Raw genomic sequence first — 57671 nt, 5'->3', positions numbered from 1 at the left:
CCCTCCAAAAACAACGGAATGTCCCCTCCATGAATGCCGCCAACTGCCTGCGCCTCATCGCCCTCGCCGCCATCTGGGGCGGTTCCTTTCTGTTCATGCGCATCGGCGCACCGGTGCTCGGGCCGGTGCTGCTGATCAGCGCGCGGGTCGGTTTGGGGGCGCTGTTCCTGTGGCTGGCCTCACGGCTCATGCGCAAGCCCCTGCACTTGCGCGAGCACTGGCGGCACTATCTGATCATCGGTTTTTTCAACTCGGCCCTGCCCTTCCTGCTGTTCGGCATCGCCGCACAAAGCCTGTCGGTCTCGCAGCTCTCGGTGCTCAACGCCACGGCGCCGATCTGGGGCGCGCTGATCGGCGCCGTCATGGAGCGTCGCGGCCTGTCCCTCAGGACCAGCGCCGGCCTGACCCTCGGCCTGATCGGCGTGGCCATGCTCATGGGCATCGATCCGCTGCAGGTCACGGCCCGGCAAACCAGCGCCAGCCTGCTGGCCATGGCCTGCGGCCTGGGCGCGGCCTTATGCTATGGCATCGCCACGCAGTACGCCAAGTCCGCGCGCAAGGTCGAACCCTTCGCCAACGCCCATGGCAGCATGTGGGCGGCGACCTTGCTGGTACTGCCGGCGGTGTCGGCCTTCCCCGCCTACAGCACGCCGAGCCTCACGGTATTGCTCGCCGTGCTGGCCTTGGGCGTGGTGTGCAGCGGCATCGCCTACCTGTTGTATTTCCGCCTGGTGGCCGAGGTCGGCGCCGCCTCCGCGCTGACCGTGACCTTTCTGATCCCAGTGTTCGGCATTCTGTGGGGGCATCTGTTCCTCGCCGAACCGCTGACCTGGCATACGGCCCTCGGGGCGCTGGTGGTGGTCATCGGCACCGCGCTGGTCACCGGCTTTTCACCGCGCACGCTGTGGGCCGCAAAGTCAGCGCCAGCCGCCCGCTGAGCACTGGACAAACGCCGGACAGAAACGCTAGCGTCCACCTCTTTGCCAAGAGGCCTGACCATGGACGCTATCGTCGATTACTCCGATTCCCGGCACCGCGCTGGCGTCATCGCGCTGTGGAACAACGTCTTCGATCACCCCACCGAGCACCGCCTGCCCAGCCGCTCGATCGACCTGAAACTGGCCCACCGGGATCGGCTATTCTTCGTCGCCATGGCGGGTGACCAGGTCATCGGCACGGTGATCGCCGGCTACGACGGCCATCGCGGTTGGCTGTACTCGGTCAGCGTCGATCCGGGGCACCGCCGCCAGGGCATCGGCGAAGCGCTGGTCCGCCATGCCGAAGCCGCACTGGCCGAACTCGGCTGCCTGAAGATCAACCTGCAAGTGGTCAACACCAACGCCGAGATCGTGCCGTTCTACGAGTCCCTGGGGTACAGCGTGGAGCACCATATCAGCATGGGCAAACGCCTGTACGAGCAGCTGGATTGACAGCGCGCGGTGCGCTGGACCACCGGCGCCAATAGGGCCCTCGACAGGTTATTACCACTGAAACATGTTTTAAGTTCGGTTCATCCAGCGGTCTATATAGTGGGCTTCCCCACCCCTGGATGGATCTGGAAAGCACATGACAGCACCTTCTTTTCGCTTCGCGCTGAAACCGGTTTCGACTTGCCTTCTGGCACTGTTCGCAGCGCATTCGGCCTTCGCCGCCGACTGGGTGGTTTCGTCGAACGACGGCAAGTACCAACGCGTTCAGGGCCAGGACACCTACCTTGCCAAGCCCACCCCGGACACCCTGACGGTGCTGGATGCCAGCGTGTTCCCGCCCAAGGTCAACCAGACGGTCGAGGTCGAAAACGGCATACAGGGTCCACCCCAGGCCGCCGCCATCAGCCCGAACGGTCAGTTGGCGCTGATCGCCGCGCCGACCCGTTATGACCAGGCGAACAAAAAGCTGTTGATGGACACCTTCCTGCAGGTGGTGGACCTGTCCGCCAAACCCGCCACCGTCACCCACCTCGAACTCGGCAGCCATCCCCAGGCCGTCGCCTTTGATCGCAGCGGCAAGTGGGGCCTGGTGACCTGTGTGGACGGCAGCGTGCGACCGCTGCGCATCGAAGGGCAGCAGGTGGCCTTGCTCGACCCTATCGAGATCAGCAGCAAACGCCTGGCCGGCGTGGTGTTCACCCACGATGGCCAGCACGCACTGGCGGCCCTGCGCGACGAACAAGGCGTCGCGGTGCTGGACCTCAAGGACGGCAAGTGGATCGACAGCGGCGACCGCGTCAGCACGGGCGTGGCCCCTTACACCCTCGATGCCTCCAGCGATGGCCACTGGGCCGTGGTCAGCAACGTCGGCCTTGCCGGCCTGGCTTACAAAGGGCGCCTGGCGGCAGATGTGGACAGCGTGACGCTGATCGACGTGTCCAAGACCCCGTTCCGTGCGGTGCAGCATCTCACCGTGCCCGCGACCCCCGAAGGCGTAGCGATCTCCCCGGATGGCAAATGGATCGCCGCGCAATCGATCGACGGCTCCAACCTCACCCCCGACAACCCCGGCGCCCGCCCCCATGGCACCCTGACCCTGTTCGCGATCAACAACGGCAAGGCGACGCAGGTGTCGCAAGTGGCGGATGGCGTAGCCTCCCAAGGCATCGTGTTCAGCGCCGACAGCAAGCACGTGATCGTCCAGTTCAACGTCGAGCACCAGTTGGGGCTGTATAGCATCCAAGGTCAGAAGCTGGTGGACAGCGGCAAGCGCATCCCCATTGCCGGCGGCCCGTCCTCGCTGCGCAGCACCCCACGCTAACCCCTGTAGCGAGGGGGGTTGCCCCCGAAAATGGCTTGGCTGGCGATTGCTGTCGGTTGGTCGTTTTTTCGGGGGCGAGCCCCCCCGCTACACTTGGGCGCTTTGCAGATCCTTCAGCAGCCCCGGCCCGCTCGGCTCCCAGCCCAGGTCGGCGCGGGTCTGGGTGCTGGTGGCCTTCAAGTCCTTGTCCACGAAGGTCGCCAACCAGCCAAAATGGTCGATAACCTTTTCCGGGGATAACGCCACCAACGGCACACCCAAGCGCTGCGCCACGGCCTGGGCAATGCTCTTGAAACTCACCTCGACCTCAGCCGATGCGTGATAACGCGCCCCCGGCCTGCCCTGCTCCAACACCAGGCGATACAAGCGCGCGGTATCCGTCACATGGGCCGCGGACCAGCTGTTCAGCCCCTCGCCCACATACGCCGAGACACCCGTGCGCTGGGCATGGTCGATGAGGTAGCTCACCAGCCCCTGCTTCACGGTGTCGTGGATCTGCGTCAGACGCATCACCATGACGTTCACTCCCCGCTGCGACAGCTCGCGCCCTGCCACCTCCGAAGCGACACGCGGATTGGGATGCTCGGGATCAAAGCAGTCCTCGACCGCCGCCTGCCCTGGCCCGGGTGAACCCGCTGCGGCCCCGGCGGTAATGATCAATGGCCGCTGCGAACCTTCCAGCGCCGAGCCCAGGGCGATGATCGCCCGATAGTCCTTCTGGCAGTTTTCGACGAAGTGCGAGAAGTCATGGTCGAACGCCGTGTGGATCACCGCATCGCAAGCCGCCGCCCCTCGTTGCAGACCAGGCAGATCTTCGAGATCGCCATACAGCGCCTCGGCGCCGATGGCCTTCAGCGCCTGAGCACCAGTGTCCGAGCGGGTCAGACCCAACACCTGATGGCCGGCGCCGATCAACTCGGCAGCGACCCTGGAACCGATAAAGCCTGTGGCACCTGTGAGAAATACGCGCATGATCCTGCTCCTTGGCGGTTGATAAGGCAGCAGCCTGCGCCTAGTCTCTATCCCGTAAAAGTAGAGACGTTATCAGGGTATAAGCACTAACAGGATCGCCATGCCGGATCAGCTCGCCAACTCCCTCGGAGTCTATCTCAAGGACTGCCGCAGCCGCCTTGACCCCGCCGCCTTCGGCCTGCCCGCCACGCGCCGGCGCACGCCCGGCCTGCGCCGCGAGGAGGTCGCCCAGCGCGCCAATATCAGCGCCACCTGGTACACCTGGCTCGAACAGGGCCGTGGCGGTGCGCCCTCCGCGCAAGTGCTCAACCGCATCGCCCAGAGCTTGCTGATGACCGAACCGGAGCGCGAGCACCTGTTCATGCTCGCCTTCGGTCACCCGCCCGAGGTGGTCTACAAAGCGCCGGAGGGTGTGACGCCGCGCCTCCAGCGCCTGCTCGACACGTTCGAATACAGCCCCGCCATCATCAAAACCGCGACCTGGGATGTGCTGGCCTGGAACCGCGCCGCGACGGTGGTACTTACCGATTACGGCAAGCTGCCGGTGGCGCAGCGCAATATTCTGCGGCTGATGTTCTCCAGTACGCATATACGCGCCAAACAGGACGACTGGGACGATGTCGCGCGCTTTGTGGTGGCGGCGTTCAGGGCGGATGCGGCAAGGGCCGGGGCGACGTCGGAGGTGAGCAAGCTGGTCGATGAGCTGTGCGCCGCCAGCGATCACTTCGCCCGGTTGTGGCGCGATAACGATGTGCGGGTGCATGGCGAGGGCAGCAAGAAGTTGCATCATCCGGTGTTGGGCTTGCTGGAGCTGGAGTATTCGGGGTTTGCGGTGGATGGGCGGCCGGATTTGGGGATGATTGTTTATAACCCGGTGTCGGTGGAGGATGCCTTGCGGATAAAGGCGTTACTCTGAGCCGCCCGACCTGAATGCATTACCGAGTCCGCCCGGCGGTCCTCCCAGGATTCGGTCAAGCATGCACACGGGCGTTGATCGCGCTGCCTATTATTGTCATGAATAAAAACATTAACAGAATGTAACACTCAGCAGTTGATCCTCTCAGGATCAAGTCCTGTCTGGATATCGGTACCCGATATAATGATTAACCCCTAGCCGATCGCAGCTGCACCAACTGAAACACTTTTTTACATCAGACATAAGCATTAACAAATGTCTGGCATCGACGCACCTGGGAAAGTGCTATCGTCGCGCGCTCCGAGCAACGCTCAAAGCCCATTACACATTTCCCCTCCTGGGGAAATCGAGTGTTACACAGGTCGTGTTGATGCCCACTCCAAAAATTTCCGTTATCCTTCCTACATACAACGTCGAACCCTATATCAAAGAAACGTTGACCTCCTTGGTCAATCAAGAATATCCGTTACTCGAAATAATCATTATCAATGATGGCTCTACCGACGGAACGCTTGACCTGATAAAGACCCACTTCGGCCACTGCCGTGAGTTGATTATTCATAGCCAAGTCAACCAGGGCGTGGGCGTAGCCAGGGCGAAAGGCCTTGAGCTCGCAACCGGCGATTATGTATTTTTCTGCGACCCAGATGACGTTGTCACTGAAGATTTATTCCAAGCGCTATTGACTCAAGTGACCGCCAACCCCGAGTTGGAGCTGTTTTATTTCTCCAAGCGGGCCTTTACGGACACCCCGCAAGGCCGTCAGTTTCTGCAACGTAACACCGCCGCCAGCAGAAGCGGGTGGTTCGACTATGGCAGAGATTTGCTCGAGGATTTGATTCTATCGCATCAGTACAACGCCGCAACTTGGCAGTACATATTCAAGAAAACTGTGAGTGAACGCTTTGAAGCACGGTTCGAAGGTCGCGCCCACGAAGACCACCTGTTCAGCATGAATATCTACTTGCACAGTAGAAAGACATACGCGACGGCACAGGACTGCTACCTGCAACGGATAAGGATTGGCTCACTTACGCGGAGCGTAAAAGACGAGGAGTATGTACTGACCAGCTATCGAGCTTTTCAGCAGACGCTGGCAGCACTCCAAGGACATATCCACACATTCAGCAAGCGTAAAGCGGTTGCGCTGACTTTCATGGAAAGTAACATTGAAGCTTTCCTTACTGCCTGCGTCAAAAACAATGTAAGACTACCAAGGGACATAACTCGACATACCCGCAAGGGCGTAGCGGACTGCAATATTTCCGCACACACCCGGGTAACACTGATCATCCCAAACATTGTCTTCAGTTGGAAGTCCATCAGGTACCGTATTCGAAAATGGAAAAGATCACTTCGTAGCAGAATGGCCTGACAGCTGAAGTGTGGGTGATGCCGCAGGTCAAAGGCCCGGCGTTACCGAATGACGGGGCGCTCGTTCGCGCCCTGCAGAGAATTACGGATCAATCCGAACGGCGCTGCATATGCAGCCAATCAACGATCTCACCCTGAGGCGCATAGCCGCTCACGGTGCCACACAGCACTTGCCGGACATGATCGTAGTTGTCGGCGTCCAATGCCGTGAGCAATTCGCTCAATCGGCCCTTGAGCACATCCCACGGGATGAAGTCCTCGCTGGCGCACATGATCATCGGGTGCCCGGTACCCTCGACGTTGTCGCCGATCAATAACTCTTCAAAGAGCTTCTCGCCAGGGCGCAGGCCGGTGAATTCGATCTCTATGTCGCCCTGGGGATTTCGCTCTGAGCGCACGCTCAGGCCGGACAGATGAATCATCTTTTCCGCCAGTTCGGCAATACGCACCGGCTCGCCCATGTCCAATACAAACACATCTCCCCCCGCCCCCATGGAACCAGCCTGAATAACCAACTGAGCGGCTTCCGGGATCGTCATGAAATAACGGGTGATCTGCGGATGGGTCACGGTAAGTGGCCCGCCCTTGCGAATCTGCGCGTGAAACAGCGGAATCACTGAACCGGAAGAGCCCAGCACGTTACCGAAGCGCACCATGGTGAATCGGGTTTTATTGACTCGGGATACTTTCGCGTTGTCACCGAACAGCACAGGGGCCACTTCACGGCTCAAGGCCTGCAGCACCATTTCGGAAATACGCTTGGTACTGCCCATGACATTGGTCGGGCGCACGGCCTTGTCGGTGGAAATCAATACGAAGTTCGCCACCCCAGCCCGTAATGCCGCTTGCGCGGTGTTGACCGTGCCGATGATGTTGTTACGCACGCCTTCGGCGATATTGTGTTCGACCATCGGCACGTGTTTGTAAGCAGCCGCGTGGTAGACCGTATCCACTTTCCAACTGCTCATGACCTCGAAGAGCTTGGCCTGGTCGCGGACCGTCCCGAGCGTTGGCAGCATCTTGGTAGTCCAACCCTTGCGCGCCAGACGCGCTTCCAACTCGGAGCTGATGGTGTACAGGTTGAATTCGCTGTGGTCGAGCATGATCAGCACAGAGGGCTGCAGCGCCAGAATCTGACGACAAAGCTCCGATCCGATCGAGCCCCCTGCCCCTGTCACCAACACGCATTTGCTGGTCACGCATTGGGCCAGAAGATCTGCCTGAGCGGGCACCGCGTCGCGGCCCAGCAAGTCGGCGATATCGACTTCCTGAATATCACTGACCTTGACTTGCCCGCTGGCCAGCGCGGCGAAATTGGGCACGCTGCGCACATGCAGAGGAAAGCCTTCGAGGTAGCTGAGAATTTCGCGTCGCCGGGAGCGGCTGGTGGCCGGCAGTGCCAGCAGGATCTCCTGGGCGCCCGTCAGGTCGATCATGCGCTGGATGTGCCGCGGGCTGAACACCTGCAAGCCGGAGATCACCCGATCGGCAATATTGGCATCGTCATCGATGAATGCCACGGGCCGCATATGGCGGCCCATTCGCAAGGCTGCGAGCAACTGGTTGCCGGCAACACCTGCTCCGTAGATCGCGACCTTGACGCCACTGTCGCGATCGGACGCAGGGGCGCGGTGGAAGGCGTTGAACCAATCGCCCATGAAGTACTGACGCATCGCCAACCGCAGCCCGCCAAGGATCACCATGCTCAACCACCAATAGTTGAAGATGATCGACCGTGGGATCATTGCCGTATGGTTGCTGTACCAGAACACTACAAGCGCGAGAATCAGCGACGACAGGCTCACCGCTTTGACGATCGCCACGAGCGCGTCATTGCCGAAATAGCGCATGACCGCACGGTACATGCCGAAGCGTATGAACAGCGGAATAGCGATGGTGGGCGCCGCAACGAACAGCCACGGATGATTGATCAAAGGCTGCAACGGCTGCTCTATCCCCAAACGGACGAGGAAGGACATCCACAGCGCGGCACAGACCAGAATGATATCTGCACATACCTGCAGAACACGCTTTACGCGACGTGGTAGCGCGAGTAACGCAGTGCTGAGTCTATTCATTCCATACCGAACCGGATTGCGTCATGCGTACCGACGCCAGCCACAGGGTAGCGGCGCCACGGGATGCTGCTGCCAGTATGATGGCCTGCTGGTGAATGATCATCCGTTGAACCTGTCAGTTCCCAAACATCACGCATTGAAGCACACGCGCTTTTTGTAAGCAGCAAAAACAGTGTTCAACCCGTACATTGTTCATGCGCTCCAAGTAAGTGGTCAGTTTTTTTCCAACTCACCGGAGTGATACTTAATAGCCATTAACAGCAAAGGGCCATAAGCCAGGAACAGTCCGCCCATTCCAGGCAGCCACTGCATGACCACGCCGATGGCCAAGGGCGATAGCCATAACAGGTTGATCAACGCCACCGCGACCGTAACCGTGAAGTGGCTGCCAAACTTGCGTGACGCATATTGATAACCGTGGCTGCGGTGCGCTTCATAAATTCGATCACCGCGTAGTAGACGGCGAAGCAAGGTAAATGTTGCATCGACGATAAAAACGCCTAAAAGAATCAGCCATCCCCAAAACAACTGGGGCGCCTGCCAGGCCGCCTGCAATGACAGTATTGCGAGCACGATACCGAGAAAGCCGCTCCCCGCGTCGCCCATGAAGATCTTTGCCGGCGGGAAGTTCCAGATCAAAAAACCGCTCACCACCGCAGCCAGCAATAATGGCGCGATAACCAGCGATGGCGCGCCGCTGACGAGGTACATCAGGCAGGCGCCAAGACAGGCTGTCACCGCCTCGACGCTGGCAATACCGTCGATCCCGTCCATGAAGTTGTAAAGATTAAGCAGCCACACCAGATAGAAGACGGCGAACACGTGCCCAGCCCAGCCCAGCGACAGCGTCAACCCGAACAGCTCGACGGGTGGCATTCCGCCCAGCCAGAAAAGCCCCCAAATTGCCGCACCGAAGTGGCCCAGCAATCTGAAGCGCGCAGGGATATGGCCGTGGTCGTCGAGAAAACCGATGGCGGCAATCAAGGTGCCCGCCCCGCAGCATCCAATAAAGAAGGCAGCATCCAGCCTGCCGAGCGCAAACAACACCAGCGCCCCGACCAAAAACGTCACTACGATTGCCATCCCGCCCCCTCGCGGCGTGGGCACCGTGTGGGAGCTGCGCGCGTTAGGAATATCCATGACGCTGCGTTTCAACGCATATTGCCGAACCCCGCCGGTCAACCCCCAGGACAGCAATGCGCCGATAATTACCAGCCCGAATATCATCACTTGGTCTTTTCCAGAAAGGCTTCGGCCGTCTTTTTCAACGCAGTGTCCAAGGACACCACCGGTGACCATCCGAGCAGGGTGCGCGTTTTAGTGATGTCGACCTGCAGTGATCCACACACGCGCTCCACCACCGCGCGCTTGCCGACCGCGGTACCGGCCAGATAAAGCAGCCATTGCGGCACCGGGAGTAAAACGGGTTTTTTGCCCAGATAAATACCCAGTCGCGCCAACAACGCGGGCGTGGACACATCTTCCCCATCGCTGACCAGAAAGGTCTGATGTGCCGCTGCTGGATGATCGACACAGCGCACCATCAGACTGACCAGGTTATCGACCGATACCAGACTGCGCAGGTTATCAACGGCGCCAAGCGGAAGAGGCACGCCCTTTGCCAACCAATGCATCATCGAGCGGAAATTGGCCCTCACCCCAGGGCCGTACACAAGAACGGGCCTGATGATTACCACTTCCATCCCGGACGCTGCAGCAAGCGCATGCAACTGCTGTTCTGCCTCCCATTTGGAGAGGCCATAAGGATCGCTGGGTGGCACGAAATCATCGGGCGTAAAGGCGCGGCCCGGCGCGGTGCTTTCGCCATTGACCTTGATGGAGCTCAAAAAGATAAACCGCTTTACCCCGGCGTCAGCGGCCTGCCGCGCCAGGTTCAAGGTGCCCTGCACATTCACCCGCCGAAATTCGGCCAGCGGATCTTCTGCCGCCTCGTCCATCACATGGACGCGGGCCGCGCAATGGATGACCACCTCCACCGGCGATGCCAATGCAGCCTGCCAGGGTGTCTGGCCATCCAGGGTATCGATCGGGACTTGAACAAGCCGGGGAGTGTCGGCAAGAGGAGTTCGGGTCGGTGCGACAACCGAAAACCGCTCCGTGACCAGTAGATGCTCGAGCAATGGCGCGCCGACGAAGCCAGAAGCACCTGTAATCAGAATCGAGCGATGACCGAGGGGGAGTGGAGGAACAGCCAAGAGCAGAACTCCGTCACGAAGAGGTTGCAGTGTGGTCTAGCAGATCGCGATAGAGCGCCGAGTACGCACTGGCCATTTCGCGCGAGGTGAAAGTTTGCTCATACCGCCTGCGCGCGCCTGCGCCCAAGCTGCCGGCCAAGGCGGGATCGTTCCACAAGGTGGTCATCGCCTGCGCCAATGCCACGGGATCGCGTGGCGCAACCTCAAGCCCGGTTTGCCCGGCGATGTTGATAAAGCTCATGCCGCTGCCGATATCACAGGAAATCATCGGCTTGGCATACATCGCCCCTTCCAGCAGAGAAATGCCGAAGGACTCCGAACGCAAATGCGAGGGGAACACGAATGCATGACACAGCGTGAGCAGCGCGGCTTTATCGGCGTCAGGCAAACCGCCGAGGAAGCGTACATTCTGCAGCTGCAATTGCTCGGCCTGAGCGCGCAACTCGAACTCCAGATGGCCACCGCCCAGGATGACGACGGGGTAGCCCGTGGCCTTGGCCGCGTCGAGAAGATAGTTCAGGCCCTTGTAGTAGCGTAAGGCGCCGACGAACAGGAAAAACTTTTCGCCTACCGTTTTACTCCAGTGCGCCAAGCGTTCTGGAGACGGCGTGGGATACGTGGACTCGTCCAGACCATAAGGGATGACCGACACTTTCTCGGAAAACCGCGACAACACAGGGCTGGTAGCGGCGTAATTCGGAGATGAGGCAACGATACGATCCACTCGCCCCAGAAACGCGTTCATCAGCGGCTGATAAAGCTGCAGCAGAACCTTCTGCTTGACGATATCGGAGTGATAACTCACTACCGTAGGCTTGCGAACCCCAGCGGCGAAATGGACGAGGTCCATGAACGGCCACGGAAAATGGTAATGGATGATGTCGGCCCGGGCGGCCAGGCGCTTGAAGTCCCGTATCGCAGAAATCGAAAACCCGGTGGAGGCAAGGTGAAAGTCCAGTTTCGAACGATGGGTCATATGTTGCCCGATGGGCTCGTTCGTCCCTGCGCCGCGAGGACTCAAGTACAGCACCTGAGACTCGACGCCATCTGCGGCACAGCCCTGCGCCAGCTGAAAAATGACCTGTTCGATACCGCCCATGGTCTCCGGGTAATAGGTCTTGAAGAAATGCAGCACCTTGATCATCGCGTCTCCAGCGTCTTGCGGTAGACCGCCAGCGTTTCTGCGGCGCAGCGATCCCAGGAAAATTGCGCAGCATGCGCGAGCCCAAGACCAACCGCAGATTCGCGCCAAGGCTCATCCTCGAGGCCGCGCAACAACAAGCGAGTCAAAGCCTCGACGTCGGAGGCCTCGCACATCAGCGCGGCATCGCCGGCGACTTCAGGCAGCGACGAGTTATTCGAGCAAACCACCGGGACCCCGGAACTCATGGCCTCCAGCACCGGCAGCCCGAAGCCCTCATAGAGCGATGGAAAGGTGAACAGACGCGCACCGGCAAATAGCAGCGGCAGATCCTCGCTCGGGACAAAGCCCAGATAACGAGCCCAGCCTTCTCGCGCCGCAGACGCCAGGCGCGCGTGGATACTTTCGTTTCGCCAGCCGTGATACCCGGTCAGAATCAGCGGCCAGCGGCGACGGACAGCCACGGGTAACCGTTCATAGGCATCCAGCAGCGCTTCGATATTCTTGCGCGGCTCGATGGTACCGACAAACAGCGAGTATCCCTGCGGCTCCAGCCCGTGGCGCGCCAATGCGGGTCGCAAGGCCTCGGCCGTGCGCGGATAGAACTCCGGCGAACTGGCCAGCGCAACCGTGTCGATCCGATCCAGCGGCCATGAAAAAAACTCCGCAAGCTCACGTCGCGTGTATTCGGAGTCGGTGATCAACCTGTCCGCACGCCGCAGCGTCTGGCGTAACTCTTTTTGCAGATAGCGGGCCAGTTGCGGTGCATGACAGTGCGACCAGGTGAACGGTGACAAGTCATGAAAGGTCGCAACGCGCGCGCCCTTGAACGGCGGCAGGTAGTAATTGGGGCTGTGGTACAGAAACGACTCATGGCCACTCAACGCCCGGGCCTTGAGCAAAGGCATGAGCAACCGGTAAGCCTCTACCGCCAGAAAGTTCTTCTGCACCGCACGCTTGAGGCCATAGCCGGTGCCCGATTCGTCCGCCGCGTTCGGCAGTGACGGCAGGAAACGCCGTCCGGCGAAAAACCGCAGGTCGGTGATCTCAGGGTTGGCCTGGAGCCGCAGCGCCAGCTCGTAGGTATAGCGACCAATGCCCGTCAGCGGAAAGCGGACGGGCTCAACGGAAAGGATGACTTTCATCTAGTCAGTCGCCAGCATCCACTCGAGCGTCTCGCGCAGGGGCGGCGTTTGCCAATCCCCCACCAGCGAGCGCAGCAAACTGTTGTCCCCGCACAACGTTTTGACTTCGTTGGCACGCACGAAGGCCGGGTTCACCTCGACACGAATGGACTGCCCGGAGATCTCGCTGCACATCGCGATGACTTCGCGCAGCGAGTGGGTCACACCCGAGCTGACGTTGACGGTCTGCCCCACAGGCTTGGCCTCGATCAGCCCGCGGTACGCGCTGACCAACGCGCGCACATCGCTGAAGTCGCGCCATACATCCAGGTTGCCCAACTCGATCACTTCAGCCTTGCGGCGAAAGTGCGAAACGATCTTGGGTAACAGAAAATTGTCCGCCTGCCCTACCCCGGTGTAATTGAACGGCCGGGTGATGACGATGGGCAGCCGGGGTTGCCACAACCGAGCCATGTGCTCCATGGCCAGCTTGCTGACGGCATAGTCATTGGCTGGGGCGGTCGTGCTGTTCTCGCTCAGCATGCCTTCGCAGGCGTTACCGTAAACGTTTGCACTGCTCGCCAGCAAGACGCATTCAGGCGTCTTGCCGGAAGCGGCGATCGCCTCCAGCAAATTCCGCGTACCGATCAGGTTGACCTGATAGAACGCATCAGCTACCCCATGCCCGACGAACGCCAAGGCAGCGAGGTGGACCACAACATCCGGCTGAAGCTCTGCCAGCAACGCACGCAGGCCCTGGGCATCGCCCAGGTCGATCTGATGGTACCCAGGGCCATCCGCAGGCTGGCTGCCCAGCCCTATGACTTCGTAACCATTGGCGGCGAGCTCTGCCGCCATATAGTGACCGGTGAAACCATGAATACCCGTAATCAGTGCACGTTTGCTGACATTAGCCATCAGAACGAAAATCCTTTCTCATTGCGGCTCAGGTCGGCCACGACCATCATCCGACACAGTTCTTCCAGAGAAGTTTTTGGCTCCCAGCCCAAAACTTCCTTGGCCTTGGCCGGGTCGCCGATCAGCAGATCGACTTCGGTAGGGCGGTAGAACTTCGGATTGACGGCAACCAGCACTTTACCGGTAGCGGCGCACAGACCCTGCTCGCCTTCAGCTTCGCCTTGCCATTTGATATCGATGTCCACGGCCTTGAACGCCATGGTCACGAAGTCGCGTACGGTTTCGGTGCGGTTGGTGGCGAGCACGAAGGTATCCGGCTCTTTGGCCTGCAGCATGCGCCACATGCCTTCGACGTATTCCTTGGCGAAGCCCCAGTCGCGCTTGGCGTCCATGTTGCCCAGTTCCAGCTTGTCCTGCAGGCCCAGCTTGATCTTGGCGACGGTGTCGGTGATCTTGCGGGTCACGAACTCACGGCCGCGCAGTGGCGATTCGTGGTTGAACAGGATGCCACTGGTGGCGAACAGACCGTAGGATTCGCGGTAGTTGATGGTCATCCAGTGGGCGTACAGCTTGGCCACGCCGTAAGGGCTGCGTGGGTAGAAAGGCGTGCTCTCGACCTGGGGGATGGCCTGGACCTTGCCGAACATCTCCGAGGTCGATGCTTGGTAGAAGCGGACTTTCGGGTTGACGATACGGATGGCTTCCAACAGGTTGACCGCGCCCAGACCGGTGATCTCGGCGGTGGTGATCGGCTGCTCGAAGGAAACGCCCACGAAGCTCTGTGCGGCGAGGTTGTAGACCTCGGTAGCCTCGGTGTTTTGCAGCAGGCGAATACTGGCCGACAGGTCGGTCAGGTCGTACTCGACCAAGTGCAGGTTGGGGTTGTTCTGGATTCCCAGCTCTTCGATGCGCCAGAAATTGACTGAGCTGGTACGGCGGTAGGTGCCATAGACGGTGTAGCCCTTTTCCAGCAACAGCTCCGCCAGATATGCCCCGTCTTGACCCGTGATACCAGTAACGATTGCTTTCATGTGAATTGACCTACTCCATTATGTTCCACAAGGGGCTTTGAAAATGTGCGCCGCGCAAAGCTGCGCATAGGAGCTGATGCGCGCGCATGACTGCACGGGAGTATACATCCAAGGACGCGCTGGCTCGACTGGCTATGACGCTTTTGGCTACGAAGGTGTGGTTTTCCCCGATATGTCTGGCCGAGCCCGTGAAAGGGGCGGCTCAGTGTCCCTCCTTGGCTCTGGCGAATGACTTCGCCCCCGGAGTGCCAGGACTGTCGATGCACATAGGCGAGAGAGGCGATCGTGTATACGCCGGAGCTACTGGCGAACGTAGGAATGTGCAAAAATGCGGGCAAGATCGCGATCTGGAAGGGTGACGTCTCCCTACCGGTCAATCCACTTCCGGCATTGGCAATCAAGCATCCTCAATGAAACTGATCATACAAATTCCCTGTTTTAATGAAGCGCAGACCCTCCCCATCGCGCTGGCAGCACTACCGCGCAAGGTCCCAGGATTCACCTCGGTTGAATGGCTGATCATTGATGATGGCAGTCAGGATGACACCGTTGAGGTTGCCAAGCGCAACGGTGTAGACCATGTGATTCGGCACCCCAGCAACAAGGGACTCGCGAGAGCCTTCATGAGCGGACTGGATGCATGCCTGCGACTGGGCGCCGACGTGATCGTGAATACCGACGCCGACAATCAATACAATGCAGACGACATACCGGTGCTTGTTGAGCCCATCCTCCAACACCGGGCGGAGTTGGTAGTCGGCGCCCGCCCTATCCACACCATCGAACACTTCTCGCCAGTAAAGAAACTGCTGCAGAAACTAGGCAGCTGGGTGGTCCGGGTCGCCAGCAAAACTGATATTCCCGATGCCCCCAGCGGATTTCGTGCCATCAGCCGATCGGCAGCGCAACGTCTGATGGTATTCAATGACTACACCTATACGCTCGAGACGATCATCCAGGCTGGCCAGAAAAACATGGCGATCACTTCCGTGCCGATTCGGGTGAACGAGGATCTGCGACCGTCCCGTCTGGTCAAAAGCATTCCCTCCTATATCAAGCGCAGCATCGTCACCATCATACGAATCTTTATTATCTATCGCCCTTTCACCTTCTTTGGATCCATCGGCGCCGTGCTGTTTGGAGTCGGCATGCTGATCGGACTGCGCTTCATGTGGTTCTATTTCAGCGGCGTGGGAGAAGGCCATGTGCAGTCGCTGATTCTGGCATCGGTGTTCCTCGGTATCGGTTTTCAAACGTTACTCGTCGCCTTCGTCGCAGACCTGCTGGCCGCCAATAGAAAACTGCTCGAAGACATACGCTTCAAGGTAGCCAGCGCAGCGCGCGACCATCACGATGAATCAGTCGGCACTGTCGATACGACTGCATCAGAGCCCTCCACGACGAATGTGAACAGCCTGTCATGAAAATCAAAACCTCCGGCGGAGCGGAAGAAGACGGCATAGTGACCGGCAATGCCTATGACAAATACGGGTCGAAAAACCCCATCGTCAAATGGATGATGAAAGGGTTCGAGTCATCCCTGTCCAACTTCGTGGCAAAGGCGGCGCCCCGATCCATCCATGAGATCGGCTGTGGCGAAGGTTATTGGGTGTTGGCCTGGACGGAGCAAGGACTGCACGCTCGAGGCTGTGACTTTTCCAAAACCGTTATCGAACTGGCACGAGAAAACTCAACTGCGCGTGGCTTAGCGCCTTCGATCTTTGAATCACGCAGCATCTACGATCTTGAAGCGACCAGGGACAGTGCTGACCTGATGGTGTGCTGCGAAGTACTCGAGCATCTGGAAGATCCCGAGGCCGGGTTACAAGCCCTGCAACGCGTGACCACTGGGCATTTGATCCTCAGCGTGCCTCGCGAGCCGTTATGGCGTGCGCTCAACTTTGCACGCGGCAAATACATCATGCAGCTTGGGAATACCCCGGGCCACCTTCAGCACTGGTCGAAGCAAAGCTTCATCGCGCTGGTTTCGAAGTATTTTGACGTCATCGAAACCAGTAGTCCCCTGCCTTGGACGATGCTGTTATGCCGTCCGCGGAATTGAGCCTCAAATCCAGTATTCGTCAAAAATTACACTGGCTGGGTAGCGCGTTCGCCCTCGTCGGCATCATTTTTGTCGTCATCCGGATGCGCACCTACTGGCTCGAACTCGACTTTTCGAAAGTCACGCTGCATGTCTGGCTGGCTATCGGCACCCTTGCAATTGTTTATGGTTTGGCCAATACCCTGCTCGCGTCGGCATGGCGGCATCTACTGATACACCTGGGGGTGCCTGTATCAAGGCAAGGGTCCATCAGGATCTACGGAATATCGCAACTCGCCAAATACCTTCCAGGCAATATTTTCCATCTGGCCGGACGGCAAGCCCTGGGCATGGCAGCCGGGTTACCTACCGGAGCTCTTGCCAAGTCGACGCTGTGGGAACTGGGGTTGATCGTAGTGACTGCGGCGCTGTTCAGTTCGCTGGTACTTCCAATGCTCCTGCCGGGTTTTTCGGTAATATTTTGCGCTCCCATATTGCTGGGGTCTGCCTGGATCTTCACCCAGGTGCTGCGCCAATTCGGTAGCCCGCAAACGGTAAAGGCATTTATTAACCAAGCGATTTTTCTCGCGATCTCTGCTGCGATATTCACCCTTCTGGTGGGCGTCATCTCCACGAACCAAGTCATTCCCGGGCAACTTTGGCCGACGATTGGCGGCGCCTACATCGTCGCCTGGCTTGTCGGTCTGGTCACTCCCGGAGCGCCTGCAGGAGTGGGGGTGCGCGAAATGATTTTGCTGTTACTACTTAAGGGGGCCGTACAAGAGGCCGACCTGCTCATGGCCATTCTTCTGGGCAGACTTGTAACAGTAACGGGCGACTTATTATTTTTTGTCTGCGCGTCGCTTCTCCAACCAAGAGCAACCCTCACGGATACAGACGATGTTTGAACGTAAGAAATGGACCCGCTGGGAGGTGCTGTTCGCCTTTCTGGCCATTGCTTTTGTACTCTTTATTCAGGAGGCAATCCCCTTCCTGATGATGCCGACACTTGGGCAGGCCGTCTGGTCGATGGGGTTTTCCGAGTCGCTTGCAAATGGATCCCTATTCAGCGTCTTCGCCCACAACTTCGGCATCCCCAAACCTGCCGCAATCGCTTTCGGACTTGCCGGCGCCTGGCCCGCAAGCCTTTTTATCAGGTTGGGCATGTCTGCCGCCGACGCTTATTCAAGCACCGCTGCACTGTGGTTAGGACTGGGATTCTTGTCAGCGTACAAGATTGCCTTCAGATTCGGAGCCGCGCGATCGATAGCGCTATTGGGCGCGGTAGCCTGGTCGACGATGCCCGTGATCTGGGCGCATGCGGGTTACAGCATGCTGTCTTGGGGTGTCGGCCTCCTGCCGTTCTACTTCCTGACAGCCTTGAAGCTGGTTCCATCTCGGCCTGAATCTGCCACCATCGCTCTATCGTCTGTCGCTTTGTACTTTATCGCAGCCATCATCGCCATATTCATGGATGGCTATACCTTCATGATGTTTGCGAGTGGGACCAGCATTCTTCTTCTTTACACCCTGATGACTCAGCCCGAACTGCGCAAATCATTGCTGCGGGTAATTATCCCGGTTCATATCGTCAGTTTCGGGGCGGCCTACGTCCTCTACAGCCTTTACATAGGAAAATCCGGCTTCGACACTCCACCCATCGATTTTTTCAGGGGATGGGGTGTCGATTTGACCTATATCACCGCGCCGACGCGAGGCGTGCAGTGGTTACCCGACTTTCTGGGCCTGAGCGTCAAGCGCACCGATGAAGTGCACTTCGGCGATGCATCTGTATGGACCACCACATTTTTCTTGCCGACATTGCTATTGGGCATCGCGGGATGGTGGCGCACTCGGTCCAGCATGAAGCGCTCATCCTGCTTCCTGTTGATCGCGATCTTTGGCATTTATATGGCCCTGGGACCTTCTCTGAAGGTTAATTCGGTAAAACCTGAATCCTTGCAATTAAGCCATCCCCAGCAACAAAGTGCATTGATGCCAGCCAGCCTCGCGTTAATGCCGACAGGAACGGCATGGATTTCGGAGAAATTACCCGGCTTCAACGTCATGCGTGCCTCCTACCGCTGGTCGGCCTTGGGCATTTTTGCACTGTGGGCACTGATGATGATGTGGGCCTCCCAGGCTGAAGGAAAATTTCAAAGGGCTTGGATGCCGGCATTGGCCGCACTGATCGTCATCAACCTTCCGAACGTACAAGGCCGGTGGGAGAATGGCACTGACTATCGACTTATGTTCAAACAGATCGACAATGATTTCGTAGCGAAACTGTCTGAGCACACCCACCCAGGGGAGAAGGCTTTGTTTCTACCTTGGGGCAACGACTTCATGGCTACCTATGCAGCACCCAAAATTGGCCTGCGTACTTACAATATAGGGGGCGACAAGAACCTCGCTGCGGCGCAGGCAGGCTGGCCACAGGAGCTCACTGGTCTGAGCGCAAACCTCGACGCCGACAGCGCGCAAGCAGCGGCGATGACGCTTATCAGTGGAACGGCCGACACCTTGGTCATACCTTACTTCAACATGCTTTGGGCTCCTCATATATGGCCTTGTCTGGCTCAAACGGCAGCACGACTCACTGAGGAGCAACAGCAGCAGCTTCGCGGGATTCCAGATTTTCGCTGCCCAACTGATAGCAGAAATACGCTGACGCCATTTATTGATGCACTAAAAAAACTAACCCCCGTAGAGGTTTCAGAAACAGACTTGTTCGCCGTGGCCAGATTGCGGCCTGAATTCATAGGTCAACGGGAAAAATCCGAAGCCTCTCTGCTCGAAAACACCCAGTACCCCATTGCAATCAGCCCAAAATTTGATGGGAGCACACTGATACTTCGCGAGGGCTGGTATGGGTTGGAAGCCAAATCCGTGTGGTCGCGCGCAATGGCCAAGATAATGCTCCCGATACCAAAGGACTGCGCAAGTAGCACGTGCAATGCGGTCCTCAGGTTCGTTGCATTCAACGCCAGCGAGGAACGGCCCCTTTCTATAACGTTTACAAGCGCGCAGCCATCATGGCGCTGGAGCGAACAAATACAGGTAAGCTCGGGAAATCCCACACAGGTGACGATCCCCTTCTCCCAGGCCACGGGCGCCCGAATAATTGCCATCTCCATCCCGCAGGCTACGTCTCCTCAAGCCTTGACCGGATCGCCCGACAACAGGGTTCTGGGTATCGCTCTACTACAAATCGATTTAAACAAGGAGTAGAGCTGAAGCTTGATGCAGCGTGCATCAAGGCCTGCAACCTCAGCCTTGTACGCCCCATCTGGCGTCCAAGGCTGACAATCAGCGGATATCGCCCCCGAAGACCGGCCACTTCGCCGGGGACAACCCTATGTAAAATCCATCTCGCAAAATCGAACACAAAAATCAGTATCGGGATGGTAAACTCCCGCTCCCGAAGAATCTTCAGAAGCACTCCAGGCCGGGCCCGCTGCACTGTATCGAGCCCTTTTTTCACCTAGCCTGGAAGCCTCGCACGCCCACGGCTTTCGTTATGTTCATCGCTCAGAAATATTTGAAACATTCCGCCGAGAGTAGCTTCTGCAGCCCTTCAGCATTTCGAATCCGGTAGCCTCATGGTTTCAGTAAAACTTCACAACGGGAAGACGTTCAGTTCCGAGCCGGGCACATCGCTGCTGGACAGCGCCAAAGCCGCGGGTATCACCCTGGAATACAGTTGCCGCACGGGCCGCTGCGGCGTGTGCAAAGCCGCCGTCCTGAGCGGTGAGACTGAAGCGCTGAAGGGCGAGACCTCGCTGACCGCCGAGGAACTTGCCGCCGGCATGATCCTCACCTGCTGCCGCCAGGCCATCAGCGATGTGGAGATCGACGCCGAAGACATCGGTGCGCTCGGCGACATCGTGGTCAAGACCCTGCCCTGCCGGATCGACACGGTTACCCGCCTGGCCGACAACGTGGTCGAAGTGATTCTGCGGGTTCCGCCCACCAGCAAGCTCCATTACCTGCCAGGCCAGTACCTGGACGTGATCGGCGAGGGTGGCCTGCGCCGCAGTTACTCCATCGCCAACGCCCCGCGCGCCGATGGCAAACTGGAATTGCAGATTCGCGAGGTCGAGCAAGGCTCGATGTCGAAATACTGGTTCGGCAGCGCCAAATCGAACGACCTGCTGCGCCTGGAGGGCCCGCTCGGCACCTTCTGCCTGCGCGACAAAGACGCCAGCACCCTGGTGTTCCTCGCCACTGGCACTGGCATCGCGCCCGTGAAGGCGATACTCGAGCAACTGCTGGGCAACCCGGAGCTCGGCGCAGGCAAGCAAATTCTCATTTATTGGGGCGGGCGCACGCCGGCCGATATCTATTGGGCACCCCGACTCGAAGGGCTGAACGCGACGTTCATTCCGGTGCTGTCACGGGCCAGCACCGACTGGCAAGGGCGCACCGGCTACATACAAGCCGCGTTGCTCGAAGACGGTATCGACCTTACCAAGGCAGTCGTCTACGCCTGTGGGTCGGAGGATATGATCCATTCGGCCCGTGAGGCACTCATAGTTGCCGGGTTGCCTGTCAAACACTTTTACTCAGATGCATTCGTGAGTTCGAACTAACAAGGAGCGGTTATGAAAGCAGTCATTTTGGCAGGTGGACTGGGGACTCGCTTGAGCGAAGAGACAGGCACTCGGCCCAAACCCATGGTCGAGATCGGCGGCAAGCCGATCCTGTGGCACATCATGAAGATGTACTCCTCCCACGGCATCAATGACTTCGTGATCTGCTGTGGCTACAAGGGCTACATGATCAAGGAGTACTTCGCCAACTACTTCCTGCACACGTCGGACATCACCTTCAACATGCGTGACAACAGCATGAAGGTCCACGACAAGCGTGCCGAAGACTGGAACGTGACGCTGGTGGATACCGGTGAAACCTCCATGACCGGCGGTCGCCTGCGCCGCGTGGCGGACTACGTTCGCGACGATGAAGCGTTCTGCTTCACCTATGGCGACGGCGTCGGCAGCATGGACATCCGCGCCACCATCGACTTCCACAAGCGCCACGGCAAGGCCGCGACACTGACCGCCACCTATCCGCCAGGCCGCTTCGGCGCGCTGGACATCGCCGATGGCCGCGTCCTCAATTTCAAGGAAAAGCCCAAAGGTGACGGCGCCATGATCAATGGCGGTTTCTTCGTGCTTTCGCCTCAGGTGCTGGACTACCTCAAGGACGACAGCACGGTATGGGAGCAGGACCCGCTGATGAAGCTGGCCGAAGATGGCCAACTGATGGCTTTCGAGCATCCAGGTTTCTGGCAGCCAATGGACACCCTGCACGACAAGACCCTGCTCGAGAAGTTGTGGCAGACTGGCGCCGCGCCTTGGAAATCCTGGAGCTGACATCGCTTATGAAAGCTTCCGTATCCCCTGCCTTCTGGCAGGGCAAGAAGGTATTCCTCACCGGCCACACCGGCTTCAAGGGCAGCTGGCTGGCCCTATGGCTGCAAGGCATGGGCGCGCAGGTCAAAGGCTATGCTCTCGCCCCGCCGACTACGCCTTCGCTGTTCGAGCAAGCGCAGGTCGAGCGTGGCATGACGTCGGAAATCGGTGACATCCGCGACCTGCAGGCCGTTACCGAGAGTATGGTGGCGTTCAACCCGGATATCCTGATCCATATGGCGGCTCAGCCGCTGGTCAGGCTTTCGTATCGAGAGCCGGTGGAAACCTACGCTACCAACGTGATGGGTACCGTTCACGTGCTGGAGGCCGCGCGCAAGTGCCCCGCCCTGCGCGCGATCGTCAACGTGACCACCGACAAATGCTACGAAAACCAGGAATGGGAATGGGGCTATCGTGAAAACGAACCCATGGGCGGCCACGACCCGTACAGCAACAGCAAGGGGTGTGTGGAGCTGGTCACCAGTGCCTATCGCAACTCCTTCTTCAATACAGAGCACGGCGCTGCCCTGGCTTCAGCGCGCGCCGGCAATGTCATCGGCGGTGGCGACTGGGCCGATGACCGGTTGATTCCGGATATTCTCCGTGCCGTGGAGCAGGGCAAGCCCGTTGTGGTACGCAACCCGCTTGCCACCCGCCCGTGGCAACACGTACTGGAGCCACTGAGCGGTTACCTTGTCCTCGCCCAGCACCTGTGGGAGCATGGTCATAAATTCGCGCAAGGCTGGAACTTCGGGCCTAAAGACGAAGACGCGCGCCCTGTCGAGTGGATACTCGACCATATGGTGCAGGCGTGGGGAGCGGGCGCCAGCTGGCAGCTCGACGAGAATCCACAGCCGCACGAAGCACGTTATTTGAAACTGGATATTTCCAAAGCCCGCGCTCACCTGAAATGGGAGCCGACCTGGGGCCTGGAAACCACCCTGACCCATATCGTCAACTGGCATCGCAGCTGGTTGCGCCATGACGATATGCACGCTCGTTGCGTGGACGAAATCAACAGCTACATGGCAGCCATGGCCTCTGGCGCCTAACCGATAATTAGCTTGAGCAGGAACTATTATGACCCCCGATATGATCCGTCAGGAAATCAGCCAGCTTGTAGAGCGCTACGCCCAGACTGCCCTGGCGGCCAAACCCTTTGTTGGGGGCGAAACCGTTATCCCTCCCTCGGGCAAGGTGATTGGCGCCCGTGAACTGCAGCTGATGGTCGAGGCCTCGCTGGACGGCTGGCTCACCACGGGCCGCTTCAACGCGGAATTCGAAAAGAAGCTGGCGGCGTTCATCGGCGTCAACTATTTGCTGACCGTCAACTCTGGTTCTTCGGCCAACCTGGTGGCTTTCAGCACCCTCACCTCGCCGAAGCTGGGCGACCGTGCGATCAAGAAAGGCGACGAAGTGATCGGCGTTGCCGCCGGCTTCCCGACCACCGTCAACCCGATCGTGCAGTTCGGCGCGATCCCGGTGTTCGTCGACGTCGACATGGCCACCCACAACATCAACGCAGACCTGATCGAAGCGGCCATTACGCCAAAGACCAAGGCGATCATGCTTGCTCACACCCTGGGCAACCCGTTCAACCTCGGCAAGGTCAAAGCCATCTGCGAGAAGTACAACCTGTGGCTGGTCGAAGACTGCTGCGACGCACTGGGCGCAACCTATGACGGCAAGATGGTCGGCACCTTTGGCGACATCGCCACGCTCAGCTTCTACCCCGCGCACCACATCACCATGGGTGAAGGCGGCGCGGTGTTCACTAACAACGCGCAACTGCGCCTGATCGCCGAATCGTTCCGTGACTGGGGCCGCGACTGCTACTGCGCACCTGGTTGCGACGACACCTGCGGCAACCGTTTCGGCCAGCAGTTCGGCAGCCTGCCTCAAGGTTACGATCACAAGTACGTGTATGCCCACCTCGGCTACAACTTGAAGATCTCCGACATGCAAGCCGCCTGCGGCCTGGCCCAGCTAGACCGCGCGCCCGAGTTCATCGAGACCCGCAAACGCAACTTCAAACTGTTGAAAGAACGCTTGGCCAGCCTCAGCGACTTCCTGGAAATCACCGAGCCTACGCCTAACAGCGACCCTTCGTGGTTCGGCTTCCCGGTCACCTTGAAAGAGAGCGCGGGCGTCAAGCGTGTCGACCTGCTGAAGTTCCTTGACCAGCACAAGATCGGCACCCGCTTGCTGTTCGCTGGCAACCTGACCCGCCAGCCTTACTTCCACGGCGTGGAATACCGCGTGGTGGGCGAGCTGACCAACACTGATCGCACCATGAACCAGACCTTCTGGCTGGGCGTGCAGCCGTCGCTGGGGCAGGAACATTTCGACTATGTCGGTGAAAAACTGGAAGAGTTCTTCGGGATCGGTTTCTAATTTATGAAAGCATCGGATGCAGTCGCAAAGGTTCTGGCGGACACCCAAGTCCTCTACGGTTTCGAGCTCATCGGGGGCATGATCGCCCATCTGGTGGACAGTATTAACTTGCTCGGCAAGACCAAGTTGGTGTCCATGCACCATGAGCAAGGGGCCGCCTTCGCTGCATCCGCTGTCGCACGTGCGACGAATCACAAGGTGATGGGCGTGGCGCTGGGCACCAGCGGCCCCGGTGCCACGAACCTGATCACCGGAATTGCCGATTGCTGGTTGGACAGCCACCCGTGTCTGTTTCTGACTGGCCAGGTCAATACCCATGAACTCAAAGGCGAGCGGGCCATCCGCCAGCAGGGTTTTCAGGAACTTGACAGCGTTGCCTTGGTAAGCAGCATCACCAAGTATGCTCACCAGGTCACTCACATCGAAGAGCTGATCCCGAGCCTCCTCAAAGCGATCACCATCGCCCGTGAGGGACGCCCAGGGCCTGTACTGCTGGACATCCCCATGGATATCCAACGCGCTGAAATCGATGATGCGGTACTGGATGAATTGTTGACCACCTGGGCCCGCGCTTCGACGCAAGCTCCGGTGCAAGATGCCTCGTACGACGACGTCTGGGCATTGCTGCAGAAAGCAGAAAAACCCTTGTTCCTTATTGGTGGCGGCGCAGTGAACATGCCTGGCTTCAGCCAATTTCTGAGCGAGGTCAAAAAACTCGGCATCCCCCACGTTGCCAGCCTCAAAGGTGCAGAAAAGCTAAGCGCCAGCGAGCACTACCTGGGCATGCTGGGCGCCTACGGCACTCGCGCAGCCAACCATGCCGTGCAGAACTGCGACCTGCTGGTGGTCTTTGGCAGCCGCATGGACGTGCGCCAGACCGGCGCCAAGACAGAAACCTTCGCAGCAAACGCGCACATCGTGCAGTTTGATCTGGACCCAGCTCAGTTGGATAACCGAGTCAAGGCACAGCAATCGATCAACGCCAACCTCGAAGCGGTATTCGCCTCCTTCATCGCAAACGCCTCCAAGTTGCCACCTTCCTCTGCGGCCTGGCGCGCGCAGCTGGCACAGGCGTTCGAACAATCGTTCCTGGACGAATACTCGGAGTGGAGCATCAGCCCATTCGAGTTGTTCAATACCCTAAACGCTCTGACTGCGGAGCGCGCGCTGGACTACGTTGTCGACGTGGGCAACAACCAGATGTGGGCTGCACACACATTGCGTCTGGGCCCGCGCCAGGCCATGCATCACTCCGGTGGCCTCGGCACGATGGGCTTCGCCATTCCCGCTGCCGTGGGTGCCTGCATCGCCGGCGACAAACCGGTTGTGGTCATTACCGGCGACGGTGGCGCTCAGCTCAACATTCAGGAACTGGACATCATTTCCCGCGAGCGCTTGCCTATCCTGACGATCGTGCTGAACAACCACTCGTTGGGCATGGTGCGCGGCTTCCAGGAAATGTATTTCGAGGGCCGCAACTCCTCGACTTATTGGGATGGCTATACCTCGCAGTTCCAGGCGCTAGGGGCCGCCTATGGCATTCACTCGTTGAGCGTAATCGGGCTGGAGGCCTTCAAGGCCGCAGTGGTCGAGTTCCTCGCCGACCGCAAGCCGATGCTTATCGAAGTATTGATGCCTGATGCGCGGGAATGCCGGCCGCGCCTGGAATTCGGCCGTCCCATCGACGAGCAGTCGCCGCTGCTGGAACTAGGCCAATGAGGCTGGCCATCCTTGGCGCGAGCAGCCATATCGCCAAGGACCTGATAGCCAACCTCGCCGAGCACACGGCTTACCAGTGCACACTGTTCGTGCGTACGCCCAAGGCCCTGGATACCAAGCTACGGGGAATAGCCGAGAGCAAGGGTTACGCCGTTCTCGACTACGCCGGTTTCGATGACAGCTGCCAGTTCGATGCGATCATCAACTTCGTAGGGGTCGGTGACCCGGCCAGGGCCGTGCAAATGGGCTCGTCTATCTTTACCGTCACCGAACAGTACGACAATCTGGCCTTGGCCTATCTGGCCAGCCACCCTGGGTGCCGATATATCTACCTGAGCAGCGGCGCTGCCTACGGCAGCAATTTTGCAACACCGATCACCGAGGCATCGGCCGCGGTCTTCCCCATCAATGCCCTGCAGCCCCAGCATTGGTACGGCGCCGCCAAATTCCAGGCCGAGTGCCGCCACCGTGCGCTACCGGATGCTGCGATCGTCGATGTGCGGGTGTTCAGCTACTTCAGCCATCGCCAGGCGCCCGAAGCGCGGTTTTTCCTCAGCGACATCCTGCGGACACTGCACGCCGGCACGGTGCTGGAAGTCGCGCCCGACGATATGCTCCGGGACTACCTCACCCCTGCCGACTTCATGCAGTTGATCGACCGCATACTGCAGGCCCCTGCGTGCAACGCCGCGGTGGACTGTTACAGCCTCGCGCCGGTCGGCAAGTTCGAGTTGCTGGCAGCGCTGGACGAGCAGTTTGGCCTGAAATTCACCGTGGCGGGCGACCGGGCCCGTGTCAACGCCACCGGTCCCAAGGCACATTACTATTCGCACAATCGCAAGGCCGAGCAGTTGTTCGGCTACGTGCCCGGCGACTCTTCGCTCAGTGGCCTGTTGCGTGAGACCAGGCAGGCCCTGCATGCAAGAAACTGAAAAAGGATTGCCGCGGCTGCGTGCACTGCTGAAAGTGAAACTGGTCCGGTTTCTGTTGGTGGGCATAATGAACGCGGTGTTCGGCTACGGTTGCTTTGCCGGATTTCTCTACCTTGGCCTGCATTACAGTGCGGCCCTGCTATTGGCCACAATCCTGGGCGTCATGTTCAACTTCAAGAGCACTGGGGCGTTGGTGTTCGGCTCGAAGAACAACAAGCTCATCTTTCGCTTCGTGGTCGGCTACGCCGTTGTCTATGGTGCCAACGTGGCAGGGATTGCGGCACTCGAATTAGTAGGCGTGAACCCCTATCTGGCCGGTATCGCTTTGATCGTGCCCATGGCCCTACTCTCATTTGTCATTAATAACAGGTATGTTTTCAATTATGCGTAAGCTCATCAGCATAGTGACACCTTGCTACAACGAAGAAGCCAACATTGATGAGCTTTATCAGCGCATCGTCGAGGTGATGTCCCGCCTTGACTACGATTACGAACATATCTTCATCGACAACTGCTCGACCGATAGCAGCATCGTCAAGTTGCGCGGCCTGGCAGCACAAGACAACCGCGTGAAACTCATTCTCAACGCCCGTAACTTCGGTCATATCCGCTCGCCCTACCATGCCCTGCTGCAGGCGCGAGGCGACGCCGCCGTACTGATCGCCTCCGACCTGCAAGATCCGCCCGAGATGATCGAAGAGTTCGTCAAGAAGTGGGAGGAAGGCTTCAAGACTGTCATGGCGGTAAAACCGGAAAGCGAAGAGTCCCGTTTGATGTTCATCGCACGCCGCGCTTACTACCGCTTCGTCACCCGGATCTCCGAAGTGCCCCTGGTGCAGAATGCTACCGGTGCCGGCCTGTTCGACCGCGCCGTGCTGGATATTCTGAAGAAGATCGACGACCCGTATCCGTACTTCCGTGGCCTGCTGTGTGAAATCGGCTTCCCGATCGCCACGGTGCCGTTCAAGCAGCCTCGACGCATGCGCGGCATCACCAAGAACAATTTCTACACCCTGTATGACATTGCCATGCTCGGCATTACCAACCACTCCAAGGTGCCGCTGCGGCTGATGGTGATGGGGGGCGCATTGCTCGCCGGGCTGAGTCTGTTGGCGGCACTTGGCTTTCTGGTGGCGAAGCTGGCGTTCTGGAACTCATTCCAGATGGGTATCGCGCCATTGCTTATTTCGCTGTTCTTCTTCAGCTCGGTGCAGATCCTGTTCCTGGGTATGCTCGGGGAATACTTGGGCTCGGTTCATACGAAGATTCGCAATATGCCGCTCGTGGTCGAACTCGAACGCGTAAATTTCGATTAAACAATCCGAGCACAAGACTTTGAATTCACAAAATCATATATCTGCGCCTGTTCCTTACAGAACAAGCGCATTCCTGACATGGCGGACCATCCTCGCCAATGACTGGAAGCTGATCCTCATTGGTGCACTTGCCTCATTGGTGCTCGCCAGCCTCATCATGAGCGGCTTTCCGGACGGTTTGACGCCTGACCTGTCGAGGCCCTACGCCTACGCGGGTGACGGTCTGTTCCACGCCTGGATGGCGCAGCGCGTCGCGGAAGGCTGGGTATTCGACAACGTGCGCAGCGGTTATCCGTTTGGCTCGAATTTCCTGGACTTCCCAGGCGCGGACGGCGGCGATCATTTATTGATCAAAATCTTTTCCCTTCTGGGCGGAGGCTGGCCCGCCGGCGTCAAACTGTTCTACCTCTTCGGCTTTCCAACCTGCTTCGTCGCCACCTACGTGGCCGCACGGGCGTTTGGCCTGAACCGCAGTTTTGCATTTGCGACGAGCGTTCTTTATACATTCGCGCCCTTCCACTTTCTGCGGTTACAGCACCTCTTTTACACGTGGTATTTTATCGCCCCGCTGTTTTTCTATCTGGGGCTGGATATATACCTTACACAAGGGCCGGCAAAGCCTGCAGGCATAAAAACCAAGCTTCGCGACCTGCTTGTCATGGTCGTAGGTATGCTGATTCTTGCCTCCTTCGGGGTGTATTACGCCTTGTTCGGGGTCATCATTCTGGCCTCGGCCGGGGTCTTGAGCGCCGTTAAAACGCGAAACGCCTATGGCGTGAGAAAAGCCGCGCTGCTGATTGGCGCAACCGTCTTCGCAGTGTTCATCAATATCGCGCCTAACATGATCGGCACCTATAAAAACGGTCCCAACCTTGAAGTTGCTCAACGCTCAGCTATTGAGTCCGAAACCTACGGGATGAAGATGATGCAGCTGTTGATGCCTCGCCCAGACCATCGGTCAGGGCGCTTGGCCGCGATCGCACAGCGTTATAACCAAGGAACTCCCTTGGTCAACGAAAACTCCACCTCGTCGCTCGGCGTGATCGGTGCTGCAGGTTTCATGCTGGCATTGCTCTATTTTCTCTTCGTTCCTGCTCGTACAGAGTCCGATGACAGGCTTCGCCTGCTGACCGTCACCACCTTCGTGCTGTTCCTGTTCGCGACCATAGGCGGGTTGGGATCACTGTTCGCAATGACCGTCTCAACCTCCATCAGGGCCTGGAACCGAGACAGCATTTTCATCGCCTGCGGTGCACTGCTTTTCCTCTTTACCGCCCTGCAGATCGTCTTGCAGAAGATAGGGCCGCGCTTTGCCAACTACTCAGCGGGCATCGCGGTTGTGCTTATGGTGGTGGGGCTGTTGGACCAAACCGCGTCGCCGTGCAAAAGCTGCACGGCCGCCCAAAATGCCTTGTTCGATAGCGACAAAGATTTTATCCAGTCCATCGAAAAAGCCGTTCCTGCGGGTGGCGCCATCTATCAGTTACCTTACATAGGCTTTCCTGAAGTGCCCATGTTGGAGCGCTTGATCAACTATCAGATGATGGTGGGTGTGTTGCACTCGAAGACGCTGCACTGGAGCTTCGGCGGCATGAAAGGTCGGCCAGGCGACTTGTTCTACCGGGCATTGGCGCAAGAACCGATGGCACGTCAGCTGGAGGTTATCCGCAAGCTTGGTTTCAACGGTATCTATATCGACCGCCGCGGCTACGCAGATAACGGCGCAGCAGTGATCCTGGAATTGTCGCAACTGTTGCAGCAGCAACCGTTGCTTCAGAGCAGCGACAAGGAAATGGTCTTTTTCAAGTTAGAGAATAGCGCGCATCCCGATCTTGCCGGCCTCTCTTTCAAGCAAATTCAGCGCGAATCGGGGTATTTCGGGGACGCTCTGGGCCCACGCTACAGCGCCACGCTGGCGAGCGGGATAGACTTTACCCGCAACGGCATGCCCGAGTTCATAAGCGACGCACAGGGCCTGTACGGCATCGAGCCGTGGGGACGCTGGTCATCCGGGAAAGCAGTGTTTGAATTCGCCACTGCACTGCCGCAGAAATTTACCCTCGTGCTGAAAGCCCAAGCCTACGCGGGCAATGCGCAGCAACCGACTCGGGTTCTGATAGGCAATCGCGAGTACAGCGTTCAGATCACTGCCGGGCTCACCGAAGTGCATCTGGATGTAGATCTCGAGGGTGCAGCTGCCGACCGCATCACCTTCATACCTCCCAAGCCCGTTTCACCAAGCCAGGTCTCCGGAAACACGGACAATCGGATTCTAGGGATTGGTTTCGTATCGATGCGGATCACTCAGTAACCAGCGAAAGGCCTGATCTTCTGACGTAGTACCCAAAGGGCGGCCACTGGCCGCCCTTTTTTACGCCCTCTCATCAGCGTGCTGCGCTATTCGCAGGCATTGGTTCAAGCAGCAGTAAAGTCCCCAGCGAGTTCTGAGCGCTGACCGGATATTTCGAGATGAGCTTAGCATCGTCCAAGAGCGCCAAGGTCTGCGAAGAAGGGGTTCCCACCCCCAGGTAGATGCATTTCACGGGGCCGTTCAACGCACCTGCCATTAGTGCATCCAAGTCGCTCTGGAGCAGTGTTTCGATCATTCCCGGCCCCGGGAGCGGTGAGGCGTTTTGCAACTCTGCGTGGTAGATAGCCTGCCGCCTGGCCAGTATCAAACAGTCTCGCCCTTTATAAGTCGAACGAAGAAACGCGAGTTCGTTAGCCACCACGGGATCTCTTGGCTCCTGAAAGTGTTCGAGTGTGTTGAAACCGGTTGACATCAGATTGGGGCTGGAAAAGGCCAACGTCACAGTACCCAAGCTGACGAAAACAAGAAATGGCAGTGCCAGCAAGCCTGAGAGCACCGAGGTCGAACGATTGCGTAATGAACGCAGGACCAGGTCCGTCAATATCGCACCGGCGATCAGCGCTGGCCACAGGACCATCATCAAGCAGTAGATATGCGAGCGCCCTTGATAGTATGTGAACAGGCCTAGCCCCATCAGTGCAGTACAGAAGAGCACATCGTAAATATGATGATTGACGTGCCGACGCCATGCTGACATTGCAGCAACCGCCGCTGCGGCATACACGATCAAGATGATTTGCCAAGGATGGAACGGCAGTGGCATCGGCAGCATCATGAAGCCCGCCCCGTAGAACAGCTTCTGGGATGCGAGCGCTTCCTGGATCTCGAGCGGCCCCCCTGCCTTGACTCTCAGCGCAATCATCAGGGCCGCGAAAGTCAGCGCCGCTACAGACGAGAATGCCAGCGACGGCAGCACGCTTTTCCATCTGACCTGAGTGAACCAGGGTTTGACCAGCAGGGTTGCGCCAATGGAAACCAGCACCGGTATCCCGGAATCGAAATTCCAGAATATCGCCACACCGGAAACGACACCCAGCACAGCCAGGCGTGCGCGCGTAGGGCTCAAGGAATAGCGAGCGAAAAGCAATAGCGCCAAGGCTGGGCAAATAAAGCGAATGGGGTAGTACTGTACGTAACGTTCCTGAGTAAATCCGTTGAGGTAAAGAAACAAACCAGTGGTCATCAGCAAGGACACAAAGGTCAAAGCCCTCAACAGGCTACTGCGCACATACATGTGAAGAATTGCAGCAATACAAAGGAGCCCGGTGAGCTGCAGCAGGATGAAAAAAGTGTTGATAGCGAGAATACTGATACCGAACAACTTGAAAATCGGTGCAATCAACTCCGGGAACAAACCATATTGAGATGGCAGATCAATGAGTAGAGTCTTTCCAGCGACGACCTGGGTCAAGGCATAAATAGCGGCGTCATAGCTCACCGACCACGCATTGGCGAGCGTAACCGAATCTCCGGAAACCAGCCGGTACGGTGCTATCTGGAAAATCAGCGCCGCCACGCTAGCCGCCACGACCGTCAAAGCCATGGACGAACGGCGTCTATGGCCGCCTTTCCAGGCTTGTAAAAGAACCAATGCGCAGAGCAGAAAAGACAATGCCATCATGGCCGTGCGGCCTATCCCTGCCACGCTAGGCGGGAAGAACAATACATTGATGAAGTCTGAAGCGATGAACGGGCCGACCAGCACGGCAAACAGCAACACGACCATGCCCCCTCGAAGCAATGGGCCGGGAGTCAAACCCCGCAGGAACTTCGCCGCCAGGACCAAGCCTATCGGGGAGAGCGCCGCCAGCAAAACGAACACTGCTCGCTCAACCGGCTCGGGGTTAAGCTGTGATGCTGTCTTGATACGCTCAGCCGCAAATACGGGAATGGGAGGATGACCTCCGATATGGAGGTATATCGCCAGAAAGGTGAGTGCAATGGCGGCAAATACCACGCAGATAACGAAGAAGACTAGGCCAGTCACCTGCCCCTGGACAACATCATGTTTTGCTTGCGTAACGGCGTTCCCGGTCATTGTCAGAGTGCCATGCTAGAGTTAAATCAATAAAAGGTTGAGTGACAGAATTATCGGCTTAACTTCAGTTTCGTACACGACCTGGAGACACAAAGCCCCCGAAGACTCTCGGCTTCGGGGGCTTTGTTCAGGCTGGGTATTTACAAGAAACCGGTCATGCCTTTAAGGCTTTGCCGTTTCAACTAAGTGCTCGATAACGTCAGTTTTCTCCAATGGCATGCGCTCTACACCAAACAAAGCCGCCTTAAGCTGCTCGGCACTCTGCTTCCAGGTCAACCAAGGCATCTGATCGGAAACGACAGTCACTCCCTCGCGGCTGTCCTTGATCCACTGCTGCACTGCATCGGCAAGATTCTCAGGGTTATCACCCTCGAAGAACGCCGCATGTTCACCCGCCACTTCGCGGAAAACCGGCAACGCCCGCGCCAGAATCGGCAACTTGTGCTGTGCGGCCTCGATCAGCGGCAAGCCGAAGCCCTCCCCTTCCGAGGCGGCCAGCAAGCACGACGAGGTGGCATACAGCGCCTCGAGGTATTCATCGCTGATGCCTTCCAGCCAGAACAGGTGTTTGTTCAGTTGCGGGTGTTTGCGCAGGCGTGCGGCCAGGTCATCGACCATCCAGCCCTGTTTGCCGACGAACACCAGATTCAGTTGCTCGCCCTCAGCCCACAGCAGTTCGAAGGCCGAGAGTGTCTGGGCATACCCCTTGCGCGGCTCGATGGTACCCACGGACAGGAACGTCGGGGCACTGCGCAGGCATTCGAGCACCTCGCTGGCGCCTTCCGGCATCCCGGTGGACGGCACCGACGAATTCAGGTCAGCCCCCAGGTGAAACCAGTCTGTTGCCAGATGCACGTGCGGCGCACGCGGAGCGCCATGCACGGCAACCCAATACTGCAGGTCATGGGCCACTGCCGCAGAGATGCACAGCGCCGCATCGGCCTGAGTAATCTCGTACAGCCACTCGGCGTGCGCATCCTTGGTGCCTGGCGGGAAGTGCCCCTCGAAGAGGATCGGGATCAGGTCATACACCACGAACGTCGTCTTCACGCCGCGCTCGCGCATACGGGAAAAGACCTTGGCCTTGCCGCCCTCGACGACATACGAACCCGAGAAGTCCAGCCCCAGGAATTGATCACCCGGCTGCATGTCCACGGGGTCGTCACGCAACCAGCCGGTGGGGCAACCCAATAGCGTAAGCGTGAAGTTGCGTGCATGGCGCCAGTGCCAGACACCCGTGGTATTGCAGAGGAAAACCGGCTCGAACAGATAGCCTTCGGGCGGGGATTCGATCAGTGCCAGCAGCAGCGCCCGTACGACGCGCTGAATACCGGTGCGCAAATCGACCCGTGCCACGGCGGAAACGTCTACATAGATACGTTTCAGGCCAATCGCCGGCGGTTGGTTGAGGGCGATGCTCTTGGAGGTCGCAAGAATATCGACTTGCGTTTCGTAATCGGCACTGACACTTGCCAGCGACGAGATGAATGCCTGGTACTGCCCGCGGTCGCGATAATGGCCTTCGATACGTTCCATATAGAGCCGCGCGCAATGCGCCGGAGCATGGTCGCTGTGCACATACGCGGCTGCCCGGTTGCCAAGCTCCTTGCAAACCTCGGGCTGGCCGCGCATTTTTTCCAGCGCCTCGCTCAGTTGCGCGTCACTGAACTGATCCGGCAGCTTGATCAAGACATCGTCAGGCAAGTCCGCCATGGCACCGTTGGCATTGACCACGGTACCGAGCCCGTAATTGAAGCAATCGAGTACCGCGGCGGAGGTTTCGCCGCGGGACAGCTCGCGCAACTGCACACCCACGTCGGCGGCCGCCAGGTACATCTCATAGGTGGCGGCGTCGGTCCAGCCGACGATGCTCACGCCTGAAGCTTCCCGGCGAGCCTTCAACTGCCGTTCGATTTCGAGGCCATATTCCGAGGCTTCGTTCTGGCCCACGAAGAACAGTTTGCACTTGCGGTCCCCGCGCAGCAGTGCAGAGCCTTCCCAGGCAGCAAGTAGCCGGTGGTTGAGCTTGGTCTTGCCCATGAAGCCGAAGCTGCAGACGACAAAATCATCATCACTCAAGCCCAGCGCTTTGCGGGCGCGAGCGCGGTCGGGCGCCGCCGCGGGTACACGCAGCAGCGGCACCATCGAGCAATTGGCCGCAGTACCATACCACTGGCGCGCCAACGCCAACGAATGGTCGGAATGAACGATCACACCCAGCGCTTTACTGAGCACCCCGAGGCTGCCCGGGTACCGGGATAGCGTGCTGTGCACGCCTTCGCGGTAGAACTCCGCCACCGCCTTGTAACCGTGCCCGTGGTAGAGCTCTTTTACCCATGCATCGGGTTTGACGCCATGGAACTGGCAATACCACTGCACATCGCTGAGATAGAAATCATGCAGCACAACGATGCCCGGGATCTCCTCGAGCAACTCGAACATGAAGGCATGCATCGGGTTGTTGCCCAGGTGGTAGATAACCCGCTCGTAGCGTGAGGCGTTTTGGCGGAACCATTCCACCGCGCGTACCTGGCAGTTGGCTAGCACCCATGGATCGGTTACTTCGGCATGGCCGGTCACCACATCGATATCGTAATAACGGCTGAGCTCGGGCAGCAGCTCGGCGCTGTAGCCCGCGATACCGCTTTTCTGAGGGGGAAGCGGCGATACATAGGCCAGTTTCTGCCGCAGCATTGGGCTGCTACGTGCCGGTGAAGCGACGTCCCGCTCCAGCAAGGCCAGCACCGTCAAGGCATCTTGCTGCAAAGCCTCTTCGGTAAAGCCGGCAACTTGGCTCGAAGCCAGTACGCCCACACGCTCAGCAGGGATGCCGAGCCGCTGGCTGACGTAGCCGACGTCCAACGTGGGCAGCAGCAAGACCTTGTCTGCATGGCTGATTTGCTGGAGCTGTTGCGCCTGATGAGTGCTCCGCGCCGCAGTCGCTGCACTTTCCGCGTCGTTCAACGCATCCAGCACTACGACTCTGCGAGTGGCCTGCGTCAGCGCACCCAGGGTGAAAATCGTTTCGCTGTCACTGCTGTCGAACGCATTCGACAGTAACAACAGGTCAGGTTTGAGATTTGCCAGGAAGTCTTCACGAATCAGCTCGGCCATCTTCGCGCGCCCCTCGTTCTCACGATGGCGGCGGCTGACCGGACCAGGGGCAGACCATACACGGATGTTTTCGCGCGGCAGCACGCCATGAAACTCCGACCGCAGGGCTTCGACAGTGCCTTCGAAAAGCCCGCTCATGGCCAGGATGACTTCGTGCTGACCTGCATTGAGGGCCAGGGCGCGTGCCAGGTTGGTGACGTAGCACGACGGCTCGGATTTACCGTAACGGGCTTGCGCTCCCTGCATGTCTACGACAATACGCATCAGCCTCGGTCCTTTTCATCAATAGCTTTTTTCAAATCGTGATAAATCTGCCGAGCTTCCACCGACAACCCATCCAGATGCTGAGGCACTGAATTGTCAGGCGTCAGGGCACCCAAGGCAGCGTCGGTCACCATCCCGTGATTATGCGCAGCGCCCTTGAGCGCCATATACAGACGCGGAGAACGCTTGAGTGCCTTGTTCAACCCTTGATGCAGCGCCGGTCGCGCGAGGACAAACCGAACCCCTGCCCCCAATACCCGACGAGGGGTATCTTTGAGCCCCCTCACAACCGCGCCAGGTGCAGTGCGAATCGTGTGCATGGACCAGCGCAACGGCGCGGTAAGGCGCCAGGATGTACTGCGGGTCAAGGCTTGAACGATGCTGTCGTCCGCGCAGCTTTTCAACCAGAACTCATGAGCCTTGGCCAAGGCTTCATCGCGCTGCTCGCGAGCCTTCTGCAACTCGGCTTCGGTATTGACCAGTTGTTCCTGCAACGTCGGCAGTCGAAACTTCTCGAACAGCTCATCGCGCTGCTCATTCACCTGCTGCAACTCGGCCTTGAATTGCAAGAACTGCTTCTGCAGTGCCGGCAGATGATACTTCTCGAAGGCTTCATCGCTTTGTTGGCGAACCTGCTGCAACTCGGCCTTGATATCGACCAGCTGTTCCTGAATTTCCGGCAGATGAAGTTTGTCGAATGCAGTCTGGACCCGCTGCTGCATCTGCTGCTCGTAACGCTGCGCCAGGCTTTCCAGGCTCACACCGTAGCCGCGGTCAAAGCACGCATCGAAGATAGCCAACTGTTCGGCGGTCGCGGCTTTCTGCGCAACGACTGCATAGTCCGGACTGGCGCCGCCCAAGACATCCATCAACGTCAGGTGTTGCGAATCCTGCAGAGTGGCATCCTCCTGCAAGCGCAGCACTTTGGTACGGGAAAAACCGGAGTACTCGGCGAGGAAGTTGAGCAAATCCAGTGGAACGGGTCGTTCGTGAGTCGGATCAAGGAAGAAACTGCTGGTGCCAACCACCAGGTTTTCCGCATTGGGCGTTTCCATGATCAACAGCCCTGCGGGCTTGAGCACGCGCAACGCTTCGCTCACCAGCGTCTGTACATCATGGAAGGGAATGTGCTCGACCAAATGGAACGCCGACACAACCACCTGGCTATTGTCTTCGAGGGCGGCCAGCGCCGACAGCGCGTCGCCATGCTCGGCGTTCAGATCAAGGGCTCGGCATGCGTCCAGCATACCGTCATCAAGATCGACGCCACGGGCGGAAAAACCTTGGGCCTGCAACAGCTCGAGCCATTCACCACGGCCGCAGCCCAAATCCAGCGCTGGACAGCTGGGATACAGTGTCTTTAGCGGGTTGGCAAACGGCAGATAGGCCTCAAGACGCTTCGAAATCAACTCACGGCTACCGCGATGCCGATCTTCAAACGCTCGGTAAAACGTCGTACTCATTTGTTCTCTTCCAATGTGGGCGGTAACCAGGCAAGGCCGACAAATTCTGATTTAGATACGTTGACCACATTGAACACAAGGGCCAGGTCCTTCCATTCGAAGTTGCACGCAATATGATTTTCTGTGGTGTGCAGGGCCACGGCGACTGAGTACGAACCCACGCCCAGATTGGCGTCGAAGCGAAAGCTGTATTGTATAGATTGGCCCGCCGCCAGCGATTCCAGTTGACGGCCCAGATGGTGGGTATTGGTGCCGTACACCGTTTGCCCCAGCCTATCCTTGAGCATATAGCCCGTGACCAGCTCGGGAATGTCGCTGTTGACCTGAATGTCGACCTTCAAGGTGACGGTTTCACCTACCTGTACATATTCGATCGGCTCACCTGCACTGTTGTGCAAGCTGACCGAACGAATAGTCGCTTCGCCCGTGCCAGAGGTAGTTTGGGCGCTGCCGTCGTCAAGCTGCGTGACTGTTACCGCGGAGTTTTCCTTGGCTGCGATTATGGCGTTGTAATAGTCCATGACCTCTTCAGGCGGGCCATCCTTGATGACCGTCCCGGACTCCAGCAAGATCGCGCGGTTGCACAGCCCCTGAATGGCACCCCGATCGTGAGACACGATAAGCAGGGTTGTGCCTTGTTGCTGGAACTCGCGAATCCTGTCGAAACTCTTGTGCTGGAAGTAACTGTCGCCCACCGACAATGCTTCATCGACTATCAGGATTTCTGGCCTGAAGGCCGTAGCCACAGCGAACGCGACACGCATCTGCATACCGCTGGAATAGGTACGCACAGACTCATCGAAATATTCGCCGATTTCCGCGAAGGCCTCGATCTCATCGATCACGGTGTCGAGTTGCTCGGTACTGAAGCCCATCAAGCCTGCGGCGTGGTAGACATTCTGCCGGCCGCTGAGCTCCGGATTGAAGCCCATGCCCAGTTCAAGGATGGCGGCGATGCGACCGTTGACCTGAATCGAGCCTTCAGAGGGCTGCAGGGTACCTGTGATCATTTTCAGCAAGGTCGACTTGCCTGCGCCGTTCTGGCCGACGATGCCGATCGCTTCGCCTGGCTGAATATCGAAGCTGATATGTTTGAGCACCCAATGCTCTTCACTCGGCGATACCGGCAGAAAAAACCACCTGGCGATACGTTGCCATTCCGATCTATAAGTCCGGTAGGCCTTACCGAGATTACTGACGCTCAGCAGGCTCATAACGCATCCACCATTTCAGGCGCGGCCCGACGAAAGAGAAACAGGCCGAGCAGCATCAGGACGATTGCCAATATGAATGCGGCGGCAAGATGTTCCATCGCCGGGGCAGTCCCATAGACGAGCACGCTTTGATAGGAGGTAACCAAGGGATACATCGGGTTGTAGATCAAGGCGCCGCGCAGTCCTTCAGGGATGATGTTGACCGAGTAGACGATGGGCGTGAACCAGAACAGCACCTGCAAGATGATCGGCACCACTTGGCCTATGTCCCTGAGGAACACGTTCAGCACCCCCAGTACCAGGCCAAGCCCGACCGCGAGTGCGGTCACCGCCAGCACCATGGGGATGAGCCAGAACATCTGCACGTTGGGTGCATGCCCCAGAATGGCGAAGACTCCCAGCACAGCGACGAACAGCAACAGGTTGTTGAGTAGGCACGAACCGACGACAATCACGGGAAGTGCAATGCGCGGAAAGCGCATTTTTTTCATGAGATTGCCATTCTCGATAAAAATCGTCAGGCAACGGGAGATGATTTCCGCGAACAGGTTCCAGGCCAGCATCCCGGCCATCAGGTACAGCGCGTAGGCGTATTTGTTGTCGATTCCAGGAAGTTTGGCGGCAAGGACATTCGACAGAATGAGGGCGTAGATTGCAACCTGAGTCAGCGGGTGGATGATCATCCAGAGCCCGCCCAGTCGGCTTCTGGCGAAGCGGGCAATAAACTCGTTCTTGATCGAGCTACCAATAAAGCTTCGGTACTGCCAAAGCCCTCTCAACATACCAAACATAATAACCCCTGAATCAAGCGCTCAATCCCAGCAACACGCTGAGACATCAACTCTTCACCGATCCAGATCTCGGAAATGCTCCTGATCACAACGGGAGATATTTCAAAAATACTGCAGCGGCTGAAGTTGTCTTCATTGCAAAAAACAATTCCCCAGTCATTGGCGAACGGCCGACGCGACCAGGCCCGTGTCGGCAGTCAATGCCGGTGGGCCAAGGCGAAAGCCACTGTGACTACTGCTCGACACGGCCGTAATTATCTTCAAAGCGAACGATATCGTCCTCTCCCAGATAATCACCGCTCTGCACCTCGATCAGCACCAGGTCGATGACGCCCGGATTCTGCAGCCGATGCCTGTGCCCCGCGCGAATGAAGGTCGACTCGTTGGTGTTCAGCATCAATTCCTGATCATCATTGATCACGATGGCCATGCCACTGACCACGATCCAGTGCTCGCTGCGATGATGGTGCATCTGCAGCGACAGCGAGGCTTTAGGCTTGACGACGATGCGCTTGATCTTGAAGCGGTCGCCCTCCTCCAGCGTGGTGTACGTGCCCCAAGGGCGGTGTACGGTGCGGTGGAGTTTGTGCAGGGTGTGGCCACCGGCTTTGAGCTGGCCAACGATGTGCTTGACGTCCTGGGCATGATCCTTGTGAGCGATCATCAGGGCGTCCGGGGTGTCGATCACCAACAGGTTCTCGACACCGACGAGTGCCGTGAGGCGATCTTCGCTATGCACGAAGTTATTGCGCGCACCGTGGGACAGCACTTCACCTTCGAAGCGGTTGCCCTCGGCGTCAGGCCCGGTAAGCTCGCTGACGGCGTTCCAGGAACCGATGTCGCTCCAGCCGATATCGCAAGGGACGGTGGCGACCCGCTGCGAGCGTTCCATCAAGGCGTAGTCGATAGAGATGTCCGGTACCTTGCCGAAGGCATCGGCGTCGACAGTCAGGCATCGGTGACCCGGCGCCTGAGTGAAGCGCGAGGCTTGTTTGGCGAATTGCGCAGCTTCGAGTACTTCAGGTGCGTATTTGGCGAACTCTTCAAGGACGACGCCGACCTGGAAGCAGAACATCCCCGAATTCCAGAAGTAGTTGCCCGCCGCGACATAGCCTTTGGCCGTCTGCAGATCAGGCTTTTCAACGAAACGCGTGACTTTCAGGCCGCCGGATTGCTCGATGGCGCTACCCGCTTCGATGTAGCCGAACCCGGTTTCCGGGTATTCGGGCTGAATGCCGAATGTCACGAGCCAGCCCTGGGAAGACAGCTTGACCGCGGTATCGACCGCTGCCGCAAAACGCGCTTCATTTTGAATCAGGTGGTCAGCCGCGAGCACTAGCATGTGCGCGCTGGCGCCATGGGTCTCTTGCAGTTGCAAGGCAGCCAAAGCGACCGCAGCGGCGGTGTTGCGGCCGAAGGGTTCGAGGATGAAGCCCTGGGCATGGCCGGCACGATTGACGACGCGGTATTCGTCTTCGGTCTTGAACAGCAGCTCGCGATTGGTGACGGTCAACACTTCCGAGACGCCTGGGAGGTTAGCCGCCCGCAGGAAGGTTTTCTGAATGAGATTCTGACCATCCGGCAGCGTCATGAACGGCTTGGGATGTGCCTCACGGGAGACGGGCCACAAACGGCTTCCCACGCCGCCAGACAAAATTACTGGGATCACATCCATATACATGAATCCTTAAAACCGAATGATATCAATTTGAAGTCAAGCTATGCGTCAGCACTGAACGGCTCAACACTGCCCGCCTAATATTCTTTGGTCGAGGGCCAATAGCCCTCCCGGCTCAACTGAGCGTTCATGTCGCAAATCGGGCTGCAAGGATATCAGAGAACAATTGTCCAAGCTTGCCCGGATCGCTTGGCGCAGGGCCACCTGAACCGCATCACGGGGCGAGAATCTCGGTCAACATCCGCGATACTCCGTCCTGCCAATGTGGCAGGTTCAGGGCGAACGCCTGTTGTAACTTGCGCGTATCCAGGCGCGAGTTCAAAGGTCTGAGGGCTGGCGTCGGATACCCCGTGGAGGGTATTCCCTCTATGCGTTCCACCGTCAATGGCAGCCCTTCCTGCCGGGCGCGGTCGATTACCCAGCGCGCATACAGGAGCCAGGAAGTTTCGCCGCCCGCGCTGAGGTGATAGGTGCCGGCGAGCGCAGGGTTTGCGAGCGTCCTGCAGAGCGCGTGTGCCGTGACATCAGCCAGCAGTTCCGCCCCGGTCGGAGCGCCGATCTGATCATCCACTACGCTGAGGGTCTGTCGCTCTTTTGCCAGGCGCAGCATGATTTTGGCGAAATTGTTCCCGCGCGCCCCGTACACCCAACTGGTGCGAAAGATCAGGTGGCGGCAGCCCGACGCGACGATCGCTTGCTCGCCCGCCCATTTGGAACTGCCGTAGAAATTGCAGGGGGCCGGTAGCGCTTGCTCCGTCCAGGGCACGCTGCCGGAACCGTCGAATACGTAGTCAGTGGAATAGTGAATCAACAAGGCACCTAGCGTGGCCGCTTCTTCGGCGATGATCCGTGGCGCGTGCGCGTTGATGCGCAGGGCGCTGTGCCGGTCAGTCTCGGCCTTGTCCACGGCGGTGTAGGCGGCGGCGTTGACGATGACCTGTGGATTCAGCTTGCTTATCGTCGCCCGCAGGCCATCGTGATCGGCGAGGTCGCCACAATGATCGGTGCTGTGTCGATCGAGGGCGATCAATTCGCCCAACGGGGAAAGAGAACGTTGCAGCTCCCAGCCAAGCTGGCCATTTTTTCCGAGAAGGAGGATCTTCATACAGCGTGGAAATTCTTCGAGAGAGTGATTTGGAGATGTCGGCAGCAGTGCCTGATCACGGGGCGGCCAATCGGTCGAGCATACACCAAGGCCGCGAGAACGCTCGCCTCCGAACGTCGCGTAACTGAGCCAAGGTGATATGGAGGGGATTTGAATGGGTGAAAGGGCAGGAAAATTCCGACATAATTACGCAGAAAAATCCTCATAAAACATTAGGTTATTGCGATGAGTTATGAACTTGAACACTGGCCTGCAGCAAAGATCAATTTGTTACAGGCCTATTCAATCAGATGGGTTAGTGACTAGCCGCCTCCCCACCAATCAACTCTTCAATCTCTTTCACCTTAGCGTCCACCAGCCCCTCATCCCCACGACTCTCCACATTCAGCCGCAGCAAAGGCTCGGTATTCGACCCCCGCAAGCTGAACCGCCACTCCTTGAACTCGACGCTGATCCCATCCGTACGATCCACATGCGGCTGCTGCGGCGTGTAATGCGCCAGAATCTTCTCGATCGAGCCTTTCACGTCATCGACCTTGTAGTTGATCTCGCCACTGCACGGAAACGCCTCGATCCGCTCGTCCACCAGCTGCGCCAGGGATTTACCGGTGACGCTCATCAACTCTGCCACCAGCAGCCATGGGATATTGCCGCTGTCGCAGTAGGCGAAATCGCGGAAGTAGTGGTGCGCGCTCATCTCGCCACCGTACACGGCGTCTTCGAGGCGCATGCGCTCCTTGATGAAGGCATGGCCAGTCTTGCTCTGAATGGCGACGCCACCAGCCGCCTCGACCTGTTCGATGGTGTTCCAGGTCAGGCGGGGGTCGTGGATGATCTTGCTGCCGGGGTGCTTTTTGAGCAGCATCTCGGCCAGCAGACCGACCAGGTAGTAACCTTCGATGAAGCGACCTTTGCCGTCGAAGAAGAAGCAACGGTCGAAGTCGCCATCCCAGGCAATGCCGATGTCGGCGCCGTTTTCCAGCAAGGCGTTGCGGGTCAGCTCGCGGTTTTCCGGCAGCAGCGGATTGGGTACGCCATTAGGGAAGTTGCCGTCGGGTTCGCCGTTGATGACGATGATGTCCAGCGGCAGCTTTTTCTTCAGCAACTCTAGGGTCGGGCCGACGGCGCCGTTACCGGGGTCGGCGAGGACCTTGAGCGGCTTGAGGGATTTGACATCGATGTAGGTGAGCAGGTGGTCGATGTAGGCGGTCTTGTCGAAGGCTTCGATGACCTTGCCTGGGGCCGCGGCCTTGTCAGCGAAATCGCCCGCTTCGACGCGGGTGCGGATGGCTTCCAGGCCGGTGTCGCCGCTGATCGGCTTGGAGTGCTCGCGCACCAGCTTCATGCCGTTGTAGCCCTTGGGGTTGTGGCTGGCGGTGATCATGATGCCGCCGTCGGCTTTGAGGTGGCTGGTGCCGAAGTAGACTTCTTCGGTGCCGCACAGGCCCAGATCAAGGACATCGGCGCCGGCTTCGGTCAGGCCCTTGATGAGGGCGGCGGCAAGGCCAGGGCTTTCGAGGCGCATGTCACGGCCGACCACGTAGGATTTGCCGTGCAACTCGGAGACCAACGCCCGACCGATGCGGTAAGCGATGTCGTCGTTAAGATCGGCCGGGACCTGGCCGCGAATGTCATAGGCCTTGAAGCAACGGGTCTGTATAGGGGAATTCATGGCGTTCACTCGCTCTGTGGCCGAAATTTCAGGTAGGGACATCCCTCGACGGATAGCGCCGGTCGCGCGCTTGCAGGAAGCGTAACGGATCGGGGTGACGATCGTGATTTTGCGGGCGCCGGGGATGTGACCGCGAAAATGATAATCGGTGCGTTGATGGAGAGGGAATTTTTTAGGTGGATGCGTCTGGGGTGGGGATTGCGGGGTGTCAGTGGGGACTAGGGGGAGCAAGCCCCCTCACCACAGGGCTGGATGCCATGCAGGGATAAGGGCGTGCAGCATCGCATCGGAAAACGTGTACCGTTTGCCGAGTAGGGCCTGGCCCCAGAAGTCAGGTGGGAGTAGCAGCCTGAAGGCGTTGACGCTTGAGTTCACGCCGAAACTTGCGCTTGCTGCGATGGGCCACATAAGTGCCGATCAATGGACCGATGATCAAGCCAAGCAAAAAAGCCAATATGACGATGACCGAAACCGGCAACTGCGGGCCAGCCCAGCCGAGAAAGGCCAAAGCTACCGCCTGCTGGTTCTCCAGCACGAACAGAAGGGTCACTGCGACAACGACCAGCACGATGAGTACCAGCAGCAGTTTTTTGAAGTTGCGCACATCTCTCTCCTCAGTGATGAGGCGTGAAGAAATCGCGCTTATGCGTGCTCTTCATCCTCGTTGACGCGATCGCGGAGCTCCTTGCCCGGCTTGAAATGTGGAACGAACTTGCCATCGAGGCTGACCGACTGGCCAGTCTTGGGGTTACGCCCCACTCGCGGCGCGCGGTAATGCAGCGAAAAGCTGCCGAAGCCGCGAATCTCGATCCGGTCACCGGTGGCCAGGCACTGGGACATCTGTTCAAGCATGGTCTTGATGGCCAACTCCACATCCTTGGATGAGAGTAGACCTTGATGGGTGACAATACGTTCGATCAGTTCCGACTTCGTCATATTTTTCCCTTCTGTATCAAGCAGCTAGATAACCGCTGTGAAGGTTTTAGCATGACCCGACTGATTTGAACAGCCTGCGTCTTGACTTCTGTAAAAAAGTTTTGGTGACCCAGAGTTTTTTTGCAGGAATATGGCAGGTCGTGGGTCGTTTTTATCGCCAGTGCACTACGGCGGGGCTACCAAGTGCACGATTTTGGTGGGATTTTTTTCAATAACGACGCGTCAGGCGGCGCCGTATTCGATGGTGATGACGTTGCCCGTGGCGACTTCAATGGCGCTGAGGCGACCGTCTGGCCACGAGCAGCCGGTGTCCAGGTAAACCACGTTGCCAAGACTCGTCGGCGCCTGCACGCTGGTATGGCCGACGTAAACGGTATCGACACCGGTGATCGGCGTCTTGTCGCGGTTATTGATGCGAGTCCGCGAATAGAGAACCTGGCGCTGGGTCAGTTGCTGGACGTCGCCGCCCTGCTCGCCCGCCAGGTTCATGAGAATTTCTTCCCAGTGATGCTGGCCCGGGAGCAAAGGCGGCTCGGCATGGACGACGCCAAAACGGCCTTGCGGGGTTTGTACATCGAGCGCGAAAGGCAACTGTTGGAGACGCTCGGCAATGGCCTGTCGCAATTCAACTGCTGCGTCGTGATACCAGGCGCCGCCATTGTTACGGTGCTTTTCCACTGAGCCGGTACCCAGGTCGTGGTCGAGGATCATCTGCTCGTGGTTGCCGCGTACCGAATAAAACCATGAGTGCTCGAGCCACTGCAGCACTTGATGAGACGCCGGGCCGCGATCGACCAGGTCACCAACTGCCAACAACCGATCCGCAGCGGTATCGAAATCGACGGTACGCATGAACGCCTCGAGCAGCTCGAAATGACCGTGTACGTCGCCGACGACGAAGTCGCGGCCGAAAACGTTTGGCGCCAGGCGCAGGCAGGTGGCAGGGTCAGTGCAAGAGGTCATAATGCGGCCGCTTTACTCGAGTGGAAGGTGATCATGCACGCCGCGAGGCGTCTGGGTGGCGGAATTCAGTCACATTGACTCCGCACTCAGCCTTGCATGCATTCAGCTTGCCAACACTTGGACTTTCGACGCTTGCTGACCGTCAGGACCGGCCTCTATCTCGAAAGTAACCCGTTGACCTCCGCTAAGGGTCTTGTATCCGTCGCCTTGAATGGCTTGAGCGCGCACGAAGATATCGAGACCGCCATCCTGCTGGATGAACCCATAGCCGGTCTCTGCGCGGAACCATTTGACGGTGCCCGTGGCTTTCATCCTGTTGCCCCCCCGGAACGCTCTAGCCCAAGGTTCATGAAAGACAACGCAGATGGGACCGTCAATAGTGGCACTGACTGGCGGTCAAGCATTCAGCCACTTGTAGCGGGGGGGCTTGCCCCCCGAAAACCTTCCCCACTGAAATATTCATGTGAGGCGGATTTTTTCGGGGGCAAGCCCCCCCGCTACAGGGATCAGGTATCGGTGGGGAGTTTGCAAGCGATCACCAACGTGCGGCTGTATCGACCCGGGCTGAAGCCGAGGAAGCTGTCTTCGTCTTCTTCCTTCACGTCAGTGGTCTTGGAAATGGTTTTGTAGCCATGGGTGCTGCAAACGCTCTCAGCCTTGCTGTAGCACGAATCCCAGTTGGTGGTCATGCCGGAGCAATTGATAACGAAGCCACGTACGTTGCCCATCGAATGGGCCTTGACCGATGCCGTGCTGCAACCTGAGAGCGTAGAGAGCGCCGTCAGGGCAATGAGCATGGGAACTGCAATCTTCATGTTGCTTGCCTTATACCGAGTACACGAACCTTCGAAAGAAGCTTTGACATTAATTGATGCAGGTTCTCATTAATGGTGTAAAAAAAATGCGAAAAAAAAAGGGGCGACCGAAGTCGCCCCTTTTTTGAATGGTCAATCAGAACTTAGTTCTGTTTTTCCATTTGAGCACGCAGCAGGTCACCCAGAGTGGTTGGGCCTGCGGCGATGTCCGAAGCAGCTGGCTTGTCGCGCAGGCTTTGGATTGCTTCTTTCTCGTCTTCAACGTCTTTCGACTTGACCGACAGCTGGATCACGCGCGACTTGCGGTCGACGGAGATGATCTTGGCTTCTACTTCTTCGCCTTCTTTCAGGACGTTACGCGCGTCTTCAACGCGGTCACGGCTGATTTCGGAAGCTTTCAGAGTAGCTTCGATGTCGTCGGCCAGGGTGATGATAGCGCCCTTGGCGTCAACTTCTTTGACGATACCTTTGACGATAGCGCCTTTGTCGTTGACAGCAACATAGTTGGAGAACGGATCGTCTTCCAGTTGCTTGATACCCAGGGAGATACGCTCACGCTCTGGATCTACCGACAGGATGACGGTGTCAAGCTCGTCGCCCTTCTTGAAACGACGTACGGCTTCTTCGCCCACTTCGTTCCAGGAGATGTCGGACAGGTGAACCAGACCGTCGATGCCGCCGTCCAGACCAATGAAGATACCGAAATCGGTGATCGACTTGATGGTGCCGGAGATCTTGTCGCCCTTGTTGAACTGGCCAGAGAAGTCTTCCCATGGGTTCGACTTGCACTGCTTGATGCCCAGGGAGATACGACGACGCTCTTCGTCGATGTCCAGAACCATGACTTCCACTTCGTCGCCGACTTGTACGACTTTCGAAGGGTGGATGTTCTTGTTGGTCCAGTCCATTTCGGAAACGTGTACCAGACCTTCAACGCCTTCTTCCAGCTCAGCGAAGCAGCCGTAGTCGGTCAGGTTGGTAACACGGGCCATTACGCGAGTGCTTTCTGGGTAACGGGCTTTGATAGCGACCCATGGATCTTCGCCCAGTTGCTTCAGGCCCAGGGATACGCGGTTACGCTCGCGATCGTACTTCAGAACCTTGACATCGATCTCGTCGCCAACGTTGACGATTTCCGATGGGTGCTTGATACGCTTCCAGGCCATGTCGGTGATGTGCAGCAGGCCATCGACGCCACCCAGATCGACGAATGCGCCGTAATCGGTGAGGTTCTTGACGATACCTTTGACTTGCTGACCTTCCTGCAGGGATTCCAGCAGAGCTTCGCGCTCGGCGGAGTTCTCGGCTTCCAGGACGCTGCGACGGGAAACGACAACGTTGTTGCGCTTCTGGTCCAGTTTGATGACCTTGAATTCGAGCTCTTTACCTTCCAGGTGGGTGGTGTCGCGCACTGGGCGGACATCAACCAGGGAACCAGGCAAGAACGCACGGATGCCGTTAACGTCGACAGTGAAGCCGCCTTTAACCTTACCGTTGATAACGCCCTTGACCACTTCCTCGGCGGCGAAAGCTGCTTCCAGAACAATCCAGCACTCGGCGCGCTTGGCTTTTTCACGGGACAGTTTGGTTTCGCCAAAGCCATCTTCGACTGCGTCCAGCGCCACGTGAACTTCGTCACCGACGTTGATGGACAGTTCGCCAGCGTCGTTGTGGAACTGTTCCAGCGGGATCAGACCTTCGGACTTCAGACCAGCGTGGACGGTTACCCAGCCAGCTTGGTAGTCGATGTCGACGATGATCGCGGTGATGATCGCGCCAGCCTGAAGATTCAGTGTCTTTAGGCTTTCTTCAAAGAGTTCTGCAAAGCTTTCGCTCATTTTAATTCCTGGTAGATGTGGGCGAAGGAGACGCCCATCTGCCACGTTCCAGCCAACGTGGGTTTCGTTCAAGTAAAAGAAAGCCTGCAGGACTCGACTGGTCTCCCGCACGCTTTCTTGGTCATCCGGCGATATCGCGGAGTGCGATTTCACTCAAGATGCGTTCCAGCACCTGATCGATGGATAATTCCGTGGAATCCAGCTGTATCGCATCGGCCGCCGGTTTGAGCGGGGCCACTGCGCGCTGGGTGTCTCGCTCATCGCGAGCACGTATCTCATCTAGCAGACTCGACAGACTAACATCATCGCCCTTGGCCTTCAACTGCAAGTAACGTCGGCGCGCACGTTCCTCGGCGCTAGCGGTGAGGAAAATCTTCAGCGGCGAGTCGGGGAACACCACGGTGCCCATGTCGCGGCCATCGGCTACCAAGCCCGGAGCCTCCTGAAAAGCCCGCTGGCGCTGCAGCAAAGCCTCGCGCACCGCAGGTAGCGCGGCGACCTGGGAAGCGCCCGCGGCGACATCTTCGTTGCGAATGGCCTGGCTGACGTCATCGCCTTCGAGAATGATCTTTTGCGGCTGGCCATCGGCAGCGGCGATGAACTGCACATCGAGGTGCGCGGCCAGCAGTTTCAGCGAGGCCTCGTTGCTCAGGTTGACACCGTGATTGCCAGCGGCGAACGCCAGCAGTCGATACAGCGCGCCGCTGTCGAGCAGATTCCAGTTCAGGCGCTTGGCCAGCAGGCCGGCAATGGTGCCTTTGCCGGAGCCGCTCGGGCCGTCGATGGTGATGACTGGTGCTTGAAAGTTCACACGTATTCCTCGTGAGCCACGCGGATTTCGACCTGGCCGGCTACTGCCAGGAAACTCGAAAATGGAGACGATCCGTGGGCCTGATTCTGAAAGATGAAAGGTCGCGCCCGGGGGAGATTCACGGCACCCACCCAAACAGCACGCGACATGATAATGCCCAAAGGTGACAACTGACAGTTTTGCAGTGCAAGGTTCCGACTATTTGCGTAATGGCAACTGGCCCCTCGGCAGCAAGCCCCCTCACCACAGGGTTACCCGCAGACCCTGTAGCGAGGGAGCTTGCTCCCGAAAGATCTGCCAGCCTGCGCCAATCTGCCTGCCTTCCGTTTTTCGGGGGCAAGCCCCCTCGCTACAGGGGTGGCCGTTCTATTTGCCGGGGGCCGGGGCGCGCTGGGCCAGGATACGGCCGAAATGCTCGCGGGCCGCCTGGGCGCGGGTGAAGACCTCCAGCAGTTGCTTGCCATCCCCCGCTTCTACCGCACTGCGCAATGTGTCCAGATCGCCGCGATAGATATCCAGCGCCCGCAGCACCGCGTCCCGATTGGCCAGAAAGATGTCATGCCACATCACCGGATCACTGCCGGCGATGCGGGTGAAATCGCGAAAGCCGCCTGCCGCATAGCGGAAGATTTCCAGACTCTCGTCACGCTTGGCCATGGAGTCGACCATGTTGAACGCCAGCAGATGAGGCAAATGGCTCGTCGCCGCCAACACTTCGTCGTGCCGCTGGACGGCCATGTGCTCGACATCGGCACCCAGCTCTCGCCACAACCGATCCACCAGGTGCAGCGCCGCCGGAGCCGTCTCTTCCAGTGGCGTAAGGATCACCTTGTAGCGCTGGAACATCTCGCCGTTGGCGGCCTCTACCCCGCTCTGCTCGGAACCGGCGATCGGATGCCCGGGCACGAAACGCGCCAGGCGCTGGCGACCGAATACTTCACGCGCGGCACGCACGACGTTGCCCTTGGCGCTACCGACGTCGGTGATCACCGCATCGCCCAGATCCAGGCGCGACAGCATGGCCAGGACCTTCTCCATCGCCAGAATCGGCACCGCCAACTGAATCACGTCGGCGCCGACGCAGGCCGCAGCCAGGTCGGCCTCGCAGCGATCGGTCACGCCTAGCTCAACCGCACGCCGACGAGAATGGGCGTCCAGATCGACCCCTACCACTTCGCCACATAACCTGCGGGTCTTGAGACCCTTGGCAAACGAACCGCCGATCAGCCCCAGACCGACCACCACCAAACGGCCAATCAGCGGTTTCTTTTCTTCAACCACGACCCAAGACCTTGCCCAACGCTTCGAGGAAGCGGCTGTTTTCAGCCGCCGTACCAATAGTCACCCGCAGATGCCGCGGCATGCCGTAGTTAGCGACCGGGCGCACGATCACGCCTTCGCGCAGCAACGCCAGATTGATCGGCGCGGCATCCTGGCCCATGTCGATGGCCAGGAAGTTGCCCTTGGACGGAATCCAGTCCAACCCCAGTACGCGCAGCCCTTCTTGCAATTGCAGCAGACCGGCATTGTTGAGCGAGCGGCTGTGGGCGAGGTAATCCAGATCGTCCAGTGCCGCACAGGCCGCGGCCAGGGCCAGGCTGTTGACGTTGAACGGCTGACGCACACGGTTGAGCACGTCGGCGATCACAGCCGAGGAAATCCCGTAACCGACCCGCAACGCCGCCAGGCCATAGGCCTTGGAGAAGGTCCGCGACACCAGCAGATTGTCGTGGGCGGCCAGGTAATTCAGACCGTCCGGCAGGTCGCCACCCGAGGCGTATTCGATATAGGCTTCGTCCAGCACCACCAGCACATGGGCCGGTACCGCCGCGAGGAAATCGCTCAGCGCTTGCGGGCCGAACCAGGTGCCGGTGGGGTTGTTGGGGTTGGCGATGAATACGACGCGTGTATTTGCATCGATGGCCTCGAGCATCGCCGGCAGATCATGCCCCCAGTCCTTGGCCGGAACCACCCGCGCTTCGGCACCGACCGCCTGGGTCACGATCGGATAGACCGCAAATGCATGCTGGCTGAACACCGCATTGACGCCCGGCGCCAGATAGGCGCGCGCCACCAGCTCGAGAATGTCGTTGGAGCCGTTGCCGAGGGTGATCTGATCGATCCCCACCTTGGCGCGCTCGGCCAGTTTGACCTTGAGGTTGTAACCGTTGCCGTCCGGGTAGCGGGTCAGCTCCGCGACTTGCGCGGCGATGGCAGCCAGCGCCTTGGGGCTGGCGCCCAGCGGGTTCTCGTTGCTGGCCAGCTTGACGATCCTGGCAGGGTCGAGATTCAGCTCGCGGGCCAGTTCATCCACCGGCTTGCCGGGGACGTAGGGCGAGAGCTGCTGCACGCTGGATTGCGCCAGGGCGAGAAAATCAGTCATGTCGAGGCCTCAGAGCACGGCTTTGGGGTAGGAGCCCAGCACTTTCAGCGCCACGGCTTCCTGACGTATACGTTCGAGCACGCCTTTGATCAACGGATCGCGGTGGTGCCCGACGAAATCGATGAAGAACACGTAGGTCCACTTGCCGCTGCGCGAGGGGCGCGTTTCGATGCGGGTCAGGTCGATGTTGTTCTCGTGGAACGGCACCAGCAACTCGTGCAGCGCGCCCGGCTTGTTGCTCATGGAGACGATGATCGAGGTCTTGTCGTCGCCGGTGGGCGGTACTTCCTGGTTGCCGATGATCAGGAAACGGGTGGAGTTGTCGGGGCGATCCTCGATCTTTTCCGCCAGGCGCTGCAGATCGTAGAGGCTGGCCGCCATGTCGCCAGCAATCGCTGCCGAGTTCCACTCGCTCTTGACCCGCTTGGCCGCTTCGGCGTTGCTGGCCACGGCGATGCGCTCGACATTGGGGTAGTGCGCGTCCAGCCATTTGCGGCACTGGGCCAGCGACTGGGCATGGGAATAGATGCGGCTGATGTTGTCGGACTTGGTGTTTTCACCGATCAGCAAGTGATGGTGGATACGCAGTTCGACTTCGCCACAGATGACCATGTCGTGTTCGAGGAAACTGTCGAGGGTGTGGTTGACCGCGCCCTCGGTGGAGTTCTCGACCGGCACGACGCCGAAATTCACCGAGCCGGCCACCACTTCACGGAACACTTCGTCGATGGCGGCCATGGGCGCGCTGATGACAGCGTGCCCGAAGTGCTTCATGGCGGCGGCTTGGGTGAAGGTACCTTCGGGGCCCAGATAGGCGACCTTGAGCGGGTTCTCCAGCGCCAGGCACGAGGACATCACTTCACGGAACAAGCGGGCCATTTCCTCATTGCTGAGTGGCCCCTTGTTGCGCTCCATGACGCGCTTGAGCACCTGCGCCTCACGCTCCGGACGATAGAACACCGGCACTTCGCCTTCTTCGAGTGCGGCCATTTTTACGCGGGCGACTTCTTCGGCGCAGCGTGCGCGATCACTGATCAGCTCGATGATTTTCTCGTCGAGGCTGTCGATGCGCACGCGCAGTGCCTGGAGTTCATGTTCGGACATCAGGCGTGTTCCTTCTCGAACTCGGCCATGTAGGCGATGAGCGCTTCAACCGCGTCCAGGCCCAGGGCGTTGTAGATAGAGGCGCGCATGCCGCCGACCGAGCGGTGGCCACGCAGGTTGAGCAGGCGGCGCTCGTCGGCGCCGGCTAGGAAGGCCTTGTCCAGGCGCTCGTCGGCCAGGCGGAACGGCACGTTCATCCACGAGCGGGCGTTGGTGGCGATCGGGTTGCTGTAGAACGCGCTCTTGTCGATGAAGCCGTAGAGCAGGTCTTTTTTCGCCTTGTTGCGTTGTTCCATGGCGTCGACGCCGCCCTGCTCCTTGAGCCACTCGAACACCAGGCCCGAGAGGTACCAGGAGTAGCTGGCCGGGGTGTTGTACATCGAGCCGTTATCGGCGGCGATCTTGTAGTTGAGCATGGTCGGGCAGACGCTGCGAGCCTTGCCGAGCAGGTCTTCACGAATGATCACCACCACCAGGCCGCTGGGGCCGATGTTCTTTTGCGCGCCGGCGTAGATCATGCCGAACTGCGAGACGTCGATCGGGCGCGAGAGGATGTCCGAGGACATGTCCACGACCAGCGGCACATCGCCGGTCTGCGGGACCCAGTCGAACTCCAGGCCACCGATGGTTTCGTTCGACGCGTAATGGATGTACGCGGCGCCCGGAGTGAGGTTCCACTCGTTCTGGCCGGGGATGTTCAGGTAGTCGTAGGGCTTGGCGCTGGCGGCGACGTTGATGTTGCCGTAGCGGCGAGCTTCTTCGATGGCCTTTTTCGACCAGATGCCGGTCTCGATGTAATCGGCAGTACCGTTCTCGGGCAGCAGGTTGAGCGGGATTTCCGCGAACTGCTGGCTGGCCCCGCCTTGCAGGAACAGCACCTTGTAGTTGTTTGGCACGGACAGCAGGTCACGCAGGTCCTGCTCGGCCTTCTCGGCGATGGCCACGTACTCGTCGCTGCGATGGCTCATTTCCATGACCGACAGGCCCTTGCCATGCCAGTCGAGCATCTCGCCCTGGGCGCGGCGCAGTACGGCTTCAGGAAGCGCAGCTGGGCCTGCGCAGAAGTTAAAGGCTCGATTGCTCACGTCTGGTTCTCGCTCTGCTTGAATTGCTTTGCTGTGTGGGGCGCAAAATCGGCGGGGGATCCTATCGGGGGCAAGCCCCCTCGCTACAGGTGTTGATCCTGTAGCGAGGGGGCTTGCCCCCGATAGACCTGACGCGATCTGGAGCCCTACATCATTTTAGTCCTGGATCACGTCGCCATCGGCTACGTCATCACCTGCCTCTTCACCGTCGAGCGCTTGCGCAGCCTCGTAGCCCTCCTCGCCTTCGAGCAATTCATCGCCCTCGACTTCGGATGGCTCCTGCACGCGCTCAAGGCCAACCAGCTTCTCGTCGCTGGCCAGCTTGATGAGGGTCACGCCCTGGGTGTTGCGGCCCAGGCTGGAGACTTCGCCAACACGGGTGCGCACCAGAGTGCCCTGATCGGAGATAAGCATGATCTCTTCACCGTCGAGCACCTGCACGGCACCGACCAGACGGCCGTTGCGGTCGTTGCTGACCATGGCGATCACGCCCTGGCCGCCACGCTTGTACTCGGGGAACTCAGTGATAGCGGTGCGCTTGCCGTAGCCGCGTTCGGAGGCGGTGAGGATCTGGCTGCCTTCTTCCGGGATGATCATGGAGATCAGCTTCTGGTCTTGCGGCAGACGCATGCCGCGTACACCGCGGGCGGTACGGCCCATGGCGCGGACGTCGGATTCCTTGAAGCGGGTGACCTTGCCGCCATCGGAGAACAGCATCACTTCGCGCTCGCCATCGGTGATCGAGGCGCTGATGAGGATGTCGCCTTCGTCCAGCTCCAGCGCGATCAGACCGACGCTGCGCTGACGACTGAATTGCTCCAGCGGAGTCTTCTTGACGGTGCCGTTGGCGGTCGCCATGAAGATGAAGTGGCCTTCGGTGTATTCCTCGACCGGCAGCATGGTGGTGATGTACTCACCCTCCCCCAGCGGCAGCAGGTTGACCAGCGGGCGACCACGGGCGGCGCGGGACGCTTCGGGGATTTCGTACGTCTTGAGCCAGTACACCTTGCCCTTGCTGGAGAACAGCAGCAGCGTGGTGTGGCTGTTGGCGACCAGCAGGTGCGAGATGTAGTCCTCGTCCTTGACGCCGGTGGCCGATTTGCCTTTGCCGCCGCGACGCTGGGCCTGGTAGGCGGCCAGCGGTTGGGTCTTGGCGTAGCCGGTGTGGGAAATGGTCACCACGCGTTCTTCTTCCGGGATCATGTCACCCAGCGTCAGATCAAGGCGCGCGTCGAGGATTTCGGTGCGGCGCACGTCGCCGTATTCGGCGCGGATCAGCTCCAGCTCTTCGCGGATCACTTCCATCAGGCGCGTGGCGCTGCTGAGGATGCGGATCAGCTCGCCGATCTGGTTGAGGATCTCCTGGTATTCGGCCAGCAGCTTCTCGTGTTCCAGGCCGGTCAGGCGGTGCAGACGCAGGTCGAGAATGGCCTGGGCCTGCTCCGGCGACAGGAAGTATTTGCCGTCGCGCATGCCGTATTGCGGATCGAGGTTCTCGGGGCGGCACGAATCGGCGCCCGCGCGCTCGACCATAGTAGCCACGGCTTCGGATTCCCACGGCGTCTTGATCAGCGCTTCCTTGGCTTCCGACGGCGTCGGCGAGGCCTTGATCAGGGCGATGACCGGATCGATGTTGGACAGCGCGACCGCCTGACCTTCAAGGATGTGCCCACGTTCACGGGCCTTGCGCAGCTCGAACACGGTACGACGCGTGACCACTTCACGGCGGTGACGGACGAAGGCTTCGAGCAGGTCCTTGAGATTGAGGATGCGCGGACGGCCGTCGATCAGGGCAACGACGTTGATGCCGAACACCGCCTGCATCTGGGTCTGGGCGAACAGGTTGTTGAGGATCACCTCGGGCACTTCGCCGCGGCGCAGCTCGATGACGATGCGCATGCCGTCCTTGTCGGACTCGTCACGCAGCTCGGTGATGCCTTCGAGTTTTTTCTCTTTGACCAGCTCGGCGATCTTCTCGATCAGGCGGGCCTTGTTCAGTTGGTACGGCAGCTCGGTGACGACGATCTGCTGGCGACCACCGACCTTGTCGATGTCTTCGATGTGCGAGCGGGCGCGCATGTAAATGCGGCCACGGCCGGTACGGTAAGCCTCGATGATGCCGGCGCGACCGTTGATGATGCCAGCAGTCGGGAAGTCCGGGCCGGGGATGAACTGCATCAGTTCATCGACGGTGATGTCGGCGTTGTCGATCAGGGCCAGGCAACCGTCGATGACTTCACCGAGGTTGTGCGGCGGGATGTTGGTGGCCATGCCCACGGCGATGCCGCTGGAGCCGTTGACCAGCAGGTTGGGGATACGGGTCGGCATGACCGCCGGGATCTGTTCGGTGCCGTCGTAGTTGGGCACCCAGTCGACGGTTTCCTTGTGCAGGTCGGCCAGCAGCTCGTGGGCCAGCTTGGTCATGCGCACTTCGGTGTATCGCATGGCCGCAGCGTTGTCGCCGTCCACCGAACCGAAGTTGCCCTGGCCGTCGACCAGCAGGTAACGCAGCGAGAACGGCTGCGCCATGCGCACGATGGTGTCGTACACCGCGGTATCACCGTGGGGGTGATACTTACCGATCACGTCACCGACCACACGGGCGGATTTCTTGTACGGCTTGTTCCAGTCGTTACCCAGTTCACTCATCGCAAACAGAACGCGGCGATGCACGGGCTTCAAGCCGTCGCGCGCATCAGGCAGTGCCCGCCCGACGATCACGCTCATCGCGTAGTCGAGGTAGGACTGTTTCAGCTCGTCTTCGATATTGACCGGGAGGATTTCTTTGGCCAGTTCGCCCATGAGAAGCCTGATTCCTTTTTCTGGTGAAACCCGCGCTGACCTCATGGGACGCGCAAGGCTTGCCGCTGCAGACCGGTGCCATGCAACGACTTACGACAAATCAATACGTTATGCCCTGAAGCTGGGCACCCGACACGGCTCGTTGGAGCGGTCCCGTAAACCGCCGGATGGTATCACAATCGCCGCCAGGCACCTATCCCCCTGAGGGCTTGGTTTCCCATTAATCGATGAGGCAATGAGCCTGAAGCGGCTCTGAGGGGCTTTGGTGCACGACAGGTAGGTATTCGGCGTACCTAAGACTGCCAGCCTACCCAGTAGTGAGGGGGCTTGCTCCCGAGGGGCCGGCATTGACACAACCCAATACACTTCTCCCCAGGTGCCAGGCACTGTCCGGCGATACATTTGTGTCCCAATCAGTTACCGAGGGCAATGGAATGCCAAAATTATCTGACCACCGCCTGCGCATCGGTCGATTTTCTGAACCGTACCGATCGTACTTGGTGACAACAGTTATCGAGGCAAGAGAGCCGATCTTTGCTGATTGCGTGCTAGGCCGCTCTTTGGTGCACATCATGAGGATGGAACACGACTTGGGCGAGGTGGACAGCCTGGCTTGGGTCGTGATGCCCGACCATCTTCACTGGCTGATCGAATTGCGCGCAGGAAAATTATCCGAGGTCTTGTGCAGGGTAAAGTCTCGGTCGACTCTGGCTATCAATAAAGCGACGGGGCGCACAGGTGGACTTTGGCAGCGCGGATTTCATGACCGCGCGATTCGTCGTGACGAATGCCTGCTCAAAGTTGCCAGATACATCGTGGCAAATCCGTTAAGAGCCGGCCTGGTCGCCAATGTTGGGGATTACCCTCTGTGGGATGCCAAATGG

General features: G+C 58.8%; 46 protein-coding genes and 1 pseudogene (1 of these 47 cut by a window edge). 19 read left to right on the top strand and 28 right to left on the bottom strand.

What is annotated here, in order from left to right:
* Positions 1-29: 29 nt before the first annotated feature.
* From AC3WJP_RS17950 to AC3WJP_RS17940, 3 genes are all read left to right on the top strand, one after another.
* Complete coding sequence (locus tag AC3WJP_RS17950; RefSeq protein ID WP_493723223.1) at positions 30-938, top strand: DMT family transporter; 909 nt, start codon at positions 30-32, stop codon at positions 936-938.
* A gap of 60 nt (positions 939-998) precedes the next feature.
* Positions 999-1430 (top strand): GNAT family acetyltransferase, encoded by a 432-nt coding sequence (locus tag AC3WJP_RS17945; RefSeq protein WP_493723224.1) that lies wholly within the window; start codon positions 999-1001, stop codon positions 1428-1430.
* 136 nt (positions 1431-1566) lie between these two features.
* On the top strand, positions 1567-2751 hold the full coding sequence (locus AC3WJP_RS17940; RefSeq protein ID WP_493723225.1) for a WD40 repeat domain-containing protein: 1185 nt from the start codon (positions 1567-1569) through the stop codon (positions 2749-2751).
* An 87-nt stretch (positions 2752-2838) separates the two neighbouring features.
* Here AC3WJP_RS17940 and AC3WJP_RS17935 read toward each other — a convergent pair whose 3' ends face one another.
* Positions 2839-3723, bottom strand: a complete 885-nt coding sequence (locus AC3WJP_RS17935; protein WP_493723226.1) for an SDR family oxidoreductase — start codon at positions 3721-3723, stop codon at positions 2839-2841.
* Positions 3724-3823: 100 nt separating this feature from the next.
* Here AC3WJP_RS17935 and AC3WJP_RS17930 point away from each other — a divergent pair, with 100 nt between their 5' ends.
* Together AC3WJP_RS17930 and AC3WJP_RS17925 are read left to right on the top strand one after the other, a co-directional pair.
* Positions 3824-4639: a helix-turn-helix transcriptional regulator gene (locus AC3WJP_RS17930; RefSeq protein ID WP_493723227.1), complete on the top strand. Its 816-nt coding sequence runs from the start codon at positions 3824-3826 to the stop codon at positions 4637-4639.
* Between the two features lie 370 nt (positions 4640-5009).
* On the top strand, positions 5010-6014 hold the full coding sequence (locus AC3WJP_RS17925) for a glycosyltransferase family 2 protein (RefSeq protein ID WP_493723228.1): 1005 nt from the start codon (positions 5010-5012) through the stop codon (positions 6012-6014).
* A gap of 88 nt (positions 6015-6102) precedes the next feature.
* On the opposite strand, the gene AC3WJP_RS17920 is transcribed toward AC3WJP_RS17925, so the two are convergent.
* From AC3WJP_RS17920 to gmd, 7 genes are all read right to left on the bottom strand, one after another.
* Entirely contained in the window at positions 6103-8091 is a 1989-nt protein-coding gene (locus tag AC3WJP_RS17920; protein ID WP_493723229.1) for a polysaccharide biosynthesis protein, read from the bottom strand.
* Between the two features lie 213 nt (positions 8092-8304).
* On the bottom strand, positions 8305-9318 hold the full coding sequence (locus tag AC3WJP_RS17915; RefSeq protein WP_493723230.1) for an MraY family glycosyltransferase: 1014 nt from the start codon (positions 9316-9318) through the stop codon (positions 8305-8307).
* Positions 9318-10307, bottom strand: a complete 990-nt coding sequence (locus tag AC3WJP_RS17910) for a UDP-glucose 4-epimerase family protein (RefSeq protein ID WP_493723231.1) — start codon at positions 10305-10307, stop codon at positions 9318-9320. Before AC3WJP_RS17910 ends, AC3WJP_RS17915 begins: the two co-directional genes overlap by 1 nt.
* Before the next feature lie 13 nt (positions 10308-10320).
* Complete coding sequence (locus AC3WJP_RS17905; RefSeq protein WP_493723232.1) at positions 10321-11451, bottom strand: glycosyltransferase family 4 protein; 1131 nt, start codon at positions 11449-11451, stop codon at positions 10321-10323.
* Positions 11448-12593, bottom strand: coding sequence for a glycosyltransferase family 4 protein (locus AC3WJP_RS17900; RefSeq protein ID WP_493723233.1), 1146 nt, complete (start codon positions 12591-12593; stop codon positions 11448-11450). The genes AC3WJP_RS17905 and AC3WJP_RS17900 overlap by 4 nt, the downstream gene beginning before the upstream one ends.
* Positions 12594-13490 (bottom strand): GDP-mannose 4,6-dehydratase, encoded by an 897-nt coding sequence (locus tag AC3WJP_RS17895; RefSeq protein ID WP_493723234.1) that lies wholly within the window; start codon positions 13488-13490, stop codon positions 12594-12596.
* Positions 13490-14521 carry a GDP-mannose 4,6-dehydratase gene (gene gmd, locus AC3WJP_RS17890; protein ID WP_493723235.1) on the bottom strand — a complete coding sequence of 344 codons (1032 nt, stop codon included), beginning with the start codon at positions 14519-14521 and terminating at the stop codon, positions 13490-13492. Before gmd ends, AC3WJP_RS17895 begins: the two co-directional genes overlap by 1 nt.
* A 410-nt stretch (positions 14522-14931) precedes the next feature.
* On the opposite strand from gmd, the gene AC3WJP_RS17885 reads away from it, so the two are divergent.
* The 13 genes from AC3WJP_RS17885 (at position 14932) to AC3WJP_RS17825 (ending at position 30651) form a co-directional block, all read left to right on the top strand.
* On the top strand, positions 14932-15945 hold the full coding sequence (locus AC3WJP_RS17885; RefSeq protein WP_493723236.1) for a glycosyltransferase family 2 protein: 1014 nt from the start codon (positions 14932-14934) through the stop codon (positions 15943-15945).
* A complete protein-coding gene (locus AC3WJP_RS17880; RefSeq protein ID WP_493723237.1) occupies positions 15942-16583 on the top strand; it encodes a class I SAM-dependent methyltransferase in 642 nt (213 codons plus the stop codon). Before AC3WJP_RS17885 ends, AC3WJP_RS17880 begins: the two co-directional genes overlap by 4 nt.
* Positions 16550-17470: a hypothetical protein gene (locus AC3WJP_RS17875; RefSeq protein WP_493723238.1), complete on the top strand. Its 921-nt coding sequence runs from the start codon at positions 16550-16552 to the stop codon at positions 17468-17470. Before AC3WJP_RS17880 ends, AC3WJP_RS17875 begins: the two co-directional genes overlap by 34 nt.
* The gene (locus AC3WJP_RS17870) at positions 17463-19793 is read left to right on the top strand and encodes a hypothetical protein (RefSeq protein ID WP_493723239.1); all 2331 of its coding nucleotides are present in this window, start codon (positions 17463-17465) and stop codon (positions 19791-19793) included. The genes AC3WJP_RS17875 and AC3WJP_RS17870 overlap by 8 nt, the downstream gene beginning before the upstream one ends.
* A 371-nt stretch (positions 19794-20164) precedes the next feature.
* Positions 20165-21154, top strand: a complete 990-nt coding sequence (locus AC3WJP_RS17865) for an FAD-binding oxidoreductase (protein WP_493723240.1) — start codon at positions 20165-20167, stop codon at positions 21152-21154.
* A gap of 12 nt (positions 21155-21166) precedes the next feature.
* Positions 21167-21940 carry a glucose-1-phosphate cytidylyltransferase gene (gene rfbF / locus AC3WJP_RS17860; RefSeq protein ID WP_493723241.1) on the top strand — a complete coding sequence of 258 codons (774 nt, stop codon included), beginning with the start codon at positions 21167-21169 and terminating at the stop codon, positions 21938-21940.
* A gap of 8 nt (positions 21941-21948) precedes the next feature.
* Entirely contained in the window at positions 21949-23031 is a 1083-nt protein-coding gene (gene rfbG / locus AC3WJP_RS17855; RefSeq protein ID WP_493723242.1) for a CDP-glucose 4,6-dehydratase, read from the top strand.
* Between the two features lie 28 nt (positions 23032-23059).
* On the top strand, positions 23060-24373 hold the full coding sequence (gene rfbH / locus AC3WJP_RS17850) for a lipopolysaccharide biosynthesis protein RfbH (protein WP_493723243.1): 1314 nt from the start codon (positions 23060-23062) through the stop codon (positions 24371-24373).
* A 3-nt stretch (positions 24374-24376) separates the two neighbouring features.
* Entirely contained in the window at positions 24377-26092 is a 1716-nt protein-coding gene (locus tag AC3WJP_RS17845) for a thiamine pyrophosphate-binding protein (RefSeq protein WP_493723244.1), read from the top strand.
* Positions 26089-27024 carry an NAD-dependent epimerase/dehydratase family protein gene (locus tag AC3WJP_RS17840; protein ID WP_493723245.1) on the top strand — a complete coding sequence of 312 codons (936 nt, stop codon included), beginning with the start codon at positions 26089-26091 and terminating at the stop codon, positions 27022-27024. The genes AC3WJP_RS17845 and AC3WJP_RS17840 overlap by 4 nt, the downstream gene beginning before the upstream one ends.
* Positions 27011-27415 carry a GtrA family protein gene (locus AC3WJP_RS17835; RefSeq protein WP_493723246.1) on the top strand — a complete coding sequence of 135 codons (405 nt, stop codon included), beginning with the start codon at positions 27011-27013 and terminating at the stop codon, positions 27413-27415. The genes AC3WJP_RS17840 and AC3WJP_RS17835 overlap by 14 nt, the downstream gene beginning before the upstream one ends.
* Positions 27408-28340 (top strand): glycosyltransferase family 2 protein, encoded by a 933-nt coding sequence (locus tag AC3WJP_RS17830; protein WP_493723247.1) that lies wholly within the window; start codon positions 27408-27410, stop codon positions 28338-28340. Before AC3WJP_RS17835 ends, AC3WJP_RS17830 begins: the two co-directional genes overlap by 8 nt.
* A gap of 19 nt (positions 28341-28359) precedes the next feature.
* Positions 28360-30651: a DUF7024 domain-containing protein gene (locus AC3WJP_RS17825; protein ID WP_493723248.1), complete on the top strand. Its 2292-nt coding sequence runs from the start codon at positions 28360-28362 to the stop codon at positions 30649-30651.
* A gap of 73 nt (positions 30652-30724) precedes the next feature.
* Here the strand turns inward: AC3WJP_RS17825 and AC3WJP_RS17820 are convergent, their stop codons facing one another.
* From AC3WJP_RS17820 to gyrA, 20 genes and pseudogenes are all read right to left on the bottom strand, one after another.
* Positions 30725-32749: a hypothetical protein gene (locus AC3WJP_RS17820; protein WP_493723249.1), complete on the bottom strand. Its 2025-nt coding sequence runs from the start codon at positions 32747-32749 to the stop codon at positions 30725-30727.
* A gap of 162 nt (positions 32750-32911) precedes the next feature.
* On the bottom strand, positions 32912-36127 hold the full coding sequence (locus AC3WJP_RS17815; protein ID WP_493723250.1) for a glycosyltransferase: 3216 nt from the start codon (positions 36125-36127) through the stop codon (positions 32912-32914).
* Positions 36127-37590 carry a class I SAM-dependent methyltransferase gene (locus AC3WJP_RS17810; protein ID WP_493723251.1) on the bottom strand — a complete coding sequence of 488 codons (1464 nt, stop codon included), beginning with the start codon at positions 37588-37590 and terminating at the stop codon, positions 36127-36129. The genes AC3WJP_RS17815 and AC3WJP_RS17810 overlap by 1 nt, the downstream gene beginning before the upstream one ends.
* Positions 37587-38804: an ABC transporter ATP-binding protein gene (locus AC3WJP_RS17805; RefSeq protein WP_493723252.1), complete on the bottom strand. Its 1218-nt coding sequence runs from the start codon at positions 38802-38804 to the stop codon at positions 37587-37589. The genes AC3WJP_RS17810 and AC3WJP_RS17805 overlap by 4 nt, the downstream gene beginning before the upstream one ends.
* Positions 38801-39595: an ABC transporter permease gene (locus AC3WJP_RS17800; RefSeq protein ID WP_493723253.1), complete on the bottom strand. Its 795-nt coding sequence runs from the start codon at positions 39593-39595 to the stop codon at positions 38801-38803. Before AC3WJP_RS17800 ends, AC3WJP_RS17805 begins: the two co-directional genes overlap by 4 nt.
* A gap of 232 nt (positions 39596-39827) precedes the next feature.
* Positions 39828-41270 (bottom strand): mannose-1-phosphate guanylyltransferase/mannose-6-phosphate isomerase, encoded by a 1443-nt coding sequence (locus AC3WJP_RS17795; protein WP_493723254.1) that lies wholly within the window; start codon positions 41268-41270, stop codon positions 39828-39830.
* A 217-nt stretch (positions 41271-41487) separates the two neighbouring features.
* Positions 41488-42378 carry a dTDP-4-dehydrorhamnose reductase gene (gene rfbD / locus AC3WJP_RS17790; protein WP_493723255.1) on the bottom strand — a complete coding sequence of 297 codons (891 nt, stop codon included), beginning with the start codon at positions 42376-42378 and terminating at the stop codon, positions 41488-41490.
* Between the two features lie 295 nt (positions 42379-42673).
* Positions 42674-44050, bottom strand: coding sequence for a phosphohexomutase domain-containing protein (locus tag AC3WJP_RS17785; protein ID WP_493723256.1), 1377 nt, complete (start codon positions 44048-44050; stop codon positions 42674-42676).
* Positions 44051-44381: 331 nt separating this feature from the next.
* Positions 44382-44654 (bottom strand): LapA family protein, encoded by a 273-nt coding sequence (locus AC3WJP_RS17780; protein ID WP_493723257.1) that lies wholly within the window; start codon positions 44652-44654, stop codon positions 44382-44384.
* Positions 44655-44692: 38 nt separating this feature from the next.
* Complete coding sequence (ihfB, locus tag AC3WJP_RS17775; protein WP_493723258.1) at positions 44693-44986, bottom strand: integration host factor subunit beta; 294 nt, start codon at positions 44984-44986, stop codon at positions 44693-44695.
* A gap of 222 nt (positions 44987-45208) precedes the next feature.
* The gene (locus tag AC3WJP_RS17770; protein ID WP_493723259.1) at positions 45209-45949 is read right to left on the bottom strand and encodes a metallophosphoesterase; all 741 of its coding nucleotides are present in this window, start codon (positions 45947-45949) and stop codon (positions 45209-45211) included.
* A 102-nt stretch (positions 45950-46051) separates the two neighbouring features.
* Positions 46052-46261, bottom strand: a complete 210-nt coding sequence (locus tag AC3WJP_RS17765; RefSeq protein WP_493723260.1) for a cold-shock protein — start codon at positions 46259-46261, stop codon at positions 46052-46054.
* A gap of 194 nt (positions 46262-46455) precedes the next feature.
* The gene (locus tag AC3WJP_RS17760) at positions 46456-46764 is read right to left on the bottom strand and encodes a hypothetical protein (RefSeq protein ID WP_493723261.1); all 309 of its coding nucleotides are present in this window, start codon (positions 46762-46764) and stop codon (positions 46456-46458) included.
* 143 nt (positions 46765-46907) lie between these two features.
* Positions 46908-48602 (bottom strand): 30S ribosomal protein S1, encoded by a 1695-nt coding sequence (gene rpsA, locus AC3WJP_RS17755; RefSeq protein WP_493723262.1) that lies wholly within the window; start codon positions 48600-48602, stop codon positions 46908-46910.
* 121 nt (positions 48603-48723) lie between these two features.
* Positions 48724-49413 carry a (d)CMP kinase gene (gene cmk / locus AC3WJP_RS17750; RefSeq protein ID WP_493723263.1) on the bottom strand — a complete coding sequence of 230 codons (690 nt, stop codon included), beginning with the start codon at positions 49411-49413 and terminating at the stop codon, positions 48724-48726.
* Positions 49414-49797: 384 nt separating this feature from the next.
* Positions 49798-50694 (bottom strand): annotated as a pseudogene (locus tag AC3WJP_RS17745) (prephenate dehydrogenase/arogenate dehydrogenase family protein); the annotation flags it as partial.
* Positions 50687-51796, bottom strand: a complete 1110-nt coding sequence (gene hisC / locus AC3WJP_RS17740; RefSeq protein WP_493723264.1) for a histidinol-phosphate transaminase — start codon at positions 51794-51796, stop codon at positions 50687-50689. The pseudogene AC3WJP_RS17745 and the gene hisC, both read right to left, overlap by 8 nt.
* A 9-nt stretch (positions 51797-51805) precedes the next feature.
* The gene (gene pheA, locus AC3WJP_RS17735; protein WP_493723265.1) at positions 51806-52900 is read right to left on the bottom strand and encodes a prephenate dehydratase; all 1095 of its coding nucleotides are present in this window, start codon (positions 52898-52900) and stop codon (positions 51806-51808) included.
* The gene (gene serC, locus AC3WJP_RS17730) at positions 52900-53985 is read right to left on the bottom strand and encodes a 3-phosphoserine/phosphohydroxythreonine transaminase (protein WP_493723266.1); all 1086 of its coding nucleotides are present in this window, start codon (positions 53983-53985) and stop codon (positions 52900-52902) included. Before serC ends, pheA begins: the two co-directional genes overlap by 1 nt.
* Positions 53986-54141: 156 nt before the next feature.
* Entirely contained in the window at positions 54142-56787 is a 2646-nt protein-coding gene (gyrA, locus tag AC3WJP_RS17725) for a DNA gyrase subunit A (RefSeq protein WP_493723267.1), read from the bottom strand.
* A 434-nt stretch (positions 56788-57221) separates the two neighbouring features.
* On the opposite strand from gyrA, the gene AC3WJP_RS17720 reads away from it, so the two are divergent.
* Positions 57222-57671, top strand: partial view of an REP-associated tyrosine transposase gene (locus AC3WJP_RS17720; protein WP_493723268.1) — the 5' portion only. The gene runs 6 nt beyond the window's last position; only the first 450 of its 456 coding nucleotides appear in the window; the start codon lies at positions 57222-57224; its stop codon lies beyond the right edge, outside the window.

The sequence above is a fragment of the Pseudomonas sp. GW821-FHT01A09 genome, assembly GCF_058986725.1.
Note: the sequence above shows the minus strand (reverse complement) of the source record. Positions and strands in the feature narration are given on the sequence as shown.

Coding starts and splice junctions, on each gene's coding strand:
- AC3WJP_RS17950 (WP_493723223.1), top strand. CDS start 30: ATGAATGCCGCCAACTGCCTGCGCCTCATCGCCCTCGCCGCCATCTGG.
- AC3WJP_RS17945 (WP_493723224.1), top strand. CDS start 999: ATGGACGCTATCGTCGATTACTCCGATTCCCGGCACCGCGCTGGCGTC.
- AC3WJP_RS17940 (WP_493723225.1), top strand. CDS start 1,567: ATGACAGCACCTTCTTTTCGCTTCGCGCTGAAACCGGTTTCGACTTGC.
- AC3WJP_RS17935 (WP_493723226.1), bottom strand. CDS start 3,723: ATGCGCGTATTTCTCACAGGTGCCACAGGCTTTATCGGTTCCAGGGTC.
- AC3WJP_RS17930 (WP_493723227.1), top strand. CDS start 3,824: ATGCCGGATCAGCTCGCCAACTCCCTCGGAGTCTATCTCAAGGACTGC.
- AC3WJP_RS17925 (WP_493723228.1), top strand. CDS start 5,010: ATGCCCACTCCAAAAATTTCCGTTATCCTTCCTACATACAACGTCGAA.
- AC3WJP_RS17920 (WP_493723229.1), bottom strand. CDS start 8,091: ATGAATAGACTCAGCACTGCGTTACTCGCGCTACCACGTCGCGTAAAG.
- AC3WJP_RS17915 (WP_493723230.1), bottom strand. CDS start 9,318: ATGATATTCGGGCTGGTAATTATCGGCGCATTGCTGTCCTGGGGGTTG.
- AC3WJP_RS17905 (WP_493723232.1), bottom strand. CDS start 11,451: ATGATCAAGGTGCTGCATTTCTTCAAGACCTATTACCCGGAGACCATG.
- AC3WJP_RS17900 (WP_493723233.1), bottom strand. CDS start 12,593: ATGAAAGTCATCCTTTCCGTTGAGCCCGTCCGCTTTCCGCTGACGGGC.
- AC3WJP_RS17895 (WP_493723234.1), bottom strand. CDS start 13,490: ATGGCTAATGTCAGCAAACGTGCACTGATTACGGGTATTCATGGTTTC.
- gmd (WP_493723235.1), bottom strand. CDS start 14,521: ATGAAAGCAATCGTTACTGGTATCACGGGTCAAGACGGGGCATATCTG.
- AC3WJP_RS17885 (WP_493723236.1), top strand. CDS start 14,932: ATGAAACTGATCATACAAATTCCCTGTTTTAATGAAGCGCAGACCCTC.
- AC3WJP_RS17880 (WP_493723237.1), top strand. CDS start 15,942: ATGAAAATCAAAACCTCCGGCGGAGCGGAAGAAGACGGCATAGTGACC.
- AC3WJP_RS17870 (WP_493723239.1), top strand. CDS start 17,463: ATGTTTGAACGTAAGAAATGGACCCGCTGGGAGGTGCTGTTCGCCTTT.
- AC3WJP_RS17865 (WP_493723240.1), top strand. CDS start 20,165: ATGGTTTCAGTAAAACTTCACAACGGGAAGACGTTCAGTTCCGAGCCG.
- rfbF (WP_493723241.1), top strand. CDS start 21,167: ATGAAAGCAGTCATTTTGGCAGGTGGACTGGGGACTCGCTTGAGCGAA.
- rfbG (WP_493723242.1), top strand. CDS start 21,949: ATGAAAGCTTCCGTATCCCCTGCCTTCTGGCAGGGCAAGAAGGTATTC.
- rfbH (WP_493723243.1), top strand. CDS start 23,060: ATGACCCCCGATATGATCCGTCAGGAAATCAGCCAGCTTGTAGAGCGC.
- AC3WJP_RS17845 (WP_493723244.1), top strand. CDS start 24,377: ATGAAAGCATCGGATGCAGTCGCAAAGGTTCTGGCGGACACCCAAGTC.
- AC3WJP_RS17840 (WP_493723245.1), top strand. CDS start 26,089: ATGAGGCTGGCCATCCTTGGCGCGAGCAGCCATATCGCCAAGGACCTG.
- AC3WJP_RS17835 (WP_493723246.1), top strand. CDS start 27,011: ATGCAAGAAACTGAAAAAGGATTGCCGCGGCTGCGTGCACTGCTGAAA.
- AC3WJP_RS17830 (WP_493723247.1), top strand. CDS start 27,408: ATGCGTAAGCTCATCAGCATAGTGACACCTTGCTACAACGAAGAAGCC.
- AC3WJP_RS17820 (WP_493723249.1), bottom strand. CDS start 32,749: ATGACCGGGAACGCCGTTACGCAAGCAAAACATGATGTTGTCCAGGGG.
- AC3WJP_RS17815 (WP_493723250.1), bottom strand. CDS start 36,127: ATGCGTATTGTCGTAGACATGCAGGGAGCGCAAGCCCGTTACGGTAAA.
- AC3WJP_RS17810 (WP_493723251.1), bottom strand. CDS start 37,590: ATGAGTACGACGTTTTACCGAGCGTTTGAAGATCGGCATCGCGGTAGC.
- AC3WJP_RS17805 (WP_493723252.1), bottom strand. CDS start 38,804: ATGAGCCTGCTGAGCGTCAGTAATCTCGGTAAGGCCTACCGGACTTAT.
- AC3WJP_RS17800 (WP_493723253.1), bottom strand. CDS start 39,595: ATGTTTGGTATGTTGAGAGGGCTTTGGCAGTACCGAAGCTTTATTGGT.
- AC3WJP_RS17795 (WP_493723254.1), bottom strand. CDS start 41,270: ATGGATGTGATCCCAGTAATTTTGTCTGGCGGCGTGGGAAGCCGTTTG.
- rfbD (WP_493723255.1), bottom strand. CDS start 42,378: ATGAAGATCCTCCTTCTCGGAAAAAATGGCCAGCTTGGCTGGGAGCTG.
- AC3WJP_RS17785 (WP_493723256.1), bottom strand. CDS start 44,050: ATGAATTCCCCTATACAGACCCGTTGCTTCAAGGCCTATGACATTCGC.
- ihfB (WP_493723258.1), bottom strand. CDS start 44,986: ATGACGAAGTCGGAACTGATCGAACGTATTGTCACCCATCAAGGTCTA.
- AC3WJP_RS17770 (WP_493723259.1), bottom strand. CDS start 45,949: ATGACCTCTTGCACTGACCCTGCCACCTGCCTGCGCCTGGCGCCAAAC.
- AC3WJP_RS17765 (WP_493723260.1), bottom strand. CDS start 46,261: ATGAAAGCCACGGGCACCGTCAAATGGTTCCGCGCAGAGACCGGCTAT.
- AC3WJP_RS17760 (WP_493723261.1), bottom strand. CDS start 46,764: ATGAAGATTGCAGTTCCCATGCTCATTGCCCTGACGGCGCTCTCTACG.
- rpsA (WP_493723262.1), bottom strand. CDS start 48,602: ATGAGCGAAAGCTTTGCAGAACTCTTTGAAGAAAGCCTAAAGACACTG.
- hisC (WP_493723264.1), bottom strand. CDS start 51,796: ATGACTGATTTTCTCGCCCTGGCGCAATCCAGCGTGCAGCAGCTCTCG.
- pheA (WP_493723265.1), bottom strand. CDS start 52,900: ATGTCCGAACATGAACTCCAGGCACTGCGCGTGCGCATCGACAGCCTC.
- gyrA (WP_493723267.1), bottom strand. CDS start 56,787: ATGGGCGAACTGGCCAAAGAAATCCTCCCGGTCAATATCGAAGACGAG.